Below are 57,671 nucleotides of genomic sequence, written 5' to 3' on the forward strand. Positions count from 1 at the left end.
GGTATATAACCAGATGAAACAAGGTCAAGAAGTTCGCTTACCTGCGAAAAGTACATCTTTTAAAGAGTGGTCTGAACGACTCCAGACATACAGTGATTCGGGTATTTCAAAAGAAGTACAAAATTATTGGAATGAACAAGTAGAAAAAGAAACGATGAAAATTCCAATGGACTATCCAATACAAGAAACAACAGAAGAATCGATTGATCAAGTGACGAGGACTTTAGGAATAGAAGAAACACAAACATTGTTACACGAAGTTCTAGTCACTCATAAGACAAGGATTGATGAGGTACTATTAACGGCATTAGGACAAGCTATCGTCGATTGTACAAATCAGCAAACCGTTTCTATTCATCTAGAAGGACACGGAAGAGAAGAGATGATTGAAGGTATTGATTCATCAAGGACAGTGGGCTGGTTCACGAGTATTTATCCCGTTCATCTCAATTTTCAAGGAACTCAGACACCTATTGAAGGGTTAAAGGCTGTCAAAGAACAATTACGTCGAATTCCAAATCGCGGAGTTGACTATGGTATTTTACGTTACTTGAATAAAGGATTACTTCCGTTTTATCAGCAAAAGCCTTCAATAAGCTTTAACTATTTGGGCCAATTTGATCAGGTGTTTTCAAGGGACTCTTTGTTTATGCAAGAGACAGGATTTACATTTTTAGATCATGCTCCAGATTCCAAACCGTCTCATCTAATTGATGTTATCGGAATGGTGAAAGATGAAAAGTTACATTTTATTTGGATGTATAGTAGGGAACAGTTTTCTAAATTAAAAATTCAAGTGATAGCAGATGGTATGTTAAGGCATCTCCGTCAACTTATAAATAAACCAACAACAGAGTCTGCTTTTACGGTATCAGATTTTGCTGATGCAGAGGATCTTACGGAAGAAAGCTTAAGCAAAGTATTACTTAAATTAACAAAAAAGAGGGTGTAAAAATGGGAGACGTTATTGATATATATGGTTTATCACCTTTGCAAAAAGGAATACTGTTTCATACTTTATACGATCAAGATGATGAACATTCTTTTTCCTATATTGTACAAGTAGGTTTCTTGCTCGGGGGGCAATTGGATGTTGATATTTTTGAAAAGGCTTGGGAATATGTTATTAATCGACATGAGGTTTTACGTTCAGTATTTGTGTGGGAGGAAGTAGAAAAGCCATTACAAGCGGTTTACCAACGTCTTCCTTTTACTATTCATCAAGAGGATTGGAGCACCCATCCACATGAGGAAAGGGCGAAGAAATTACAACAGTTTTTGAATGTAGATCGTAGAAAAGGATTTTTATTGGATGAAGCACCATTGATGAGAGTCACTGCGATTAAAGAAGCAAAAGAGGAAACGAGAATTATCTGGACACATCATCATATTTTGCTAGACGGATGGAGTGTGTCATTGGTCTTTAGTGAAGTGATGGAAGTTTATCTCAAGATGATAAAGGGAGAATTGTTGAATCTTCCTAAATCTCTTCCTTATAAAAAATATATTCAATGGATAAATAAACAAGATCAAAGTCAAGCAGAGGAATTTTGGAAAGAAGAATTAAAAGGGTTCTATGCACCCACTCCATTAGCAATGGAAAGAAAGGATCAAGGACAAGAGAAGGGTTATGGAGAGTTTGCTTATCAAGTATCTGAGGAACTTACTGAGAGTTTACAAAAGTGGGTACGAAATAGTCGATTAACGTTGAATACGTTAGTACAAGGTGCATGGGCTTATTTGCTGAGTAGGTATAGCGGTGACAGTGACGTCGTATTTGGCGTAACTAGCGCTGGACGTCCTACTGATTTAATAGGAGCAGAGAATATGGTGGGGCTATTTATTAACACATTACCTACCAGAATTCGATTAACGGATAATGCATCAGTAGTAGATTGGCTTCGTAAAATACAAATGAAAGAAATGGAACGAAGACAGTATGAGTATAATTCGTTGATAGATATTCAAGGCTGGAGTGAGGTTCCGCGAAATTGCTCCTTATTTCATACCTTGTATGTGTTTGAAAATTATCCAATTCAAGGTGAGAGAAATGATGATTTAAGATTACTAGATGTTACAAGCACGGAACAAACAAATTATCCTTTAACACTCATTGTAATGCCCGGTAAGAAAATTACTTTAAAGTTGATGTATGATCGAAGCTATTTTAATGAAGAAGCAATAAATCGGATTCAGAATCACTTATTGCAAATATTAATTCAGATGACGAAGAGCCTAGATTCAAAACTATTTGAAATTACTCATTTAACAGAAGAAGAACAAATACAGTTACTAGAGGAATGGAATCATACTCAAGTTAATTATTCGGCTGAAGGCATGATTCATACGATGTTTGAGGAGCAAGTAAAAAAAACACCGGAAGCAATCGCGGCTAGTTACGAAAATGAACAAATTACCTATAAAGAGTTGGAGAAGCGTGCAAATCAGTTAGCTCATTATTTACAAAAGCATGGTGTAGGCCCAGAGTCTCTAGTTGGGGTATATATGGAACGTTCATTACAAATGATGATAGCGTTATTAGGTATTCTAAAATCAGGAGCAGCGTATGTTCCACTTGACCCTACTTATCCAGAGAGTCGACTTCGATATATATTAGAGGATGCTGGAATCGAAGTACTAGTGACGGAAGAGAATTCTAAAAATTTGTTTGTATCTGAAAATATAGAAACGATTTGTATGAATAAAGATTACACTGCAATTGAAAAAGAAGAAACAACCCCATGTATAAGTGGTGTAACAGGAGAAAATTTAGCGTATGTTATGTATACTTCAGGATCTACAGGGAATCCAAAGGGAGTAATGATTGAGCATCATTCAGTAATTAATTATCTAGAATGGATGCAACATAAATATCCGCTTTCTGAAAAAGATGTGGTCTTGCAGAAAACGCCATTCTCATTTGATGTCTCTGTTTGGGAATTATTTTGGGGCATTCACGTTGGTGCAAGTGTATCTTTCCTACCTCCAGGTGGAGAAAAAGATCCTTCTATTATAGCTGAAGTGATTAAACAACATCAGGTTACTATAGTTCAATTTGTACCTTCGATGTTATCTGTTTTCTTAGATTACTTCAATCATATTGAATTGAACATGAATTGTTCGTCCGTACGCCATGTATTTTCTGGTGGAGAAGAACTAAGTTCAGGGTTAGTTAGACGTTTTCAACAGAAATGGGATTATAGTGGACAAGTGAAATTAACCAACTTTTATGGGCCAACTGAAGCCACTATTTATGTGAATGCATTTGATATTCAGCCTAATCAAGAATTTGTTTCTATTGGGAAGCCAATACAGAACACGCAATTATATGTATTAGACCAAAATCAACGCTTGCAATCAATAGGAACTGAAGGTGAGTTATATATTGGTGGTGTTGGTTTAGCGCGTGGATACTTAAATCGTCAGAATCTTACTGCTGAAAAATTCATTTCGCACCCATTTCAATTGGGGGAACGACTATATCGAACAGGAGATTCAGTAAGATATCTAAATGATGGAAATATAGAATTTATAGGTAGAATGGATCATCAAGTCAAAATGCGTGGTTTTAGGATTGAACTAGGAGAAATTGAAGCAACTTTAGAAAAATGTTCGTTTATTAAAGAGGCTGTCGTATTAGTTAGAGAAGATCGTCCAGGTGATCAACGATTGGTTGCATATGTAATAAGCGATGGAAATACCGAAGAGTGGAGAGAGTATTTACAAAACCAATTACCGAATCATATGATTCCAGCGCACTTTATAGAGTTAGAACATTTTCCGCTTACTCCGAATGGGAAAATTGACCGAAAGGCCTTGCCAGCACCTGATGAGCAAGCTATTGAAGATTTAAATGTGCTACCTCGGACGCCATCGGAAGAGCTTATTGCCTCGGTTTGGAGTCAAGTGTTAGGAACAGAAAATATTGGCATTCAGGATTCCTTCTTTGAACGTGGTGGGCACTCACTACTTGCTACTCAAATCGTCTCTCGATTGCAAGAACTGTTCCAAATTAAAATTCCATTACGTGAACTTTTCAAGCACGATACAGTGGAAGCATTGGCGAAACGAGTGGATCAGTTACGAAAGGAAGATAAAAAACGAAAGGTTGCTCCTCTTGTACCTATGAAACGAGAAGAAGTTATCCCACTTTCCTATGCGCAGAAACGTCTATGGTTTATTGATCAATTAATGCCAAATAGTGCTATGTACAATATTCATGCAGCGTGTCGCTTAACAGGTAAATGGTCAATTGAAGCATTGGAGGTCGGATGGAATCAATTGTTGGAGCGTCATGAATCATTAAGGACGACAATTCTAGAACAAGAGGGTGAACCTTTTCAACAGGTTCAATCTCATGTGTTCAGGCATATTCCTCAAACGAATCTAACAGATCTTTCTTTGGAAGATAGGGAAAGAGAAATGAAACGCCTTATTCAAAACGAGGCGGAGGAACCATTTCATTTTGGACAAGGTCCTCTGATTCGAACACGAATATTGAAAGTGGACAGGGAAGAATGGGTTCTCATTTGTACGATGCATCATATTATTTCAGATGGATGGTCAATGGGAATCTTACTTGAAGAATGGATGGCTTTTTATGAAGGAGCACTAACCGGAAAACCAGTGGAATTGAAGGAGTTATCTATCCAATATGCAGATTTTGTCATGTGGCAGAAGGAATGGCAAAAAGAGGAGAGTTTGAATCAGCATCTTCAATATTGGAAGGAAGAATTATCTGGGGAACTACCGGTTTTACAATTACCGATGGATCGTCCTCGACCTGCAGTTCAAACCCATCGTGGTGCAAGTCAGTCCTTAATAGTGGCGAATTCCTTACAGGAAAAGCTCAAAGATTTAAGTTTGCAAGAAGGATGCACTTTATTTATGACATTGATGGCAGCGTATCAAAGCTTCCTTTCTCGTTATACAGGACAGGACGACATTATAGTTGGAAGCCCAATCGCTAATCGAAATGTGAAAGAGATTGAGGGATTAATAGGATTCTTTGCAAATACGTTAGTTTATCGAGCTGATTTCAGTGGAAATCCGACGTTCCAAGAACTATTGTCGCAGGTAAGAAAAAAAGCGCTAAAAGCATTCGAGTATCAGGACATCCCATTTGAGAAAGTGGTAGAATCCGTAAAACCTGAACGGAATACAAGTCATTCACCAATATTCCAAACTATGTTTACTTTACAGAATACGAAACAAGAATTTCTTCAGCTATCTGAAAGACAAATGGAACTCATGAAAAGCCATGCTTCTGTTGCCAAATTTGATTTGAGTTTATTTGCTTCTGAGACGGAAGAAGGATTATCACTAACCTTTGAATATAATACTGATTTGTTTAATGATACAACCATTGAACGTATGGCAAGTCATTTTAAACATTGGTTAAATCAAATTGTCTCTCATCCAAAATGTATACTATCAGAACTGAATATGTTATCGAAAGTAGAATATAAGCAACTACTAGAGGAATGGAATGAATCAGCCGTTATAGATATAGAAGATAGTACGATTCATACAATGTTTGAAGAACAAGTGGAAAAAACACCAGAAGCAATTGCAGTAGTGTGCGAAGATGAAGAACTAACATATCGAGAGTTGGACGAACGCTCAAATCAGTTGGCACATTATTTGCAAAAAAATGGTGTAACATGCGAATCATTAGTTGGGATTTGCGTTACACGTTCATCCGAGATGATTGTCGGTCTCTTAGGAATTATGAAGGCGGGAGGAGCATATGTCCCAATTGATCCAGCGTATCCGGAAAGTCGACTGCAGTACATTTTAGAAGATGCTCAAATAAAGGTACTGGTGACACAGGAAAAGTTACAACAAAAAATGGTTATACCTCCATTCGTCAACGTCATTTGTATTGATCGTAATCGAGCAGAAATAGAACAAGAAGTTACTACGGTATGCACGAGTGAAGTGACGGGCGATAACTTAGCCTATATTATCTATACTTCAGGTTCCACTGGAAATCCAAAGGGAGTAATGATTGAGCACAGGAATACAGTAACAATGATTCATTGGGCGCATCACACGTATTCTCGAAAGGAATTAGCGGGAGTATTAGCTTCAACTTCACTATCTTTTGATTTATCCGTTTTTGAAGTATTTGTTCCCTTAACGATGGGTGGTAAGGTGATTGTCGCTGAAAATGCTCTACATCTAGACAAGTTGTCTACCAAAGGTGTGACTTTGGTTAATACTGTGCCATCGGCAGCAAAGGAACTGGTTCGAGCAAAAACAATTCCTTCTTCAGTAAAGGTAATAAATTTGGCTGGAGAACCGTTACCATATCCGCTTGTTCAAGATTTATACGAGAGAAGTACGATTGAGAAGGTGTTCAACTTATATGGACCGTCTGAAGATACTACGTATTCCACGTATATGGAATTAGAAAAGGGTGTCATGCATAGGGTACCACCAATCGGTAAACCAATCTTCAATACAGAAGTATATGTATTGAGTGCTGAACGAAAAATGGTTCCAATTGGTGTAGTTGGTGAGCTATACATTGGTGGATCAGGGTTAGCGCGTGGATATTTAAAACGCCCTGACTTAACGGAAAATCGATTTATACCGCATCCGTTTAAAGAAGACGAGCGAGTATACCGGACTGGAGATCTAGTAAGGTATTTGCCGGATGGAAATTTGGAGTATGTTGGACGAATCGATCATCAAGTAAAAATTCGTGGGTTCCGGATTGAACTAGGAGAAATTGAAGCGACATTACAAAGGCATACATTAGTTAACGAAGCTATTGTGATGGTGCGGGAAGATTATCCTGGCGATCCACGTTTGATCGCCTATGTTGTAGGAGGCGGGGATGCTCAAAAGTGGCGTGATTATCTCAAGGATCAACTACCAAATTATATGATCCCAGCCTATTTTGTTGGATTAAATGCATTTCCACTCACTCCTAATGGGAAAATTGATAGGAAGGCCTTACCAGCACCAGAGAGACAGGAGATAGCAAGTGGTTATATTGCTCCTCGTACGTCCACGGAAAAAACAATCGTTTCGATATGGCATGAAGTTTTAGGTATGGAAAACATCGGAATTCAAGATTCGTTTTTTGAAATTGGTGGCCATTCACTACTCGCTACGCAAGCTGTTTCCAATCTTAAAGAGGCTTTTGGAATCGAGATACCATTGCATGATTTATTTATGTTTCATACGGTGCAGCAATTGGCAGAACAGATTGATCAATTGCTCGATAACAAAAATCAAGAAATGCAGAATGATAGTAAGGAGAATGTAAGTCTTCAAGACTATGTTCAAAAAGAAGCAGAAGTGAGTAATGATGAAGAATTACTGGAACTACTTAAGCAATTAGAGGAGCTATCAGAGGAAGAAGCACAAGGGATATTCGAGAGTAATTTGATTGAGGAAGGGGTAAAAAAATGAGAAGTGATTTACTTGCAAAGCTGAGTTCACTTTCTCCTGAGAAGAGAGCATGGCTTCAGAAGCAAATGCAAAAAAAGGAGAATAAAGAAGCACTCCCGTTGTCTTATGCGCAACAACGTTTGTGGTTTATGGACAGATTTAACCCAAACAGTTCTTTATATAATATTCCAACAGTATGGCATCTAAAAGGAAATTGGATACCTGAAGCATTAGAGAAGGGATTCAATCGACTCATTGAACGTCATGAATCATTACGAACTGTTTTTAAAGAAGTAGGAGAACAGCCTGTGCAACAAATTCTCGAATTTCTTCCTAGAGCATTACCTGTAAGGGATTACTCTCAACTTCCTCTAGAAGTAAAAGAAAAAGAGGTAGATAGTTTAATTGCGAGAGAAGCGCAAGAACCATTTGATTTAATGAATGGTCCTTTAATTCGTAAGCAGCTTGTTCAATTAGAGAAGGATGAATGGTTATTACTGTGTACGATGCATCATATTATTTCTGATGCTTGGTCCATTGGTATATTCATGAATGAATTACTTGCTTTCTATGAAGAAGAAACGGGCGGAAATCCTGCTAAATTAAGTTCACTATCCATTCAATATGCAGACTTTGCGAAGTGGCAAAAGGAGTGGTTGCAAGGTGATGTGCTAAATCGTCAGCTTACGTATTGGCAGGAAGAATTGTCTGGTGAACTTCCTATCTTACAACTGCCAGTGGATCGACCTCGACCGGTTAAGCAGACTTACTCTGGGGCTACGCATCATGTGATTTTTCCTTATAAATTGCTTAGTCAATTGAAGGATATAAGCCGACAAGAAGGATCTACTTTATTTATGACTTTAATGGCCGCATACCAGAGCTTTCTTGCTCGTTATACAGGACAAAAAGATATTCTAGTTGGTAGCCCGATTGCAAATCGGAACCATAAGGGAGTAGAAGGATTAATTGGTTTCTTTGTTAATACGTTGGTTTATCGATCAGATTTGAGTGGCACCCCTACCTTTCGGGAGATTTTGAACCAAACAAAGAAAAAGGCGTTAAAAGCTTACGAATATCAAGATATACCATTTGAAAAAGTGGTAGAAGCTGTGCAACCTGAACGAAGCATGAGTCATTCCCCTATATTTCAGACCATGTTTACGCTACAGAATATAAAACAAGAACGACTAGATTTGCCTGATAGAAGTATTGAAATGGTAGAAAGTAATATGTCTATTGCTAAATTTGATTTGAGCTTAACTGCCTATGAAGTGGAAGAAGGTCTATTCGTCTCATTTGAATACAACACGGATTTATTTGATAGTAGTACCATTGCACGTATGGCAGGACATTTTGAGAACTGGCTAAATGAAATCACGTATCATCCAGATGAATCATATACAAAGCTGTCAATGTTATCAGATACTGAGCAAAAACAACTCCTAGAAGAATGGAATGATACGGACGTAGTTTATGGTCATGATTGTATGATTCATGAGCTATTTGAGCAACAAGTTGCACGGACACCTGATGCAGTGGCGGTAGTTTATGAGGGTGGAAAGCTAACGTATCAAGAACTAAATGAAAAATCGAATCAATTGGCACATTTTCTACAAAAACGAGGTATCGGACCTGAATCATTGGTTGGTATATGTATTGAACGTTCTCCTGATATGATTATCGGTCTCTTTGGGATTTTGAAGGCAGGTGGGGCTTATGTCCCACTGGACCCAAGTTATCCCGAAAACCGCCTGAGATACATTTTGGAGAATTCACAAATTCAAGTGCTGTTAACAAAAGAGGCACTACAGGACTGGTTACCTAAAGATATTCAAGCAATTTGTTTAGATCGGGATCAAGTAATGATTTCTAAAGAGAGTAATTTAGCTCCGGTGAGTGGAGTAACAGCAAATAACTTAGCCTATATTATATACACTTCGGGTTCGACAGGAAATCCAAAGGGGGTAATGATTGAACATCATTCTGTTATAAATCGCCTACAGTGGATGCAGAAAAAATACCCATTGTCTGAGGAGGATACAATCCTACAAAAGACACCGTTTTCGTTTGATGTTTCTGTCTGGGAATTATTTTGGTGGTCATTTGTAGGAGCACGTGTTTGTTTACTTCCACCAGGAGGAGAGAAAGATCCTGCGGTGATTGAGGAGTATATTGAACGATACCGTGTGTCCACCATGCATTTTGTTCCGTCGATGTTATCTACTTTCTTAGATTATATGGAATTATATAATTCGAAAAGGGATGTATCGTCTTTAATTCAAGTTTTTACTAGTGGAGAAGCGTTAAACACTGAACAGGTTCGCCGGTTTAAGGGGATCTTTTACAATGCTCAGCAAACAAAGTTAATTAACTTGTATGGTCCTACTGAAGCAACTGTGGATGTGACTTATTACGATTGTGATTTAGAAAAAGAACCAATGCTTATTCCGATTGGTCGTCCGATTGATAATACAGAGTTGTATGTGTTAGATCAATATCAACAAGTGGTCCCAATTGGTGTGGCAGGGGAACTTTACCTTGGAGGAGTAGGATTAGCACGTGGCTACTTCAATCGACCGGATTTAACTACTGAACGTTTTATTCCGCATCCCTTTAAGGACGGGGAACGATTATATCGAACGGGTGACTTGGTTAGATATATAAATGATCGTAACTTAGAATATATTGGAAGAATAGATAACCAAGTTAAAATTAGAGGATTCCGAATTGAATTGGGAGAAATAGAAGCAGCTTTACATGATCACTCATCTGTAAAAGAGGCAGTCGTGTTGGTGAAGGAAGATCGACCAGGAGATAAGCAGTTAGTAGCTTATGTAGTGGGTGAAGGGGATACTGGGGAGTGGCGTGAATATCTCAAGAAGCAATTACCACATTATATGGTTCCGGCATACTTTTTCCAAATTGAAGGTATGCCACTTACTCCAAATGGTAAAGTGAATCGGAAAGCATTATTGGAATTAGAAGAACAGTTCATAAGTGAAGATATTACTTCATCACGAACACCAGTGGAGGAGCTCATCGTTTCCGTTTGGAGCCAAGTGTTAGGAATAAAAAATATTAGTGTTCAGGATTCCTTTTTTGAAATCGGTGGTCATTCACTACTAGCTACTCAAGTAGTGTCACGTTTACAGGGAATTTTTCAAATCGAATTACCAGTACGTGAACTATTTGAATATACAACGGTGGAGTCACTGGCAAAGCGATTAGAACAGTTACGTAAAGGAGATAAAAAACGAGAGATTCCGCCACTAATACCAATGAAACGAGGAGAAGCTATTCCACTATCTTATGCCCAACAACGTTTATGGTTTATTGATCAATTTACACCTAATAGTGCCCTTTACAATATGCCAATGGTATGCCGTCTTACAGGGAATTGGCTACTTGAAGCATTGGAAACGGGATGGAATCAACTAATAGAACGTCATGAATCACTGCGGACGGTCTTTCAAGAAGTGAATGGTCAACCCGTACAGCAAATTGAACCGTATGCTTTTCAATCAATTCCGAAAACGGATTTAACTATGCTTTCTTCTGAAGATCAAGAAGAAGAAGTTAAACGTTTAATTCAACAAGAAACAGAAGTGCCATTTGATTTAACAGAGGGTCCATTAATCAGGACAAGTATTTTGCACGTGGGAGAGGAAGAATGGATACTCCTTTGTACTCTACATCATATCGTTTCAGATGGATGGTCAATGGGAATCCTACTTGAAGAATGGATGGCATTTTATGAGAAAGCAACGGATGGAAAGGTAGCGGAACTTGAACCATTACCGGTTCAATATTCCGACTTTGCTCAGTGGCAAAAAGGATGGCTAAAGGAGGAGGTGCTTGATCAACAACTCCAATACTGGAGGGAAGAATTGTCTGGGGAGCTTCCTGTACTCCAACTTCCTGTGGATCGCCCGCGTCCCGCAATACAAACTCATCACGGGTCGACATACACTATGGTTCTGCCAAGCACGCTACATGATAAATTGAATGAACTTAGTCGAAAAGAAGGGGCTACGCTCTTCATGACGCTTTTAGCTGCATATCAAAGTTTTCTATCTCGTTATACGGGACAAGAAGATATTCTGGTCGGAAGCCCAATTGCGAATCGGAACTATAGAGAAATTGAAGGACTAATTGGTTTCTTCGTTAACACACTGGTTTATCGAGCTAATTTGAGTGGTAGACCGACATTTCAAGATGTACTGTATCAGGTTCGTCAAAAGGCATTGAAGGCGTATGAATATCAAGATATTCCATTTGAAAAAATTGTAGAAGTTGTGCAACCGGAGCGAAGTACAAGTCATTCGCCAATCTTCCAGACTATGTTCATCTTGCAAAATATGAAACAAGAGTTACCGGTGTTATCTAGTAGAAGTATTGAAATGATAGAAAGCCATAGTCCAATTGCAAAGTTTGATTTAAGTGTAATGGCAGTTGAGACGGAAGAGGGATTACTTTTTACTTTTGAGTACAATAAGGATTTATTCAATGCTACTACTATTGAACGGATGGCAGGACACTTTGAGAAATGGCTACATGAAGTTTCTCATCGCCCACAAAATCCGTTGCATGACCTGAGCATGCTATCAGAACCCGAACGTACTTTGTTATTAGAAACATGGAATGACACTGTAATGGAAATGTCTCATCAGGGTCTTATTTGCGACAGATTTGAGGAGCAAGTAGCAAGGCGTCCGGATGCGATTGCGGTAGTTGATCAAACAAAACAGTGGACTTATGGTGAACTGGATACACAAGCAAATCAGTTGGCAAATGTTTTACGGCGAAAGGGAGTAGCCCCAGAGTCAGTGGTAGGAGTTTATCTTCCGAGGTCAGCTGAGCTAATGGCAAGTTTACTAGGCATTTTAAAAGCTGGTGGAGCTTATGTTGTTTTAGATCCGTTATATCCAAAATCAAGGTTAGAATACATGATTGAAGATGCAGGAATTCAATTTGTAGTGACGGCGGAAGGACAAGAAGGACATTTCGCACACGTCGAAATGGTGAGGTTAGAAGAACTAACAGTGGAAAGCGTAATCGCACCTACACGTCAAATAAATCCAGAGAACTTAGCCTATATTGTTTATACCTCTGGTTCTACAGGAAAACCGAAGGGTGTCATGGTTGAAAATCGCTCATTAATGAATATGGTTTCTTGGCATCAAGAAGTTTATCATATTTCAGCAGAGGATCGTGCGACTCAGATTGCAGGGGTTGCTTTTGATTCGGCTGTCCAGGAGATTTGGCCGTATCTAACTGCTGGCGCAGCACTCTACTTGTCAACAGAGGAACTGAGAATTAATCCAGAAGCACTAAGGGACTGGCTCATTGATTCACGAATAACAGCTAGTTTTGCACCTACGCCTATTCTGGAAAGACTCTTGAAATTATCTTGGCCAGATAAAATGGATCTTCGTTTTATCATTACTGGTGGGGATCAATTAACGCAGTATCCATCTAGCGATATTCCTTTTGCGGTAATTAATCAGTATGGTCCATCGGAAAATACCGTTGTTACTACAGATTGTTACGTACCTGTAGGGGTGACAACAGGTACGCCATCGATTGGTCGACCGATTGCGAATACAGAAGTTTATGTGTTAGATTCTCATCTTCAGCTAGTACCAATTGGTGTAATTGGAGATCTCTATATTGGAGGGAAGAGTCTTGCACGTGGATATGCTAATCGTCCGGATCTTACAAAGGAAAAATTTATTCCACATCCTTTCAAGTCAGGAGAACGTCTCTATTATACAGGAGACAAAGCAAGTTATCTTTCTGATGGTAATCTCCAGTTCCATGGACGTATAGATGACCAAGTAAAAATTCGTGGTTTCCGGATTGAATTGGGAGAAATAGAAGCTGTTTTGCAGGCACATTCTTCTGTGAAAGAAGCAGTTGTATTGGTACGAGAGGATAATCAAGGTGATAAGAGATTAGTAGCTTATGTAGTTGGTGAAGGAAGTGTCCATGAATGGCGAGAACATCTACAAACACATTTACCAAATTACATGGTTCCAACAAACTTTATTGAGATGGAATTTTTACCACTTACACCGAATGGAAAGCTTGATTTGAAGGCATTGCCTATACTTAGTGAACAATCCGCTGAAAATACTGTATACCCAAGAACTCCGCTGGAAGAACTTATTGCTTCAGTGTGGAGTCAAGTGCTAGGAATAAGAGACATTGATGTTCAGGATTCATTCTTTGAGCTCGGTGGTCACTCTCTACTTGCTACACAAGTGGTCTCACGCTTACAGGAAGTCTTTCAAATCAAATTGCCAGTACGTGAACTGTTCGAATATTCAACGGTCGAAGCATTATCGAAACGAATAGATCAGTTACGTAAGGGGAGCGAAAAACGAGAAATTCCACCATTGATGCCGATGGAACGAGGGGGAAATATTCCACTGTCTTATGCCCAACAGCGCTTATGGTTTATTGATCAATTTGCACCTAATAGTGCACTTTATAATATGCCAATGGCATGCCGTCTTACAGGGAATTGGTTACCTGAGGCATTGGAGTTGGGATGGAATCAGTTGATAGAGCGTCATGAATCTTTGCGGACTGTATTTTATGAAGAGGATGGCCATCCTATGCAGCAGATTCAACCGTACGTTTTCCGTCCGCTTCTGCAAATGGACTTAACTAAGCTTTCATTAGAGGAGCGAGAAAGAAAGTTGGAGCAATGGATTCAAACTGAAGTCGAATCTCCATTTGATTTAGAAAAAGGGCCATTGTTCCGTGGGAAACTCATAAGAATTTCAGAAGAAGAATGGGTTCTTCTGTGTAATATGCATCATATTATCTCAGATGGATGGTCGATGGAAATCTTGCTTCAAGAATGGATGGCATTTTATGAGAATACGATTGGTGAAAAACAAGCAGAGCTGGAACCACTACCAGTTCAATATGCCGATTTTGCTCAGTGGCAAAGAGAATGGTTGAAAGATGAAGTACTATATCAACAACTTGCGTATTGGAAGGAAGAATTATCCGGTGAGTTACCAGTCTTAATGTTGCCAATGGATCGTCCGCGTCCGCCAGTGCAAACCCACCATGGATTAACTCATAATGTTTTGTTATCGCGCTCATTACTGGATAAATTAAACGAACTAAGTCGTCAAGAAGGGGCCACACTTTTCATGACCTTATTGGCATCGTATCAAAGTTTCCTTGCTCGTTATACGGGACAAACGGATATTATTGTTGGCAGCCCAATTGCAAATCGAAATTATCGAGAAATTGAAGGGCTGATTGGTTTCTTTGTCAATACATTGGTTTATCGCGCTGATTTAAGTAATGCACCGGCATTTCAAGAGTTGTTGTCTCAAGTGCGGATAAAAGCATTGAAGGCGTATGAGTATCAAGATGTTCCGTTTGAGAAAATTGTAGAGGTTATCCAACCTGAACGAAATACAAGCCATTCTCCGATTTTCCAAACCATGTTTACTTTGCAAAATACGGGACAGAAGCTACCAGAACTACATGGAAGAAATATAGAAGTAATGGAAAGTAATGCTCCTATCGCTAAGTTTGATTTAAGTTTAACTGCTGCAGAAGTGGAAGAGGGTTTATTACTTACTTTTGTTTATAGAACTGATTTATTTGACAGCTTAACTATTGAATCCATGGCTGAACATTTTGGGAACTGGTTGAATGTAATCGTGGAGAATCCTGATAAAGCATTAGCTAAGTTGCCTATATTGTCAGGATTACAGCAAAAACAGTTGGAGGAGTGGAATAATGATGCTGTAGCATACCCACAGGAAAGTACAATTCATCAGCTGTTTAAAGAGCAAGTAAATCGTACACCTGATGCGGTAGCAGTGGTAGATGAAAAACAGCAGTTAACGTATCGAGAGCTGAATGAAAAAGCTAATCAATTGGCCCACTATCTTCAGCAATGCGGGATTGGGAATGAATCATTGGTTGGACTTTGCTTTGAGCGTTCAGTTGAGATGATTGTTAGTATTATGGGGATTTGGAAGGCTGGAGCAGCCTATGTTCCATTAGACCCATCATATCCAGAAAGTCGTCTACGATATATTTTGGAGGACACTGGAATTCAAGTATTAGTTACGAACGAGTCATTGGAAGACTGGATACCTAAAGAAATCAAGATAGTTTGTCTAGATAGGGATCAAGCAATGATTTCACAAGAAAGCATTCTTTCACCAAAATGTGAAGTAACAGGAGAAAACTTAGCGTATGTTATCTATACTTCAGGATCAACGGGGAATCCAAAGGGTGTCTTGATACAGCATCATTCTGTACTAAACTTGTCGCATGGTTTACAAAAAGAAGTTTTCGAACATGAGATACCATCTAACATGCATGTCGGTTTAAATGCGTCAATTGCCTTTGATGCATCTATCCAGCAATTACAAATGCTGCTTTATGGTTCAAGTTTGTATATTATTCCGAATGAAGTACGAAGTGATCCGGAGCAGTTTGTAGCTTATATTAGGGAGAACAAGTTAGAAATCTTTGATATAACACCTTCATTGCTTCAATTACTTATAGATGCCGGATTGTTAGAAACGTGTGATGGCGTTCATGTTCCAAGTAAGGTACTGGTTGGTGGTGAAGCAATTATGCCGTCATTATGGGAACAGCTAGTAGAGACTGATAAAATACAGTTTTATAATGTATATGGTCCTACAGAATGTACGGTTGATGCAACATGCTATCATATCAAAAAAGATAGTAAGAGAGTAACAATTGGGCGTCCATTGCCTAACGTCCAAACTTATGTATTAGATAGTAATAGGTTGCCAGTTCCAGTTGGTGTGATGGGGGAACTTTATATCGGAGGAGTAGGTCTAGCAAAGGGGTACTTGAATCGTCCAGAGTTAACATCCGAACGATTTATTTCTCATCCATTCAAAGAAGGCGAGAGGTTATATAGAACAGGCGATCTTGTGAGATATCTTCCTGATGGTAATATAGACTACTTAGGAAGAATGGATAATCAAGTGAAGATTAGAGGATTTCGAATCGAACTTGGGGAGATTGAGTCGACTTTACAAGAGCATGACTTGGTAAAAGAGGTAGTTGTAATAGTTAGGGAAAATCAGTCGGGAGATAAGAGGTTAGTAGCTTATGTAGTGGGCGAAGGTAGTGTAGAAGAATGGCGAGAGTATCTTAAAACAAAACTGCCAATCCATATGATACCTTCCTACTTTGTCGAAATGAAAGAATTACCGCTAACCATAAATGGAAAGGTTGATCGGAAATCGTTACCTATACCAGATTATCAAGGAATACAAGAAGGCTACGCGGCCCCAAGAAATGAACGTGAACATAAGCTTTCTATCATTTGGGAACGTGTGCTAGGTTCAAAACGTATTGGTATTTATGATAACTTTTTTGAAATTGGTGGAGATTCAATTCTTAGCATTCAGATTGTCTCTCGCGCAAAGCAAGCTGGTTTACAGTTGACACCAAAACAACTATTTGAACACCAAACGATTGCTGAGTTGGCGCAAGTAGTCAAAGAAGAACAAGGTGTACAAGCTGAACAAGGAATTATAACTGGAGAGACGATACTTACACCTATTCAGCAAAGGTTTTTTGCACAAAATCATCCTAATCCACATCATTGGAATCAATCCATGTTCTTTAGAACGAAAGAAAAATTGGACATAGGATCACTGGAAAAGGCAGCGCGTAACCTTCTACTTCATCATGATGCCCTGCGTTTAAGATATGAACGTTTACCTAATGGGACTTGGGAACAGTGGAATGAAGGAATTGAAGAACAATTGATGCTGACTGTCATTTCATTAGACGAAGTGCCGGAAGCGGATTGGCATGAAGTTATTCAAAAAGAGATTAATGTTGCACAAGAAAGATTGAATTTACATGATGGTCCTTTAATGAGAATGGTGTATTTTGATGAAGGTGAGGAGACTGGTCGATTATTTTGGACAATTCATCACTTAGCCGTGGATGGTGTTTCTTGGCGAATTTTATTGGAAGATTTGCAAACAGCATATACGCAAGCGGTCCAAGGGCAAAAAATTCAATTACCTATGAAGAGTACATCTTTTAAAGAATGGTCGGAGAAATTACAACATTACGCTCAAACTGGAATATCAAAAGAAGTGCTACATTACTGGGAGCAGCAGGTTGAACAAGACGTAGTTATACTGCCAGTAGATGGTACTATAAGTAATCCAGTAAGCGCAGTAACTGAGGAAATTACTGTGGTGTTAAACGAGAATGAGACCCGTATGTTATTGCAAGAGACTTTAAGCACTCACCGTGTCCAAATCAATGAAGTATTATTAGCAGCATTGGTACAAGCTACAGCAGCATGTACGGGGCAGCCGATATTAAGCGTAGATTTAGAGGGACATGGTCGAGAAGAGATTATTGAAGATGTTGATTTATCGAGAACCGTGGGATGGTTTACAAGTATTTACCCAGTTCATTTAAATATTACTAATGCTAATACGCCAATTGCAGCATTAAAAGCAGTTAAAGAACAAGTTCGCAAAATTCCTAATAAGGGTGTTGATTATGGGGTGTTGCGTTACATGAACACAACAATGTGTGAGCCATTAAGCTCCCAATATACACCGTCTATTAGTTTTAACTATCTTGGACAATTTGACCAAATGTTTTCTAGCGATGCAATGTTTATTCCAGAGAACAAATTTAAGCGTTTAGATCATGCTGCCGGTTCCAAGCGATCGCATGTAATTGATGTAATTGGGGTTGTAACGGATGGAAAACTTCAGTTCACTTGGGTATACAATGTTGGACAATTTGCCAAATCAACGATTCAAAGTATTGCACAGAATATGCTATATCAACTGAGTAGATTGATTCAATCTTCAGATAGAGAATCTGCACTGACCATTTCGGATTTTGCAATGGCTAATCTTAGCCAAGAAGGTTTGACAAATGTACTAAATAAAATGCATCGTGGAAAGAAAAATCAGATTACTGATTTATATCCACTATCACCTTTGCAAGAAGGTATGATCTTCCACACATTGCATGATCAAGGGGATGAACATGTTGCACCGTATATAGTGCAATTGAGTTTTATGATTCAAGGGGAAATGGATATTCCTACTTTTGAGCAGGCTTGGAAATCTGTAATTCAGCGGCATGAAATTTTTCGTACAGCATTTGTATGGGACGAAATTGAAAAACCTGTACAAGTGGTGTATGAAAATATCCCATTTAAAGTGAACAAAGAAGACTGGCGTACAATGACAAGTGAAGAGATAGCGGAAAAAAGAAAAGTCTTTTTGGCATTAGATCGAAAACAAGCCTTCCAATTTGATGAAGCACCATTGATGCGGGTAACAGTCATTCAAGAAGGTGAGGAAGAATATCGGATTGTTTGGACCCATCACCATATTTTACTGGATGGATGGAGTTTACCATTGGTCTTTAATGAATTACTTACAGTCTATCAGAAGAGAATGAATGGAGAAGCTGTGAAGTTACCTAAGTCCTCACCATATAAGAAATATATCCAATGGTTAAGAGAACAAGATAAGGAGCAGGCGGAACAATTCTGGAGAGAGAAGCTAAAAGGTTTTACTGCGCCAACTTTGCTGGGCTTAGAAAGTAAAGAGGAAGAAAAAGGTTACACAGAGAAGGTTACGTATTTATCAGAAGAGCAGACTCAAGCGTTACAAGGATGGGCGAAACGCAATAAACTTACTTTGAGTACAGTAATTCAAGGGGCATGGGCATATCTCATGAGCCGATATAGTGGAGAAAATGACATTGTTTTTGGTGTAACAAGCTCAGGGCGTTCTACGGAGATTATTGATGTTGAAAACATCGTAGGTCCTTTCATTACAACGTCACCGACGCGAATTCAATTGATGGATGATATAAAATTAATAGATTGGTTGCAGAAGATACAAGAGGAAGAGATAGAAAGAAGACAATATGAGTATGCTTCTTTGACAGAGATTCAGGGGTGGAGTGAGGTTCCTAGAGGTACACCGTTGTTCAATTGCTTATATGTGTTTGAAAATTATCCAGTGAAAGAAGAATCTTCAGAAAATCTGGAAATTGGTGAATTGAAAGGGGTAGAACAAACCCACTATCCATTAGGATTGGCTGTAGTTCCAGGAATTCAGTTATCGTTAAAGTTAATGTATGACCGTAGTAAGTTTAATAGAGTAACCATTGAACGAATGCTGGGTCATTTACACAAAGTGTTAATGCAAATGCTCAAAAACATTGATCAAAATCTATCGGAGCTAGTATATATTACGGAGGCTGAACAAAGAAAGCTATTGGAAGAATGGAATAATAATGCTATATCCTATCCACGTGAGAATGTAATTCATCAACTATTCGAAGAGCAAGTAAATCGTACACCTGACGCGGTGGCAGTGGTAGATGAAAAACAGCAACTAACATATCGAGAGCTGAATGAAAGAGCTAATCAATTAGCACATCATTTACAGAAATGTGGAATTGGGACAGAGTCATTAGTTGGCCTTTGCTTTGAGCGTTCAGTTGAGATGGTTGTTGGTCTCATGGGAATTTGGAAGGCTGGAGCAGCCTATGTTCCATTAGATCCATCGAATCCGGAAAGCCGCCTACAATATATTTTAGAAGACACAGGAATTAAAGTGTTAGTTACAAATGAAGTATTACTAGGCTGGATACCTAAAGACATCAAGACAGTTTGCCTAGATAGGGACCAAGCAATGCTTTCTCAAGAAAGCAAACTTTCACCAATATGTGAGGTAACAGGGGAAAACTTAGCGTATGTTATCTATACTTCTGGTTCGACAGGGAATCCAAAGGGGGCTTTAGTACAGCACCATTCTGTAATAAACCTATCCTATGGTTTACAAAAAGAAGTTTTCTCACATGAAATACCTAATAATATGCGCGTCGGTTTGAATGCGTCAATTGCCTTTGATGTATCTATTCAGCAATTACAAATGTTGCTTTATGGTTCAAGTTTATATATTATCCCAAGTGAAGTTCGCACTAATCCGGAACAATTTGTGTCCTATATTAGGGAGAATAAATTGGAAATGTTTGATATGACACCTTCATTACTTCAATTACTTATAGATGGAGGATTGCTAGAAATAAGTGCTGATGTTCATGTACCGAGTAAGATATTAGTCGGTGGTGAAGCAATTATGCCGTCATTATGGGAACAGCTAGTAGAGACAGAAAAAATTGATTTTTATAATGTATACGGTCCTACAGAATGTACGGTTGATGCAACATGCTATCATATCAAAAAAGATAGTAAGAGAGTAACAATTGGCCGTCCGTTGCCGAACGTTCAAACTTATGTATTAGATAAAAATTTGTTACCTGTTCCAGTTGGTGTAACAGGTGAGCTATATATTGGGGGTGCAGGTATAGCGAGAGGATACTTGAATCGCCCAGAATTAACAGCAGAGCGATTCATCCGTCATCCATTTAATGAAGAAGAACGTTTATATCGTACGGGAGATTTGGTTCGTTATTTACCTGATGGTAATTTAGATTACTTGAGAAGAATTGATAATCAAGTGAAAATTAGGGGCTTTCGTATTGAACTTGAAGAGATTGAAGCGAGTATAGAGAGGCATCCATTGGTAAAAGAAGCAGTAGTTTTGGTAACAGAGGATAAATTAGGAGAGCAGAGATTGGTTGCTTATGTAGTTGGAGATGGTAGTATGCATGAGTGGCGTGAGTATCTCAAGACACAAGTACCAAATTATATGGTTCCCGCTCACTTTATTAAGGTAGACGAGATTCCTCTTACAACAAATGGCAAAGTTGATCGAAAGGCATTGAACAATTTAACTATTCATAGAGAAAATAACTTCTCTACACCAATCATTCCAAGGGATGAAATTGAATATCAGTTGATTAAAATCTGGCAGGATGTGTTACAGATAGAAGATGTCTATGTAAATGATGATTTCTTTAATAGAGGAGGACACTCTCTCCTTGTAATTAAATTAGTTTCAAAAATTAGGGAGAAGTTTGGAAAAGAGATTAAGGTGTCTACATTGATTAAGAATCCAACAGTGGAAGGAATCGCATGCCTTATTCGTGATAAGCATGATATGACGAAATCAGTAGCAGCGCTAGTTTCACTACAAGAATCAGAGAAAAGACCTTTCTTCTGCGTTCATCCGTTTATGGGGAATGTATTCTGTTACATTCAACTAGCAAGATTGCTTAAGAGCCATTGTTCATTTTATGGTTTACAGAATCCTCTTATAGAAAAGAAAGAAATTGACGAGTTAACTTTGCCGGAAGTAATTCAACTTTACATCGAAGAAATAAAACGTGTTCAGCCAGAAGGTCCATATCGTCTTGGAGGATGGTCTTTAGGCGGTGCGATTGCTTATGAAATCGCAACTGTACTAAGGAGTCAAGGTGAGGAAGTTGAGTTGTTGGTACTAATGGATACAAAAGTACCTTCAGAGCAGGATCATAAAACAAGGGAGGATATGCTCTCATATATATATGAGCATTTCATTCCTAGAGATTTTACTGAGCAGGAAGAAGGCCTCTTCCATAAACAAGATATGCTTGTAGAGCGATTAATTATGGAAGGAGTACTCCCGCCTGATGCAGATCTTATCAATTTGAAGCAAGTTATCAATGCTCATAGGAAATGCCTGAATATAATGGCAGAGCATGATTTAATACCATACTCTGGAGAAGTTCTCTACTTTAGTGCTGAGGAAGGAAAAGAGTTGTTTACAGATTGGGGACCTTTATTAAAAGGAAGAGTAAATAAGTATTCTGTCCCTGGATCACATGAGGAAATAGTAGACTTCCCCGCAGTTGAAAAGATAGCTAAGTACCTATTAAATGAATTTGAAGGGATAAAAGAAACATCCCTTTCATTAACTGAAAAGTAGAGAGTGCAAAAGATGCAACGCAATGAACGAAAAGGGGAGACCAATACCTGCATGCATATCAAGTGTAGGGAATAATGAATATATTAAGAGCATTACTTTTTAAGGGGATAATGTAAAAAGTAATTGGTAGAGACATAGAAATCTTTGTAATAGAAGCGAATGCCTGATGATATTACTGAGGAAAGGTGCATATTTTCATTGATATGTAAATATGCACCTTTCCTATTGTATATGCAATTTAGTAATGTGAATTTGAATTTATGTAACGTTCATATATGAAGTAATTCTTTAAAAAAGGACGTGATTTATCATACAAATTCAAGCTGTGAAAATACCAAAGAATATTGAAAGTCATTTGTTTAAGCAACTTAGTAACTTAGTTTCAAATGAGAAGAAAGAACGAATGAAGCGTTTATTAAATTCATGCGACATTAATAGGACCCTGATAGGAGATTTACTAATCCGATCTCTAATCTGCCAAAAGTATAAAATTAATAATGAAGAAATTAGATTTATATATAATGAGTATGGAAAACCTTTTGTTGAAAACTTTTCTGACTTTCATTTTAATCTGTCACATTCAGGAGAATGGGTGGTTTGTACTACTGCTAATTTTAATGTGGGTATTGATATAGAAAAGATTTCAGAGATAGAGGCTCTTAAATTAGCAAATGAATTTTTTTCAGAGGAAGAATTTTATGATATATCTAATATAAATTCTGATGAACAAATTAATTATTTTTATGATTTATGGACATTAAAAGAAAGTTATATAAAAACGATTGGAAAAGGGCTTTATATCCCGTTAAATTCATTCTCTATAAAAAAAGAGTCACCAACTTTAATTTCATATAAGTATATACCTCAAAACTTTTACTTTAGACAATATAACATTGAGCCAAATTATAAGGTATCTGCTTGTGCAACAAGGGATGAATTTCCGCAAGAGATAATAATTAAAGACATTTATGCAATTTTCCAAACTATATACAAATTTGAAAGTAAGGAGAAAATCAATGCAGAAGACTAAACTTTTTTGCTTTCCACATGCTGGGGGATCCGCGTTTAGTTACGCAAAATGGAAAAATTACTTTAATCCATATATTGAGGTAGTCCCGATAGAGTTAGCTGGTAGAGGATATAGAATTGAAGAAAGTTTGTACGGAAGTATGGAAGAAGCGGTAAATGATGTCTATAATAATATCGTTATGCAGATAGATGATTCGCCATATATTTTATTTGGGCATAGTATGGGAAGTTTGATTGCCTATGAAGTAGCTAGAAAAATACAAGATTCTAAAAGCGTATTGCCTAAATTTCTTGTCTTATCCGGTAGAAATCATCCAAATAGTAAAATAAAAAACATCCGACATAATCTTTCTAACGAACAATTTAAAAGAGAAGTTATTGCAATGGGAGGTACACCATCTGGGGTACTGCAATCAGAAGAATTAATGGAGATTTTTCTCCCTATTCTAAGAGCAGATTTTAAAATCGTTGAGACGTATATTCATGACAAAAATACACAACCATGTGATATTGATTTTCTTATATTTAATGGGGAAAATGATGAATTTACTACATATGATCAAGTAATAAAATGGGAACGATACACAAGTAAAACGTGTACTTTTCATTCTTTTGAAGGTAATCATTTCTTTCTAAATGAAAATATTGAAGAAATAGCAAATAGTATTATAGGAAAGTTTAATTCTAAAAGATTATCAACTAGTTTTTAGAGATTTTCTTTGATCATCAGACAGTCGTTGGATAACTGGTGAGTTAATTGATGCAATTTGTGGATCTTGCTTATAATGCTAATTGTAAGTATTATGTACTTTAAAATCAAAACTTTCCCAATTTAATGTTGAGAAAGTTTTGGTTTTTATTATTCTAGTAGTAATCACTTTTTAAAGTTATAGAAATTTAAAAATAAAGTATTGTATACATGTAAGTATGATTAAAAATAAAAAGTTGTAAATGCTAAATTTAATTAAATACGCCTTACTCTCTTTAACATTGGCCTGAATGAATAGTTTATAGGAGATTACACTGGCTAAAGATGCGATAATTGTTCCAAGCCCTCCAATATTTACTCCTAGTAATAAAGCTTTCCAATCAGAAGTAAAGTTTGATAGAAGAATTGAAGTAGGAAAATTGCTAATTAATTGACTCAAAAATATGGAACTAAAGAAGACTGAAGTATCTCCTCTTAAATTAGCGCGAGCAAATGTCCCCAGTGCATCGGAATGGGAAATGTTTCCGATAAAAATAAAAAAACAGACAAAGGTTATTAGAAGAAAGTAATCAATCTTAAATAGTAAGTTTCTATCTAACGTAAATGCTGCTATCAGTGTGACTATTAGTGCAATGTAATAATTAATAACACCAAAAATAGATGCAATGATAGTGATAAGTATCAAAATCCAGACGGTAGCTTTTTTTTCGATTTTTCACGGTAATAACAGGTAGTTCTATTTTCAAATCTGTTTTTTGAAGTTTTTGAGTAAATATAAATAACAAACTAATTCCAAGTACAGCTAAAAGCAGAATTGAACCTAAAAAGGGGATGAGCTTAATTCCATAGTAAGAATATAGGTATAAATTTTGTGGGTTTCCCATAGGCATCAAGCTACTACCGATGTTTGCCGCAATTGTCTGCAGGATGATTGTATCCATCATGTTCATTTGTGTTTTTTTACTAATGACAAGTGTTATTGGTACAAAAGTGAGGAGAGCAACATCATTTGTTACAAACATGGAGCAAATAAAGCATAACAAAATTAGAATAATAGATATTGACCTGCTGTTATTGCATTTATTTAAAATCGCAACGGCAAGTTTGTCTAATATCTTTAGCTGTTCCAAGGCTTTAATGGCCACCATTAGATTAAATAAGCTAATTAACACTTCAAAGTTAATATATTCGAACCTTGGCGAATGTATTAAGCAGCTTACAATTGCTAATATTAGTGAAATGGTAAGTACTAAATCCTTTTTTAAAAATTCGAATTTCATAAGGAGTCTTTTTTTATTTTGAACGAATACTATTTCTTTCACAATACACCACCTGTAATCTATGTTAGTAAATATACGTTTTTTGGGATAACTCAATATTGCTAGAAAAGAGGATGACATAAGGTTCTAAATAAGAGTTTTGTAATGTTTCATCCCTTCAACAAAATCCTTTTTTCTTAGTGTCTTTAATGTTATAAATATGTGCAATATAGACGAATCCAGCTAGGGGGATTAATTGAGAAAACAAATGTTTTTTGTATGATACCATAAATAAATTAAATGTTTTATTTTTCAATATTCTTATAATATTCTATTGATTCTTGATTTCAAATACTTTATAAGAAGTTCTAAAAGAGAAAAAGTATGCATGTTTTTATGAAGAAAATAGAGGCTTGCCAAAGGATAGGTAGAACAAAATCTGCGACGTTTGGGTACTGTATAAAATTCAAAAAATCTCACTGTTTTTTTAGATGAAAAATCTTAAAATAATTTTGTTTTTATAAAAATCTGTACTTTTTCGTAACATTCTGTACTTTTAATTATAAATTAAAGACAAGCTTCTCTTATTTAAAGATTGAAAGCGCTTTATAGATTTTTCGTGAAATTTTTACCTAGCCTATTTTTGAGATTAGTAGTGGGAAAGGAGATATTTCCATGTTCTTGAGACAATTAACAAAAAACCACTTAATCACTATTGATTATTATGATTTAAATCACCGGTAAACGAAACAAACATAATAGTACAACAATGTTAGTGGATAAAAATATTAGTTTGCAGAAAGGGGTAGAGCATCCGTTTGTATAAGCGTTAAGTACTTCAAAATTTCAGTTTTACGGTTACATGTTGTGATGTTTGCTTAAACAGGCCAATCCGATTAATATAGAAAATTTTTATCCTTGTTGTATTTGAATATGAAAGAGGTATTTGTACCAGGAAATATAGGTGATTTTATATAGATTATGATATACAAATTTTGGCATGGAGTGATGATATGGAAAGGCTTTTTGTAGACTTAGTCGGATCAACAAATGATTTTTTATGGTCTAAATTATTAATTATTATGCTTGTTATTTGCGGAATTTATTTTACATTTAAATTGAATTTTGTACAGTTTCGAATGTTAAAAGAGATGGTTCGTGTATTAATGGAGGGAAAAAGTGGTTCTAAAGATCAAATCTCTCCTTTTCAAGCGTTTTGTATTGGTATGGCAGCCCGCGTTGGAACAGGGAATATCACAGGAATTGCGATTGCAATTGCATTAGGTGGTCCTGGAGCTGTATTTTGGATGTGGATTATTTCTATTATTAGCTCGGCATCCAGTTTTGTCGAAAGCACATTAGCACAGATATATAAAGTAAAAGATAAAACTGGTTTCCGTGGTGGTCCATCCTATTATATGGAAAAAGGGTTGAATAAACGTTGGATGGGAGTATTATTCTCTATTTTAATCACAATTACTTTTGGTCTTGTATTCAATTCAGTACAATCAAATACAGTTACAATTGCTTTTCAAAACTCATTTGGTACAGATCGTCTAACAGTTGGGATAATCATGGCCATTGCTTTCGCTGCGATTATTTTTGGTGGTGTACAACGTATTGCAAAGATGGCTGAATACAAGGTGGTATTTTTAGCGGTATTATACATTGGAGTTGCATTATTTGTTGTAGTTACCAACATATCAAAAATGCCGGAAGTTCTTTCTCTTATTGTTCAAAATGCATTTGGTTTTAAACAAATAGCAGGCGGTTCAATTGGTGCAGCACTTATGAATGGAGTTAAACGCGGTTTATTCTCAAATGAAGCTGGTATGGGAAGTGCACCAAACGTTGCCGCAACAGCAACAACAAGTCATCCGGTGAAACAAGGACTGATTCAAGCATTTGGTGTATTAACGGATACACTGATCATTTGTACTAGCACTGCCTTTATTATTTTGCTGTCTGATGCATATAAACAACCGGGGTTAAATGGTATTGCACTTACACAAGCAGCATTAAGTGAACACATCGGTTCTTGGGCATCGGGTTGTCTTGCTATCTTTGTTTTTTTATTTGGATTTGGTGCGTTAATTGGCAACTATTATTATGGTGAAACAAACATTCGCTTCTTACATACAAGTAAAGTGTGGTTAATGATATACAGAATAAGTGTGTTGGCTATGATTGTATTTGGTTCTGTTGCAAAGATTCAAATTGTATGGGATTTAGCGGACTTATTTATGGGCTTTATGGTTATTATTAATTTAATTGCTATTACCTTACTTTCAAAAGTAGCATTTGCGGCGTTACAAGATTATATAAACCAGAAAAAAGCTGGTAAAGATCCTATTTTTTATAAAGAAAACATTAAAGGGCTTGAAAATATTGAATGTTGGGATAGTTATGAGAAAACTTCAAAAAAGAAAAGTGTGTAATAAGAAGGATATTCAGACTGCAATATGTCTGAATATTTTTCTTGGTTCTAGTGCAAATAGTATTGATTATAGTAAAGAAAAAATCATTCTATATAAAGTTAATAGTACGGGGGAATATGATTAAATGATAAAGGAATCTAGCGTTCAAGTTGAGGGGCAAGAAAAAGTTTGCTTAGATCAATGGGTAGCTCATTATCGAGCGTATGCAGCTAAGGGACGAAGCGCCAGTTATATTCCCGCTCTGGGGGAAATAAATGTATCGCAGTTAGGTATTTGTATAGTAAAGCCAGATGGAACAATGATAAAATCAGGAGATTGGGAGATACCTTTCACATTACAAAGTATATCAAAAGTAATCGGTTTTATAGCCGCTTGTTTAAGTCGTGGTATTTCTTATGTATTAGAACGAGTTGACGTAGAGCCAACTGGAGATGCCTTTAATTCAATTATTCGTTTAGAGATACATAAACCAGGAAAACCTTTTAATCCTATGATCAATGCTGGAGCGATTACGATAGCTTCACTTTTGCCAGGGACATCGGTGCAAGAAAAATTAGAATCTCTATACGTATTAATTGAAAAAATGATAGAGAAGCGTCCCGCTATTAATGAAATAGTATTTCAATCAGAATGGGAAACCGCTCATCGTAATAGAGCATTAGCATACTATTTAAAGGAGAATGGTTTTCTAGAATCAGATGTGGAGGAGACACTAGAGGTTTACTTAAAACAATGTTCGATTGAAATAAATACTGAAGATATTGCCTTAATAGGGCTTATACTAGCACATGATGGATATCATCCTATTCGCAAAGAACAAGTGCTCCCTAAAGAAGTAGCTAGGTTAACAAAAGCTTTAATGCTTACTTGTGGAATGTACAACGCTTCTGGAAAATTTGCTGCTTTCATTGGATTACCAGCTAAGAGTGGGGTATCCGGCGGAATTATGACACTTGTTCCCTCAAAATCTAGGAAGGATTTATCGTTCCAAGATGGATGTGGTATTGGTATTTACGGACCGGCCATTGATGAATATGGGAATAGTTTACCAGGAATTATGTTGTTAGAACATATTGCAAAAGAATGGGATTTAAGTATATTTTAAAAAGGAGCACAGATATTTTGGTGTAAGAACGATTCCAAAAGTGTTCAGACCTTATATTGTGTCTGAACATTTTTGAGTTATAAAGTATCTTTCTAAAGTAGAAGGGTGTAATGAATACTCACAATCTATAATACTTTCGTTTATATCTTATTTATCAGTTTTTGAAAAAAATAGAGTAAGTATTGTATTAATGCAAATAGGTTTGTATACTGACTGTTAGGCGAAGGTGAGAAGTGATTATTTTGAATCTTAGTAATTTAGTAAAAAAAGACATCTATATTCTCGTTTTAATGATACTTACAGTACCCTTAGTAGGTGAAATAAAGTCATTTCCTTTAAATGAAACATTTAGAATGAGCTTTGGTGCACCAACATTTTTCTTTTTTTTGTTATTGTTTCGAAGAATTCCAGCATTTTTACCGGGTTTTTTAACAGCGATAGTCGTTGTAGTATTTCGTATCTCAATGGATGTCATTATAAAGGGAAATATGGATTGGCTAGCCGCTTTTCATACTCACTATCCTAGTTTTTTCTTTTATTTTACTTATTCGTATCTCTTTCATTTAGCAAAAATTAAACGTTTTTATCATCAACCACTAATGATTGGTTTTATTGGTTGCATGATTGAAATACTGTCAGACTGTGTGGAATTAATGATTCAATATTTCGTATTAAAAACATCAATCACATCCGAGGCAATAAATGAGATCATTGTTATCGCATGTTCCCATAGTTTTATAGTTCTAAGCTTTTTCAATATGATGAAATTGTATGAAGCGCAATCAAGGGAGAGACACATAAAGAAACAAAATGAACACATGCTCATGCTCATCTCTAATTTATATGAAGATGCTGTTCATTTAAAAAAAACATTACAAGATGCTGAGAATATAACAAAAAAATCCTATGATTTATATAAAACCTTAGACTCTTTTGAGCACAAACAGATGGATTTTCAGTTTGGGGATTTAAGGCAACAGGCATTACAAATTGCTGGTGAGGTCCATGACGTTAAAAAGGATAACCAACGTATTTTTGCGGGGCTTTCAAAACTAATTTCTGATGAAAGTTTTACAGATTATATGTCTGTACATGAACTAGTAAATATCATTATACGGGCAAATACGAAATATGCACGGTTGCTAGAGAAAGACATCCAATTTGTGTATAAAATTGATGGTGTGCATCCTCATTATCATATTTACACAATCTTATCTATTATAAATAATATCGTTACAAACGCTGTAGAAGCTATCCAAGGTATGGGAACCATCACAATTGACATTAATAAAGACCACCATTTTGTTGAATTTCAAATAGGCGATAATGGTCCTGGTATTTCTTCAAAATATAAAGATTCAATTTTTGAGCCTGGGTTTACTTCTAAATATGATGATTTAGGCAATCCATCGACAGGTATCGGATTATCGTATGTTAAAGAAATGGTCGAACAACTTGAAGGTGATGTTACGCTTGAGGACAGAACCGAAGGAAAAGGATCAATTTTTATAATTAGATTAGGGATTGATCATATAATTTCGAAAGGGTGATTCTATGTATTTTTATATAGTAGATGATGAAAAAGCGGTTCGCTCAATGTTGGCTCAAATTATCGAGGATGAAGATCTTGGGGAGGTTATAGGTGAAGCTGAGGATGGTTTATCTTTAGAGCAACAAATGCTAATCCTTAAAAATATAGACATTTTATTTATCGATTTGTTAATGCCGATTCAAGATGGAATAAAAACAATCCGTCAAATAAACCCTTCGTTTAAAGGGAAAATCATCATGGTCTCTCAAGTAGAATCAAAAGAATTAATTGCTGAAGCTTATTCGCTTGGTGTTGAATACTATATTATTAAGCCAATTAACCGGATTGAAGTATTAACAGTTGTTCGGAAAGTCATTGAACGAATTCGTTTGGAAAAATCAATAAAAAACATTCAAGAATCGCTTAATATGGTACTAAAATTGGATAGTAATTCAAGTGTGCAAGAAAAATACCGTAATGAAAAACATTTAAATACTTTTAATCATTTTCAAAATTCCATTCATTTTCTTTTGTCTGAATTAGGAATAGCCAGTGAAAGTGGAAGTAAAGATTTAATGGATATGCTAGATTATTTATATAAATATGAACAAGATAACACGTTGGAACAAGGCTTTCCCTCACTAAAAGAGATTTTTATGAATTTGGCTCAAAAAAAACTTGGGGATTCAGCTGAAGATGCCGAATTAAAAAGGTTCATAGAAGCTTCCAAACAACGGATTCGGAGAGCAATTTATCAATCATTAAACCATTTAGCATCCCTTGGACTTACTGATTTTTTAAACCCGAAGTTCGAAAATTATGCTTCTAGATTTTTTGATTTTACTACCGTAAGGAGAAAGATGACAGAATTGAATAATGAACCAACATTACCTGCTCGTATTGATACGAAAAAATTTATTCAAGTTCTTTATTTTGAAGCAAAACGAATACACTTGGAGTTAAGATGATAAACTCTTGCTAAGTATTATTTTCAATTGATAGATTGATAATAGTTTTTCTTTTTATTCTCCTTTATTTCATATTAGTTTTAAAATCAGAAAATTCCGTATCGATTTGGTAGAAGTGTATGAACTTAGAACAAAAGAATATGTATTTTTTATTTTTTTAAACATTAATATTCATTAAAAAAACGAGTATTTTCACAATAAAATATAAATACATAGTAAGTTGAATTTAAAAAAAGATGCTATCTTCTAGCATCTTTTTTTCTTTAAGAGGAAATATCATTGATCCTTATATTATTTGAAATTCAAATGCGGGCATATAAATAACGGAAAAGGAGATAATATTTAACAAATTATAATTGGAAATGGTATTTTAGGTCAGAAATGTTTTTATACTAATTAGGTTATTGGTACTAAACAAGCATAATGTCTCGCTTTTCTGCTCTTTAATCTTATCGTTATTTTTTATTAAGTACATATCGTTTTTTAGAAATCTCAATCCTAGCAGAGTATATAAATTGGGTGATAAAAATGTGGAACATAATTACTTCTTATCTTCCAGATTGGAAAGTCTTTGTACAAGCTTTTATCTTGTTTTTAATTCCGTATACTATCTCAAGAGTTTTTCATTGGGTTCGTATGTCAGAGAAAGAGTGGGAAGAATGAGTTGGTGGAAGTCAAGAGACAAACAAGTGAAAAAAAATAATATTCAAAGTAAAACGAAACAAGAGCATAAACCTTCTCAAAATGCAATCGTTCATTTCACAAATGATTTTGCCTCTAACTTAGAACTTATAAAGCAACAAATCGGACATAATTCTGATGTTCGCTTTCGGAAGTTTAATATTGGACGCACAGATATTCAGGCTGGGATCGTTTTTGTTGATGGCCTATCAGATAAAGAGATAATTGACAAACATATTATGAAATTACTAATGGATGATTTTTCTGATGAATATAAAAATGAATCTTCTTATGTGGAGGGGACTGTTTCAAAAGAATATATTAAAAATAAAGTTCTTACAATTAGTGAAGTAGCAGAAGTCCATTACATAAAAGATTTAATACCCAAAGTATTGATAGGTTCAACAGCTCTTTTAATTGATGGTTTAGCAGATGTGTTTATTCTTGGTACAACAAAAGCAAATAAACGAAACATTGAAGAACCAGTATCGGAGGCATTAGTCAGAGGGCCACGGGTCGGTTTTACTGAAGTATTAAGTGATAATACCTCACTTTTGCGACGACATTGTGCGGATGAGAGTTTATCATTAGTAAAGCTACCAGTAGGAGAACGTGCAAAGAAAGAGTTAGTTGTCGCATTTATTAGAGATCTTGCTAGTACAGAATTGGTGGATGAAGTAAAAAACAGAATTCAGAAAATTGACATAGACAGTGTACTCGAATCTGGTTATATAGAGCAACTCATTGAAGATAATTATCTAAGTCCTTTTCCACAGATTCAAAATACAGAACGACCTGATCGTGTTATTAGTGCTTTAATGGAAGGTCGAGTAGCTATTTTGTTAGATGGAACACCATTTGTTTTAATTGCTCCAGTTACATTTAGTATGCTGCTGCAATCACCAGAAGATTATTATGAAAGGTGGCTTCCTGGTACGCTTCTCCGCTTATTACGCTTCATGACAGCTTTTGTTTCATTATTTGCTCCAGCACTGTATATTTCTTTTATTTCATTTCATCCAGGATTAATTCCCACTAAGCTCGCTATTTCTATTATCGGATCGCGAGAAGGAGTTCCTTTTCCCGCTTTAATAGAAGCGTTAATTATGGAAGTAGCTATCGAAGTTTTGCGAGAAGCAGGTTTACGTCTGCCTAAACCAATTGGACCTGCAATGGGAATTGTGGGCGGTTTAATAATTGGTCAGGCTGCCGTAGAAGCAGGAATTGTTAGTCCAATAATGGTTATCGTTGTTGCGGTAACAGCTATTTCTTCTTTTACTATTCCACAATATAGTGTAGGAATTACGTTACGCATTCTTCGTTTTGTAGCTATGTTTTGTGCTGCGATATTTGGTTTGTATGGAGTTATTCTCTTCTTTCTTTTACTTTGCAGTCATTTAGTGAAACTGAAAAGTTTTGGCGTTCCTTATACCAGTCCTGCTGTTCCATATCGATTCAGTGACTGGAAAGATTTTATGGTTCGCATGCCATTAAAAATAATGAGACGTCGACCAAAAATAATGCATACCAAAAAAAATATCCGCAAAAGGTAGCTGATGACGAAAGGAAGTGGCCTTCAGTGATTACTAAACTTAAAGACCGAATAACAACTTCACAGGCAGTTGTTATTATTGTAAATTACATACTTGGGACAGGAATTCTCACTCTGCCTAGAGCATCTGTGGAAAAAGTGAAAACACCAGATGTATGGATAAGTGTGATATTAGGTGGAATACTGGCAATGGTTTCAGGAGTAATTATGGTCAAATTAAGTCAGCAGTTTCCAGAAAAAACATTTTACCAATACAGTCAAGATATTGTAGGGAAATGGATAGGCAGGTTGCTTAGTTTTCTTATTATAGGGTATTTTCTTACAACTTCAGCATTTCAAATTCGTTCAATGGCAGAAGTAATAAGCTTTTTTTTGCTCGAAGGAACCCCCACATGGGCTATTGTTATGCCTTTTATGTGGATAGGTCTCTATTTGATTATGAGTGGTATTAATTCAATTGCACGGATGTTTGAAATAATATTTCCTATTACTGTTTTTATTTTTTTAATCATTTCCTTTATGAGCATCGGAATATTCGAGATAGATAATCTCCGTCCCGTATTAGGTTTGGGAATTAAACCAGTATTAGATGGGATAAAAACAACGTCTCTCGCATATACAGGTCCTGAAATTATGTTAATTCTTTTGGTATTTATGGAACAACGAAATAAAGCAGTAAAAGCTATTTTAGTTGGAATTTCTATTCCGTTAATCTTTTATGTAATAACTGTTGTAATGGTCATTGGTGCATTATCAATTGATGGGGTTGTAACAAGAACATGGCCGACAATTGACCTTATGCGCAGTTTTGAAATTTCTGGATTGATATTTGAACGTTTTGAATCTTTACTGCTTGTAATATGGATTATGCAAATATTTGCTACCTATACGATTAGTTATTATGCAGCTGCATTAGGATTAGCGCAACTCTTTAAAAAGAGTATTCATCCGTTTATTTTTGCTTTGATTCCAATCATTTACATCATTGCTATGACTTCGAAAAATATAAATGACTTGCTTAAATTGGGGGATATGCTCGGTAATGCTGCTTTATTTTTATTTGGTTTACTGCCACTGCTTCTTCTTATTATTACGCGATTAAAAGGAGGAGTAGTGTGAAAAATAAATTTAATTATATGCGGTTCTATTTTGCTTTGTTATGGACGCTTTTGCTTCTATTTTTAACAGGATGTTGGAGCAGTAAAGAAGTAGAAGAGTTGAGTTTAACTGCAGGTATAGCACTAGATAAAGGGAAGGATTCAACAATTGAGAAAGAGGATGAGGAAGGAGGTTATCCTAAAAGAAATCTTATAACAGCTACTTATCAAATTGTTAGTTCGCAAGCACAAAGTAAAGGAAATGGACAACAAAAACGTTATATTAATGTTTCTGAGACAGGTGATTCCATTCATCAAATTGTTCGTGAGTTTTCATTGAAAAGAGAGAGCACAATGTTCAGCCCACATTTAAAAAACATTGTTATTAGTGATAGTCTTGTACGTACATACAGTTTAGAACAATTACTTGAACAGTATCTCCGTGACAATGAAGTTCGGCTTAGCTGTATGCTCTTAATTAGCAAGGGGCTAGCGAAGGAGGTACTGGAATCAAACAAAAAAGGAGAAATTCCAGCATTTCGTTTGTCTGGAATTGCAGATAATAGAAATAGAACAACAAGGATTTTACCTCCTGTATCGCTCGCTAAATTGGAAGGAAAGATGCGGTCAGGGTCCAGTTTTCTTTTGCAAAATGTAATCTCGATAAAAGGGGAAACAAAATTTGCAGGAGCTGCTGTAATTAAAGGGAAGACAAAAAAGTTGATGGGCTTTTTAAATGAACAGGAATTGGAAGGAGTAGTATGGATAAACGGAAAAAGGAATGGTGGTGTGGTAAAAACTTTTGATAAAGAATCAAAGAAACTCATTATATACGAAATAAAGTCAATAAAAAGCAAAATCATACCACATGTTAACGGAAATAATATTTCCTTTGATGTAAACATTGAATCAGTAGGGCGTTTGTCTGAAAATTGGATGCAATCAGGAAAAGATTTTGAAAATGAATTTTTAAAAAAGGAAGAAAAAGCTATTGAAAAAGAAGTAAAGCACTTAGTACATCATGTTACAAAAAAAATACAAAAAGAATATCAAGTCGATATTGCGGGTTTTGGCAACCAATTAAGAATTAAACACCCGAGAACATGGGAGAAAGTCAAAAAAGATTGGGATCAAACATTTAGTAAAGTACCGATTAAATATCATATAAATGTAACTATACAAGATTATGGAGCGTCAAGTTTAAAACGATGAGATACCTTAATTGAAATTATATTTGAATCAAAACAAAAAGTTATAAAAGTTTTAATTTGAAAATTTTTGTAACTTTTTGTTTTTTTATGTCCTTCTTATTATAGATTAAAGAAATGATTTTATCCCGCTATTTGCCGGGCAGTAAGACTCACACCTCAAAATTCAGCGAAAGCAAAGAAGTTATTAGAGGTATATGTAAGCTCTATATAGGAAGGAGAATTTTGAAATTCTATTGATAAACCAAGTAATTGTAATAGCCCTTATTTAGAATAATAATTTCAAAATCAATAAAATTTAGAGTAGAAGGAGCAAGAGCAAATTATTATGAATAAACAAATAGGTTTTATCGGATGTGGAAACATGGGTATTGCTATGATAGGTAGGATGATTAAAAAAAATATAGTTTCTCCAGATCAAATAATTTGTTCAGATTTAAATGTCATTAATTTAAAAAATGCTAGTAATGAATATGGCATAACTATAACTACTAACAACAATGAAGTCGCTAACAGCGCTGACATTTTAATTTTATCAATCAAACCAGATTTATACTCATCGGTAATTAACCAAATAAAAGATCAAATAAAAAATGATGTAATCGTTGTAACTATTGCTGCAGGAAAAAGTATTAAGAGCACTGAGAATGAATTTGGTAGAAAGTTGAAAGTTGTTAGAGTAATGCCTAATACACCGGCACTTGTTGGAGAAGGAATGTCTGCGTTATGTTTTAATGAAATGGTTACAGAAAAAGATATAAAAGAGGTACTGAACATATTTAATATTTTCGGCCAGACGGAGGTCATAAATGAAAAACTAATGGATGTTGTTACATCTATTAGTGGTTCTTCTCCAGCATATGTGTATATGTTTATAGAAGCCATGGCAGATGCTGCTGTACTTGGCGGTATGCCGAGAAAACAAGCTTATAAATTTGCGGCTCAGGCTGTATTAGGTTCTGCAAAAATGGTATTGGAAACAGGAATACATCCAGGTGAATTGAAGGATATGGTTTGTTATCCAGGTGGAACGACGATAGAAGCTGTAGTAACGCTAGAAGAAAAAGGTTTAAGAACAGCTATCATTTCAGCTATGAAACGTTGTACGCAAAAATCTATGGAAATGTCTAGTTTAACTAGTAAGTGAGAAGCGAATTTATATAATATTTCAAATCTATTTAATGTAAAAGAAATATTATGAGGCTAGTTAATAACTAAGTAAATTTATATACAACACTAACGAGAAGAACAAACCTTATTTTAAAGGGGATACAGAAAATATGAGTAATTTACTAAAAAAGAAATCCGTTACACAATTGTTAGAGCATAATCAAAGCAAGACTTTAACGAAAACATTAGGAGCATTTGATTTAATTATGTTAGGGGTAGGCTCGATAGTTGGAACAGGTGTTCTTGTGTTAACTGGATTAGTAGCAGCAAGAAATGCTGGTCCAGCAGTTGTTTTTTCATTTATACTTGCGGCAATTATATGTGGATTTATAGCATTATGTTACGCGGAAATTGCTTCTACACTCCCGGCGTCTGGTAGTGTATATACGTACTCATATGCAACAATTGGTGAGTTTGTTGCTCATCTAGTAGGTTGGTCATTGCTGTTAATATATATCGTGGCAACAGCGGCTGTCGCTGCTGGATGGACAGGCTATTTCCACAATTTAATAAAGGGATTTGGATTAGAGATACCTAAAGCTCTAGTAACGATTCCTTCGCATGGTGGTATTGTGAATCTACCAGCGGTAATCATTACATTGATATTAGCATGGATGTTATCCCGTGGTACGAGGGAAAGTAAACGAATCAATAATACAATGGTATCGATTAAAATTGGAATGATTTTGTTGTTTATTACGGTTGGTATATTCTATGTAAAACCAATGAACTGGATACCAATTGCACCATACGGTTTAAGTGGAGTCTTTACGGGTGGAGCAGCTATTTTATTCGCTTTTACGGGTTTTGATATATTAGCAACTTCAGCAGAAGAAGTAAAAGACCCGAAACGTAATCTTCCGATCGGTATTATTGCATCATTAATCATATGTACAATTATTTATGTTATGGTATGCCTTGTTATGACAGGAATGGTTTCCTATAAAGAATTAAATGTCCCTGAGGCAATGGCTTATGTAATGGAAGTTGTAGGACAAGGAAAAGTCGCTGGTGCAATTGCTGCAGGTGCTGTAATTGGCCTTATGGCTGTTATTTTTTCCAATATGTATGCGGCAACACGAGTATTCTTTGCAATGAGTCGTGATGGATTGTTACCGAAATCATTTGCGAAAGTTAATAAGAAAACTGGAGCACCCACTTTTATAACTGGATTGGCAGGAATTGGGAGCTCTATAATAGCTGGGTTTATTGATTTGAAAGAATTAGTTAATTTAGTTAATATCGGTAGTTTGGTGACGTTTGCGTTAGTTTGTCTATCAGTTATTATCCTTCGTAAATCACACCCAAATTTAAAACGTGGATTTATGGTACCTTTTGTACCTGTATTACCATGCGTTGCAATTGTATGCTGTGTGTTTTTAATGCTAAATTTACCGTTAAGGACATGGGTGTACTTTAGTATTTGGATTACTATTGGGGTAGTAATATATTTCCTTTATTCGATAAAACACAGTAATTTAAATGAGGAAACGATCTCGAAATTACATGATAAAATTGCGAGATAATAACGATCGAAAATTTTATTAATAATCATATTGATAGTTGAGTAACATAGAAACAGTTTTTTGACATTTAGCAAGAGATAAAATAAGAGATGCTAGGGCAGCTAAGTACTTTTTTAGAAACCTTGCTTGTTTTTTACGATTTAAAACTGCTAAGGAGAGAGAAGTATGAGTGAATTGCATTTTATGAGTATAGAAGAATTGGATAATAAATTGAAAAAATCTGATAGTGGTATTTATTTCATTAAAGATTATAATGACAATATTATTTATGTAGGCAAGGCTTTTAGTATAAAAAGTAGAGTATTAGCTCATTTTAATAGTTATTCCAATATTGAGGAATATGTACATTTATTTAATAAAGTAGCGTATCTCATTGAAGATAGTTTGTTAAAACGCTCATTGTTACAAGTTACTTATATGATTAAATATAAACCAGTATTAAACAAAGAAGTACAAAAAGAATTCCCAGAGTTGTATACTCAATACATTAAGCAGACAAATAAAAAATCTATGTTGTTAGAAATTGATGAAGCTAAAGAAAAAGGGGATGAGTTAAAGAATAAATTAGTAAAATTAGTGGGTGGAAAAACTATGTTTTATGACATAATTTCTCTGTTAAACAATGGATATAACTATCATGTCCTCGCAAAAGTATTGAGCATAGAACTTCAAACTTTAATTATAATAAAAGAACACCGAAATAAATTCCCGATACCACATAATTATAAGAGGACAATAAAACATCAAGATATAATGTATGCTTTATCTGGAAAAAAGAATTTAAGTACGTCAAGGTTAAGCACTTAACTTTAAAGTAGTAAATTCGTTGCTTTTGTAGCTTTTATTGTTATATTGAAATGTAATGTACATTTGTGTTTCAAATTTAATTGGTGGAATAAGGGGAGGGAAAGGGTTCCTATAAAAATACTGGAATAAATTAGGTTACTCATGCGTAAATAGCATAATTAGGCACATGTTATTTATAAATATTCAAAGATACGAAAGTAATACAAATGAAATTCTTATTTCTGCTACTACAAGTACTATTGAGCAAATGAAGTATGAAATTGCTTTTGAACTAAGAGTCACACTGGGACCTGATACATCACATCATCTGCAAATGGTTCGAATCGGTGGAGAGATTACAAAACGCTTAGTTTGAATGGCTGAAAAACAGTTAACAGGTCAATACAGATTACACTAAGAAAATAATCCGTATATATACGGATTATTTTTCCTTTAATTTACAAAAAAATAAATTTCGAAATTGAAAAAATCTCTCAGATTCCTTTGTAATAATCTTTTTTAGTTGTGTTAATGACATAGGTATCGAAAGGTGATAAATTCGATACGAACGATGTATAACCCCTTAAAAGGATTTTGATGTTATTTGTAATTTTAATTCCATAATACTTAAGCCGATATAATAAAATGTTTTATGTCTAAATCGATATAAAGGAATAGTTTTTAAGTGATATTTCTTTTTTATAGAATAAGCAAAACCTGATATTGTAGTAATTATTGATTTGAGGTCAATTTACTGTGCACCTTGGTTATTGAAGTTTTTTGTTGATTAACAACTATTGTATTTGGAAATTATTAATAAGTTTATCTCGCTATTTGCCGGGCAGTAAGACCCTCACCTCAAAATTCAGCGGAAGCAAAGAAGTTAGGTGGGGGATCAACTGTCCGTAAAAGCCCGATTGGTGAGGGCTAATAATCAGTGGGGATGAACAAAACCCCCACTGATTAAAGTTTCACTTTATGTGATGCGGTAATAAAACTATCTAGTTTGCTATTCTTAGTATTTGTAAAGTCTATATATTTTTTCCTCTTTTGTGGAAAGTAAAACTATTGTTACGACCAGTAATATAGTGTCATTTTTTTGAATATTCCATTCGTTTTTTGTTTTTATTTTTAGTTGATGAAAAGACCTTTCTCTCAATTAAATATTTAATTGAGTACTTGAATTTCCTCCATCTTGTACTTTTCAAAGCATAGTGCTTCAAAAATAGCTGTATCGCTTTCATCTGTTTCCAATTTCACAAATTCTTTATTATCTTTTTCTAAAATTTGGAGCAAAATAGTTTTTCAGTTTCACATTTAAATTAGCAGTATTTATTTTTTGAATTCAATTTGTATAAATGATTGAATTGGAACTTTGACTGTTGTTTCTTGCGGTGGTACAGTATCTCCTGTTACTTTCGCTTTATTTTAAATCTTTTTCCAGCTTGGTCCTCGCATTGACTACCACTGTATTTTGTAGTACTTCACTGTTTTCTCAAGTTCAATAATTATATCTTGTAGAATTAAGAAAAGAACTTAGCTTATTTCGTTTACTTATCTACTCTGATATTTAGATGCTAACTACAATTAAATAATATATGATTTTTATAAAAAAGATATAGTAATATTTTGTTGTGAATTGTACTAATTTGATATTTTATAGTATTATTTGTCGTGAATTATATATAACAGAATATATTTTATGGATCTATAAAGGAGAATGTAATGAATACTTCTATCGATATACAACACTTATGTGATCTTGCACATAAAGCATTTAATGCCCCTGTACATATTTTATCTGCAGACAGAAAAATTTTATATCATTCTACATCTGATAATGTTTGTAGTCCTTTTTATTCTTCAAAAGAAGAACATCTTACTGATATTTATCAAGAAAACGATCCCTTTAACTTGCCACTTTTCCGAAGTAACAACTATCTTGAAAATTTTGTTCTAATTCATATAGAAAATCATGATGATATTAAAGGGACTATTATAATCGGTCCTACTATACATCCAAAAGATTCAGATGATATGATCATAAAATTTCAGAAAGAATTTAAATCAAATGATAACATTCAAGAAAGACTTGCCTATTATCAGTGTTTATCTGAGATTAAAAAAACTACATTAATTGATATGGGAATTTTATTACATTACATGATTTTCAATGAAAAGTTAGATGTAGATATTGTCTTGGAAAAAAATAAAGTACTAGAAGAAGTTCCTAATAAAATTGTGAAACCGGATTTATATATTTTAAAACGCCGACAAAACAAACCTAAAACGCACAATATGGCATTAGTAAATGATTTCTTTTCGACTATTAAAGAAGGAAATAAAAAAAAGTTAATACAGTATATGTATGCGGTTTCACAAGAAGATGTTGAACTTATGCTAATAGAGGATCCGCTCAGGAATCAAAAAAACCTTGGAATTATTGCGATTACCTTAGCCACTCGATATGCAATAGAAGGAAACCTGCCACCAGATATTGCTTTTGCTCATAGTATTTTATATATACAAACCCTGGAACAATTAGATAATGTAGAATCTGTAAAGCGATTGTCAGGGGATGCTTTACGTACCTTTGCAGATCGTGTGAAAGAATACAATGCAAAAAAGTATTCTTACGCGGTTACTACATGTATAAAACATATTAATAAAAATGTTTACGATGGAATATCTCTGAATGAACTTGCTAATCATTTAGAAATTACGCCTACTTATCTGTCTAAACTATTTAAAAAAGAAATGGGAATTACTTTAAGCGAATATATTCAAAGGGAACGAGTGGAAGAAGCAAAGAAATTATTAACACTCACTACTTATTCGTTATCAGATATCTGTGCTTGGCTTAACTTTAATGACCAAAGTTATTTTATAAGAGTTTTCAAAAAAATCACTAGTATGACTCCTAGGCAGTACCGTGAAAAATATACAGTAATATAAGCTTGTTATCTACTGTCTCCAATGTAAAGACTTAAACATGGGTGTAAGTATCCCAAAAGATGAAAATACTGAACTTATTACGCTAGAAAGAGTTTGTGATTTGTCTAGAAAAAGAACTTGTATTCAAATAGACGTATGAGATTAACCTGATATTATCTTGTTAGCGGAACAGTTTCAATTTTTATAACAATCATGTGCTGAATTTATAGGTATAGTTTTATTTTAGATAAACACTAGTCTGACGTCAGCTCAAACAAATAGCTCTTGAAGATTTAATAAACACATATGTGAGCAAAAGCTCAATGGAAATCTTTGTACCATATTGTTAATTTGAAAAAATACACTAACCGTTATTTTGCTAAAGGAAATAAAAATACAGAAGGCTGCAAAGTGTTCCAAGGAAGTTTTGCAGCTTTTTTGTGATTTAAAACCTATGTTTATAACGATGATAAGTTTATAGACTAATATCTTCATATTAGATATTTATTAATGTTTATATTAGGATATCTCGTGAAAAAATCAATAATATAACATATATTACTAAATATATCTACATTTTATGCAATTATACATAACTAAATAAAGGCAAAAAAGTATAAAAAAACCTATTATATTATTCTATAAGTATTTTTTTAAAAATAAAATTTCTTGGTTGAGCTAAAATAGTTATTTTTAACCGTATACACATTAATTTGTAATCATTACAATCACAGAAATGAAATTTACAAATAACTATATTTATATAATTTTTTTCGGTTCATATTTTTATTTAGCAGTAAATTATCGAGCATAATCGACAAAATTTTTCTATTTACGCATTAAAAATTTAATGTTTTAATGAACAACATAACTGGTATGACCAGACAGAAAGGAGAAGGTTACGCTAATAGGAATTATAGTGAAGTTATAAGTAACATTATGTTGGGAATATTTTTCTGAATAGTCTTTTTGTTTATGAGAGGTCAAGAATCAAATTGGTAATAAACGTGTTCTAAGTTTCTGCATAACAAAAGTGAAGTTATTCCGCAATAAAAGTATAAGCAATGTACAGTATAATTTCACCTTTTGTTGTCTAGTAAGGAGTTTGCTGACAAAACTAAGAGGGATATTATCAAATTGAAATTAAACAATGTTATGACAAGATTAACTGTAAGCATTGGTTTATTGATCCTCACGATTCTGTAAGTTAAACCGCAACTTTAGGAAAGAATTAATAATTTACTACTCATAGGGTGCCTGATTCAAATATAGTTAATAAATTTTTGTTATTTATATTTAAAAAAATAGAGTATCGAAATGAGAGATAAATAAAATCCTTACATCCTATTAGAAGTAAAAAACAACGATATTAACGTATCTGAAAGATTTCTCCTTCTTCTCCAGTTTACAAAGAGAGCGGTCGTACAAGTTATATGAATTAAGTTATAAAAACAATGGTAAAGGAGTGTACGGAATGAAAACTAAAATAATGACAGGATTTTTAATAACATCCATTGTAACTGGAGCAACTATTCCTATCAATACTCTCGCAACACCAATCGTTCAAGCAGAAACTCAACAAGAAAACATGGATATTTCTTCATCATTACGAAAATTAGGTGCGCAATCTAAATTAATCCAAACGTATATTGATCAATCTTTAATGAGTCCTAATGTACAGCTAGAGGAAGTCCCAGCTTTAAATACCAATCAATTCCTAATCAAACAAGATATGAAGGAATGGTCATCGGAACTCTATCCACAGTTAATTCTATTAAATTCAAAAAGTAAAGGATTTGTAACAAAATTTAATAGTTATTACCCGACATTAAAATCGTTTGTAGACAATAAAGAAGATAGAGAAGGGTTTTCGGATAGACTTGAAGTACTTCAAGAAATGGCTATGACGAATCAAGAAAATGCGCAACGACAAATCAATGAATTAACAGATCTTAAATTACAGCTTGATAAAAAATTAAAAGATTTTGATACTAATGTGGCAACTGCGCAAGGCATACTAAGTACAGATGGAACAGGAAAAATAGATCAGTTAAAAAATGAAATATTAAATACCAAAAAAGCAATTCAAAATGATTTACAGCAAATTGCATTAATACCAGGGGCTTTAAATGAACAGGGATTTGCTATATTCAAAGAAGTTTATAGTCTTTCAAAAGAAATTATTGAACCAGCTGCTCAAGCAGGGGTGGCAGCGTATAACAAAGGAAAAGAAATTAACAACTCTATTCTAGAAGCGGAGAAAAAAGCGGCGCAAGAAGCGACAGAACAAGGTAAAACTGCTCTAGAGATTGAATCAGCAAAAAAAGCAGCTCGTGAAGCAATTGAGAAAAGCAAACAAGGTGAAATAGCAGCCGCAGCCGCAGCAAAAACACAAGAGTATGACCTGATGAAGGTCATTGATACCGAAAAGATTAAGAAAACATTTGGCGTTTTTGCTGAAGTAAATAAATTAACAGCAGAACAGCGAGCATATTTAGATGATTTAGAGAAACAAAATCAAAAAATATATGATTTAACAACGAAACTATCAATAGCTGATTTACAAAAATCAATGCTTCTTCTTACACAAAATGATTTGCATACGTTTGCAAATCAAGTAGATGTAGAACTGGATCTACTAAAGCGCTATAAAGAAGACTTAAATCTAATAAAAAATAGCATTACAAAATTATCTACTAATGTTGATGCAACTAACGAGCAGTCTCAAAAAGATACATTAAGACAATTAAAAAATGTAATAAGTTACCTTGAAGAACAAGTATATAAATTTTAATATTGCGTTTTTGGGGAATTCATAAAGATTATAAGCATTTAGCGAAAGAAGGAGAATAGTCATGAAAAAATTTCCATTCAAAGTACTAACTTTAGCTACATTAGCAACTGTTATAACTGCTACTACCGGTAACACTATTCATGCATTTGCACAAGAAACGACCGCTCAAGAACAAAAAGTAGGCAATTATGCATTAGGACCCGAAGGACTGAAGAAAGCATTGGCTGAAACAGGGTCTCATATTCTAGTAATGGATTTATATGCAAAAACAATGATTAAGCAACCAAATGTAAATTTATCTAATATCGACTTAGGATCAGAGGGGGGAGAGTTGCTCAAAAATATTCACCTTAATCAAGAGCTGTCACGAATCAATGCGAATTACTGGTTAGATACAGCGAAGCCACAGATTCAAAAAACTGCTCGTAATATTGTAAATTACGATGAACAATTTCAAAATTATTACGACACATTAGTAGAAACTGTACAAAAGAAAGATAAGGCAGGTCTAAAAGAGGGTATAAATGATTTAATTACTACAATCAATACAAATTCAAAAGAAGTTACAGATGTGATTAAGATGCTACAAGACTTCAAAGGAAAACTATATCAAAATTCTACAGATTTTAAAAATAATGTTGGTGGTCCAGATGGGAAAGGTGGATTAACTGCAATATTAGCAGGTCAACAGGCAACGATTCCACAACTTCAAGCTGAAATTGAGCAACTTCGTTCTACTCAGAAAAAACATTTTGATGATGTATTAGCATGGTCAATTGGTGGTGGATTGGGAGCAGCTATTTTAGTTATTGCAGCTATTGGAGGAGCGGTAGTTATTGTTGTAACTGGCGGTACAGCAACACCGGCTGTTGTTGGTGGACTCTCGGCTCTTGGTGCAGCTGGTATCGGTCTAGGAACTGCGGCTGGTGTCACAGCATCTAAGCATATGGACTCCTATAATGAAATTTCTAACAAAATCGGAGAATTAAGTATGAAAGCAGATCGTGCTAATCAAGCAGTTCTTTCACTTACTAACGCGAAAGAAACATTGGCATATTTATATCAGACTGTAGATCAAGCGATATTGTCTCTAACAAATATTCAAAAGCAATGGAATACAATGGGCGCAAATTATACAGATTTACTGGATAATATCGATTCTATGCAAGACCACAAATTCTCTTTAATACCAGATGATTTAAAAGCCGCTAAAGAAAGTTGGAATGATATTCATAAAGATGCAGAATTCATTTCAAAAGATATTGCTTTTAAACAGGAGTAGAACTGAAATTTAAAACCTAAATTGGAGGAAAATGAAATGATAAAAAAAATCCCTTACAAATTACTCGCTGTATCGACGCTATTAACTATTACAACTGCTAATGTAGTTTCACCAGTAACAACTTTTGCAAGTGAAATTGAACAAACGAACAATGGAGATACGGCTCTTTCTGCAAATGAAGCGAGAATGAAAGAGACCTTGCAAAAGGCTGGATTATTTGCAAAATCTATGAATGCCTATTCTTATATGTTAATTAAGAATCCTGATGTGAATTTTGAGGGAATTACCATTAATGGATATGTAGATTTACCTGGTAGAATCGTACAAGATCAAAAGAATGCAAGGGCACATGCCGTTACTTGGGATACGAAAGTAAAAAAACAGCTTTTAGATACATTGAATGGTATTGTTGAATATGATACAACATTTGATAATTATTATGAAACAATGATAGAGGCGATTAATACAGGGGATGGAGAAACTTTAAAAGAAGGGATTACAGATTTACGAGGTGAAATTCAACAAAATCAAAAGTATGCACAACAACTAATAGAAGAATTAACTAAATTAAGAGACTCTATTGGACACGATGTTAGAGCATTTGGAAGTAATAAAGAGCTCTTGCAGTCAATTTTAAAAAATCAAGGTGCAGATGTTGATGCCGATCAAAAGCGTCTAGAAGAAGTATTAGGATCAGTAAACTATTATAAACAATTAGAATCTGATGGGTTTAATGTAATGAAGGGCGCTATTTTGGGTCTACCAATAATTGGCGGTATTATAGTGGGAGTAGCAAGGGATAATTTAGGTAAGTTAGAGCCTTTATTAGCAGAATTACGTCAGACCGTGGATTATAAAGTAACTTTAAATCGTGTGGTTGGAGTTGCTTACAGTAATATTAATGAAATGCACAAGGCCCTTGATGATGCTATTAACGCTCTTACTTATATGTCCACGCAGTGGCATGATTTAGATTCTCAATATTCGGGCGTTCTAGGGCATATTGAGAATGCAGCTCAAAAAGCCGATCAAAATAAATTTAAATTCTTAAAACCTAATTTAAATGCAGCGAAAGACAGTTGGAAAACATTACGAACAGATGCTGTTACATTAAAAGAAGGAATAAAGGAATTAAAAGTGGAAACTGTTACTCCACAAAAATAGGGAAATATTAATTCTGTTGTAAAGTGAACTAAAACATAGAAAGTCTATGATTACACTGTTAAACAGAAAAGTAATAATTAATAAATCCTTATATAACAGAAAGGCGGAGTCTCATTAAAGACTTCGCCTTTCAATTATATATAAGTATGATTCGAATAAAAAATAACCTTGTAGTTTAATTGCTTTTTTTAAATTTGCAACAGAATCGGTTAATTTGAAGTAGATTATATACATTTTCTTTAATACTTAATGATTTGAAGGCTGCTAAAGAAAGTTCAAACGATATTGATAAAAGATGTAGAAATCATTTTGAAAGACATCGCTTTTTAATAAGATTAGAACTTGAAACCATGCCTTATATAGGAGGAATACGAAATGATGAAAAAAATCCCTAATAAACTACTCGCTATATCAGCGTTTTTAACTATAACAACTACTTATGCAGTCATACCACTAGAAACTTTTGCAATTGAAATTGAACAAACGAACAATGAAAATATATCTCTTTCAGCAAATGAAGAACAGATGAAAAAAGCTTTGCAAGATGCTGGTTTATTTGCAAAAGCTATGAATGAATATTCTTATTTGCTAATTAATAATCCAGATGTGAGTTTTGAAGGAATAACTATTAATGGAAATACAGATTTACCTAGTAAAATTGTACAAGATCAAAAGAATGCAAGAGCACATGCTGTTACATGGAATACACAAGTAAAAAAACAGCTTTTTGATACATTGACAGGCATTATAGAATACGATACAAAATTTGAAAATTATTATGAAACATTAGTAGAGGCGATCAATACTGGAAATGGAGATACTTTAAAAAAAGGGATCACAGATTTACAGGGAGGAATTCAACAAAATCAAAAGTCTGCAAAAGCATTAAAAGAAGAATTAATTCAATTAAAAAATGCTATTGGAGAAGATGTTAGAACATTTGGAAGTCATAAAGAGACATTGCAATCGATTTTAAAAAACCAAGGTGCTGATGTGGAGGCTGACCAAAAGCGTCTAGAGGACCTTTTAGGACAAGTAAAATATCAGAAAGACATAGAATCTAAGGGCTTAGACATGGTGAAAATCCCCTTTATTCCAACCTTGATTGCTGGTGGCATAATGATAGGTGATGCAAGAGGTAAGTTAGGTTGGCTAGAACCTGAATTAGCAAAATTACGTCAGACTGTAGATTATAAAATAACATTGAATCGTGTAGTTGGAGTTGCATTTCATAATATTAGTGATATGCATAGTATGCTTGATAGTGCTATCACTGCTCTTACTTATATGTCTACGCAATGGGAGGATTTAGATTCTCAATATTCGGGTGTACTGGGACATATTGATAAAGCTGATCAAAAAGCTGATCAAAATAAATATAAATTCTTAACCCCCAGCTTGAATGCAGCGAAAAACAGTTGGAAAACATTAAAAACAGATGTTGTCACTTTGCAAGAAGGGATAAAAATTGCAGAGAAAAAAGAACAGGATTTTTTGAATCAGCTTCGTCCATCAAACGTTTTCTACTTTTATAAAAAAATTCATAACGCATACACTTTTGAAATAAAGACTGGAACAAATGCGCCAAATGCGTCTTATAAAGTTATGAATTTAACTAAAAACACTGTTCATAATATGTGGAGTGGAGGGGCTAATACTAACATGTGGGCTGATTGGCTTTCATTCAATCCAAATGATGAATTTGCGGTAGTAGCAGTAGTGGATGGTAAAGAATATGTTGTGTATAAAGACAAAGTACAAAATATAATGAACTGAATCTGAAAGTAACGAAGTAATTGGAGCTGGAGAATAAACTAGACACCAAGTTAATTGAAAAATCTCCTTATATCCTAGAATATTTTGCTCAAGAAAAAGAATTTGTTCAGCGAAAAAGTAAATATTGAACCAAGTAGTTAGTTGTATTATGTGTATGGTTTTACCGAAAGGTTTCAAGTACATTACTCATACAATTATGTAGTTATCCTGAAGCATCTACAGGTGTTCTTATCGACCTTGAAGAACTACTTAGCTTCCTAAGTGGAGTGACTTTATGCAAAATTAAGTGAACGTTTTTGTACATAGATTAGTTGACATTTATATAGATTTTTTTCATTTTCAAAGATAGTTTTGTTTTTTATGTTATTTTTCAAAAATTACTGTTGAAGTTTCTATATTCATGACTCAGCATATAATCATTGTTTTATGAAATGACATACCACGTCCCTTAGAGTTTCATACGTATTACGATAACTTAAAGAAAAAAGATAATAGTAGTCAACGGTTACTATTATCTTTTTTGAACTATTTTTCATTAAAATATCTCATCTGCTGTGCTCCTTATTTACTTTTCCAGATTTTATCCTAGTTTAAAATTTATGCATTTGAACTGTTTATACAATTTGTAGGATTTTTAGCTTTTTTGTCGAATACACTTAATGCAAGGAGGGACATTACATGATTATTAAAGATTATTTCATCAACCTTTCTATTTTTTCTTTATTAGTTAGCGCAGCAATATTTATTCAAGTGTTTACAATTAATTCTAGTCGATATTTCGAAAAGCTCTATGGAGGGATTATTGCAGTTACGTTAATGTTCTTTTCTTTTCCATACATGGGATTTTCCTACGATCTTCGAGTTGTTCCTCTTATTCTATCTTTTATTTACTTTGGTCGTATTGCTGGTTGGATTACGTTAATTAGCATAATTGTAATGCGCATCTTTTACACTGGAGGGTATTGGGAACCTCCTGTGATTGCTTATTTAGGTATGGGGATTCTATTTTCTACTTTTAAAACTTATTTTAAAAAACTACATCCTTTTAAAAGTGCATCGTTATATTTTTCTGTTTTTATTGGAATAAAGTGGTTAGTTGGCGTATTATTTAATACTACATTACTTTACACAGGAGGCCTATTATATATAGCGTTAGGACTTTTAATTGGGCTATTTCTTATGGAAGCCTACCAGAGATTGTATTATTTAACACAGGACTTATCTAAAATGAATCGAGAATTAAAAAAATCGAAGCAAGAACTTGCAGATACCGTACATGAGCTTCAAGGAGGAATTTTTAAATTTAAAAAAGTGGGTAAGCACTTTATACACACTTTATGTGATGGACAGTTTTATTATCAAAACGGGTTTTATTCTGAACAGGTGGTAGGAAAAAGCTTACGTACTATTGATGCTTCTATTGTTCCTCCACATTTAGTTCCACAATTGATGAAGTACTATCTTCAGGCATGGGAAGGAAAAGAAATTATATTTGAATTACCTTGGCCAAATGATAAAACTATTATTCTTATTGCGCTTAGGCCGATTAAACGAAATGGACAAGTTATTGAAGTTGTTGGTTCTACAGTTGATATAACCGAAAGGAAAAAGGTAGAATCAGAATTAAGCGCTACCAAAGAATTATTGGAATCATTTATAAAGCACAATCTAGATGCTATTACCATTTCTGATCGAGAAGGGCATATTTTACAAGCGAATAAAGCTTATGAAAAGATATTTGGGTGGTCATCACAAGAAATCATAGGTAAGAGATTACCTTGTGTACCAGATTTTTTAATGGAAGAATCGCTTAGAAATATTCAGAAAATTCTAACAGGAGAATCTGTGGTTACTAGATTAGAAACTGTTAGACAAAGGAGTGATGGGAGTCTTCTTGATGTTAGTCTGACTGTCTCTCCTATACTAGATGTAAGAGGAAATGTGATAGCTTTATCAGCAATATGTAGAGACATCTCTGAAAGAAAACAAGCAGAAAGAGAACGACATCGATTACACCAGCAATTAAGAGATAGTGAAATGAAGTACCGTGCACTAATCGAACAAGCAACTGATGCGGTATATGTAGTAGAGCTGAATGAAGAGAATGCTCCAAGTCGATTTATTGAGGTAAACCCTGTTGGGTGTAGAAGGTTTGGATATAGTAGAGAAGAGTTGCTCTCATTATCATTTTCAAATATAGTACCACAAGATTCTCAAATGATCGTAAGGTTATTAGAAAAAATTAAAAAAGGACAAACTTCCTTCACTTTGCAAGATGAATATGTTTTTCCAACAGGAAAAGTAATAACAACTGAGTTTAGTGTTCGTGTTTTTAACTTAAATGGTAAAAAAGTTTTCCTAAGTATTTCTCGTGATATCACTGAACGGCTAAAAACAGAAGAATTATTACGAAAATCTGAAAAACTTGCTGTTGTAGGACAATTAGCGACTGTAATGGCTCATGAGATTAATAATCCATTAACTGCAATGAAAGGGTTCATGCAATTACTAAAATCAACGGAAAGTGAGAATAATCAGGGTTATATTAATATAGTATCATCAGAGATTGAGCGTATAGAGAGCATTACAACTGAATTTATGGCGGTAGCCAAACCACAGGTGGTAAAAATGCAACCTAATAACATTAGTGTGCTAATGGATCAAGTTTTAATGCTACTACAACCTCAAGCAATGATGCATAATATAAAATTTAGAATCGATCTTAACCCTGGTATTCCATTGATTTCATGTGAAGGAAATCAATTAAAGCAAGTATTTGTTAATATATTAAAAAATGCAATTGAATCTATGCCGATGGGAGGAGAAATTCTCATTCAATTAAATATACTTGATAATAATCAAGTAAGTATTCGTTTTATCGATCAAGGGTGTGGGATTCCAAAAGAACGTATACCATACCTCGGAGAACCTTTTTATAGTATTAAAGAAGAGGGGATTGGCTTAGGGTTAATGATCTGTTATAAAATCATTGAAACACATCAGGGAAAGGTATTTATTGAGAGTGAAGTGAATAAGGGGACTATAGTTGAAGTCACGCTCCCTATTTGTACACTTCAAAATTAATATATTCTTTTTACTGAAATTTTTTAAGAAACCATACAAAATGTAATGCTAATGTTACTTAATGAAATAATAAAGAGAAGAATACTGGTAAATGTACCCTATAGAATAGACACTTGAAAAAACCTGTTATAAAAACATCCTTTCTTTAGAAGCAAAAGAAAGGATGTTTTTAATATTGTAATTTTTCTTGGAGACATTTCAAATTTTTACTCATAATACATTTTTTAACTAATTTTGGTTAAGTTAGTTAAAAAGGAATTATTTTTAATGAGCATATTGACATATAAATATCCCTCATTTTTAAAATAGAAATTTCTAAAAACTATATATAGGTTCTTTTTGAAAGGAAGGGTATTATCAATTGAAACCACATGAAAAAGTACCTGTTCACTCTATAAAATCTTTGCAGGAATTAATGCAATTACTAAAAAAATCTAAAGATTTTATAACGTTGGAAATTGCTTCTAATAATTCCTCTATAGTCATTTCATATTTTAGAACATTAATCGATGTAAATATATTTCATGAAGAGGTTTTGACTTATATAAAAGAGAAGAGCTTCGATTCGTTACAAGATATTCACTCTGTCTTACCTTTTGAGAATTCAAAAATAACAAATCAAATGGAAGATATTCAGGATAGTATTTTAAATGGCTATATACTTATTCAGTTCGATACAGATAAATTAAATTGTTTGTTAGTAAATGTGTCAAAGAAAGAAAAAAGGGATATTACAAAAGCTGAAATTGAATATAATATTGTGGGTCCGCAAATCGCATTTGTCGAAGATTTAGATGTAAATTTAAATTTAGTACGTAGAAAGCTTCCAACACCTTATTTACAAATGAAAGAATTGAAAGTAGGATCTCTCTCTAACACAACTGTTGCGATTGTATTTATTGAGGGAATTGTAAATGATCAAAATCTACAAGAAATTATAAAAAGGGTAAGTCAAATAAAAACAGACCATGTTTTGGATAGTACTTATTTGATGCAGTTAATTGCAGACAACCCGAATTCTATATTCCCTCAATTTTTGAATACAGAACGTCCGGACCGTGTGGCAGCTGTATTAGCAGAAGGGAAAATTGCACTTTTTGTAGATGGCTCGCCTTATGCCATCACTCTTCCAACAACATTAATTGATTTTTTTTCTACGACAGAAGATTACACCATGCCTTGGATTATAGCCTCTTTTTTTCGTCTATTAAGGCTTTTTGCTTTTATATTTTCTGTCTTAACGACGCCATTATATGTCTCGATCTTAACATATCATTACGAGCTTATCCCAAAAGAACTTCTTGAAACGTTAATCATATCGAGAAGTAAAGTACCTTTTCCTCCATTAATTGAAGCACTTTTTTTAGAAATAACAATTGAATTACTGAGAGAAGCGGGGGCACGTTTACCAACTAAAGTGGGTTTAACTGTCGGTATAGTAGGTGGTATTGTGATTGGACAAGCATCGGTAGAAGCAAGTCTTACAAGTAACGTACTTATTATCATTGTTGCACTTTCAGCTCTTAGTTCATTTACAGCACCAATATATCGTATTGGTAATACAATTCGAGTAATTCGTTTTCCTTTTATAATATCTGCACACCTATTGGGCTTATTAGGAATTGTTTTAACAAGCTCTTTGCTTTTAGCACGTTTATTACGTACAGAATCATTAAGACGTCCTTATTTGTTTCCTTTTTATCCTACACGCCCTACAGATTGGAAAGACAGTATTATACGTATGCCGATCTCAGCGATGTTTCGACGTCCTATTTTTTCAAGGTCTAAACAGCGTTTTCGCTTTAATCCAGAAGAGGTAGAGAAAAATAAAATACTATCAAGAAATGATTTTGATGATTGAATTTAACAGGGAGGAGCATTATGAAACAGATCCCAATTGAGTATCAAGTCTCTCCATATATGGTATTTTTTTTAATTATTACTATACAGATGGGAGTTGGTATGCTTGGTTTTGAAAGGATTAGTGCAAAATTAGTTGGAAATGATGCGTGGATTAGCACGCTACTTTTTGGAATATCTGTTAATCTTATGATTTGGATCATATATCAGATTTTAAATCAGGGCAATGGAGACATCATTGCAATCAATCAAAACGTACTTGGAAAATGGATTGGTGGATTGCTCAACTTCATTTTTTTATCCTATATTGTATTGTTAGGTGCAACAACACTACATACTTATATCGAAGTAGTACATGTTTGGATGTTTCCTTCAATTTCATCTTGGGTTATAGCGGGGGCGTTTTTGGGTCTATGTTATTACATTGTGACTGGAGGATTTCGTGTAGTTGCCGGAATCGGCTTCTTTGGAATCGTTATCCCAAGCATTCTAATCTTCACATTTTTTTATCCTTTGCAGTATGCAGATTTCCAGAATTTATTTCCAATTGCACAGCATTCATTCCTAGAAATTATGAAAGGAATGAAAGGAAATATGTTTAGTTTTTTTGGATTTGAAATGTTATTGTTGTACTATCCATTTATTAAAAAGGCAAGAACGTCTCAAAAATATGCGCACTATGCAAATTTAGTAACGACTATTGTCTACACATACCTTATGATTTTAACTCTTGCGTTTTTTAGTGAAAAGCAACTTGCGAACGCGATATGGGCATATTTAAGCATGATTAAAATTATACAATTTCCCTTTATAGAGCGGTTTGAATACATTATTGTTTCTGTTTGGGCTTTTTTTATATTACCGAATGTTTCCTTTACATTATGGGGAGTAAGTCGTGGTATAAAAGAGGCACTGGGAATAAAGCAAAAATATGTTTTGCCAGTTATCATCCTATTCATCTTTATTTTGTCATTTTTCTTGAATAACCGTAATAAAATTAACTTATTAAATACTTGGACAGGTCAAATTGGCTTTGTATATATATATGTATACCTACCTGTACTATGGCTAATTCAAACGGCCAAAATAAAGTTAAGGAGATAAATATGAAGCGCTGGATACTTTTCCTTATATTGGGTGTCTTCTTGATAGGTTGTGCTAAAACAAAAATTGTGGATGACATTGATTTAGTTCAAGTTGCGGCATATGATACTGAAGCAGAAGGTAAGCTAAAAGGAACCTTTGCGATTTCAGCTTATAAAGGAGGCGGGGAAGGTGAAACAAAAATCTATTCAGCATCAGGCCAGACTGGTAGAGAAGTTCTTGCAAGAGCATCCGAAAAATCTTCTGGACCTCTAGAGTTGGGTCAATTGCGTGTTATTATATTTAATGAAAAAATAATTGAAAAGGGAATGCAGGAAATTTTAGAGACTTTGAACCGAAATCCTAGTGTAGGAAATGCAATTTATTTAGCAATTACAAATGTAAAAGGGGAATCACTATTAAAGGGGAACTATTCTAAAGAAAAAGAAATTGCTTCTTATCTATCCTCTTTACTGGAGCAAAATATGAACAATGGAACGCAACCAAAAACAAACTTTTTTATGTTTTTAAATCAACTTGATGATGATGCGAGAGATTCCTATTTACCGATGATATCTAAAAAAGGGAATGTGTTGGAGTTAAATGGAATAGCACTTTTTAAAAGATGTAAAATGGTTGATAAAGTGAACCCTAAAGATTTATTTGTATTTAAATTGTTGACAGATAATTTTAAACAAGGTACATACCAATTCAAACTACCTGGTTCTTCAAACACTTATGCCACGATAGAGAATATAAAAGCTAGAACAAAATATAAGATGGAGGGGAATAGTAAGCATCCATTCGTAAATGCTCATATTCAAGTTAAAGCTGAAATTCAAGAATTTACAAAAACAAAAAATCTAGATAATCCTAAAGAAATAAAAAAAATAGAAAAAATTATGGAAAAAGAAATAGAAAAAAAAGCAACTACATTGATAAAGAGATTTATTAAAAAAGACACAGATCCTATAGGACTTAGAAAGCTTGGTAGAACTCACGTAAGAAAATGGAACAGTCAAGAATGGGAAGAATCCTATAAACATTTACGTTTTCGTGTAACAGCTGATGTAAAAGTAACCCAATCTGGTGTTACAGAATAAATAAATCAAATAAGATATGGAAAATTTCAATAAAAAAATATAGTCTCGCAGGAGATTAGGGAGAAGAGAAACTATTAACAAAGCATTTCATAAACATTAAGATGCTTTGTTAATAGTTTTTATACTTTTATAGCCATATCACTAATATGGGGTATAGAATTCCAGAAGGCTGGCGGATATGTGGTGAAAATGTGTATGCTTGTCATAGTATTCACTATATAGCACTGACGTCCTATTTTTATGTCTTTTCAATATGGAATGAGAAAAATGAATGTTTATCGTGGGATGCAACAGTTGCATGGTGTAAAAAGTTAGGCCTTGCACACGTTCCATTGTTATATCGGGGCCCTTATAATGAAAAGGTAATTTATTCCATTTTAACTTGGTGAACGGTAGAGAAAATACAATGAATTGTAAATGAAATCTGTACGGGAATCTAGTACCGTATAGTACAGTGCATATGAAAAACTCTTCAATGCTATCTCTCAAAAAATAATAATTCTCGGCTTTATAAACTGTATTTTCAAAAACATTGCGAGCTTGTAAGAAAAATGAAAGGTAATTCAATATGAGATAAACAACTTTACTACTACAATGAAAAACAGAATCATTCTTAAAAATCATGAGATACAATATCAAGTTATTTGCGTGTTTAATTCATTTTACTAAATATTCCAGTTTCAATAAGGAAAGTCGAATCAGACTATTAACGAATGGTATATTATTCGTATTTTGGAAAAGTCAAAATGAAGACAAGTATCTTCTATCAAATCTCATTCTTGGTGTATACATTTGAAGGGAATTTCTCATATGAAATTAGTAAAAGTAAAAGATCTTAGTTAGGAGAAGGATGATAATGTTAACAAATTCTATGGGAAGGTGAAGAAAGAAGGTAGCGTAGGCCTAATCATTAGGGGGCAGACGTCTCTCTTTTTTTATGTCGCAAATAGCATTAATTCGTTAATTAATTTATATGAGATTATCTTAAATAAGTTAGTTAAGAAAGAAAAATAAAAGTGAGTAAAAAGATAAAAATACACAGGTACGTAAAAAATAAGGAAGTTGTATTTGCAAGTGTTTTAGTTGGGTGTGATATCAATTGTATTGGTAAAGGTGAATATTACGTTTAAATTGCCATGGATGGAAAAGGAGGAGTTTCAAAATCTATGGATGGTAAAGTGACGCGAAAGGAGTATGAATATACATTATCGGGTTTTGATAAGGAAGG

26 protein-coding genes and 3 pseudogenes (2 of these 29 cut by a window edge) are annotated in these 57,671 nt (G+C 34.3%); 27 read left to right on the forward strand and 2 right to left on the reverse strand.

The genetic code is table 11. The features are described from left to right. The 5 genes from OXT04_RS21335 to OXT04_RS21355 all read left to right on the forward strand — a co-directional run. A protein-coding gene (locus OXT04_RS21335) for a non-ribosomal peptide synthetase (RefSeq protein ID WP_097924871.1) crosses the window boundary here: on the forward strand, positions 1-952 show its 3' end. The gene continues 3,605 nt to the left of window position 1, outside the view; the window shows 952 of its 4,557 coding nt (coding positions 3,606-4,557); its start codon lies off the left edge, out of view; the stop codon is at positions 950-952. 2 nt (positions 953-954) lie between these two features. Then, a complete protein-coding gene (locus OXT04_RS21340; RefSeq protein ID WP_267417406.1) occupies positions 955-7,425 on the forward strand; it encodes a non-ribosomal peptide synthetase in 6,471 nt (2,156 codons plus the stop codon). After that, complete coding sequence (locus OXT04_RS21345) at positions 7,422-22,304, forward strand: non-ribosomal peptide synthetase (RefSeq protein WP_098256447.1); 14,883 nt, start codon at positions 7,422-7,424, stop codon at positions 22,302-22,304. Before OXT04_RS21340 ends, OXT04_RS21345 begins: the two co-directional genes overlap by 4 nt. A 325-nt stretch (positions 22,305-22,629) precedes the next feature. After that, positions 22,630-23,334 carry a 4'-phosphopantetheinyl transferase family protein gene (locus OXT04_RS21350; RefSeq protein WP_090976612.1) on the forward strand — a complete coding sequence of 235 codons (705 nt, stop codon included), beginning with the start codon at positions 22,630-22,632 and terminating at the stop codon, positions 23,332-23,334. Next, positions 23,321-24,043, forward strand: a complete 723-nt coding sequence (locus OXT04_RS21355; protein WP_001172951.1) for a thioesterase II family protein — start codon at positions 23,321-23,323, stop codon at positions 24,041-24,043. Before OXT04_RS21350 ends, OXT04_RS21355 begins: the two co-directional genes overlap by 14 nt. Before the next feature lie 177 nt (positions 24,044-24,220). On the opposite strand, the pseudogene OXT04_RS21360 reads toward OXT04_RS21355, so the two are convergent. Continuing rightward, positions 24,221-25,364: pseudogene (locus tag OXT04_RS21360) on the reverse strand (anion transporter). 950 nt (positions 25,365-26,314) lie between these two features. Here OXT04_RS21360 and OXT04_RS21365 point away from each other — a divergent pair. The 11 genes from OXT04_RS21365 to OXT04_RS21415 all read left to right on the forward strand — a co-directional run bounded on the left by OXT04_RS21365 (position 26,315) and on the right by OXT04_RS21415 (position 39,739). Further along, complete coding sequence (locus OXT04_RS21365; RefSeq protein ID WP_000440276.1) at positions 26,315-27,739, forward strand: alanine/glycine:cation symporter family protein; 1,425 nt, start codon at positions 26,315-26,317, stop codon at positions 27,737-27,739. Between the two features lie 124 nt (positions 27,740-27,863). Continuing rightward, the gene (gene glsA, locus OXT04_RS21370; RefSeq protein ID WP_000588988.1) at positions 27,864-28,844 is read left to right on the forward strand and encodes a glutaminase GlsA; all 981 of its coding nucleotides are present in this window, start codon (positions 27,864-27,866) and stop codon (positions 28,842-28,844) included. A 233-nt stretch (positions 28,845-29,077) separates the two neighbouring features. After that, positions 29,078-30,394, forward strand: coding sequence for a sensor histidine kinase (locus OXT04_RS21375; protein ID WP_000584793.1), 1,317 nt, complete (start codon positions 29,078-29,080; stop codon positions 30,392-30,394). Between the two features lie 4 nt (positions 30,395-30,398). Then, complete coding sequence (locus OXT04_RS21380) at positions 30,399-31,343, forward strand: response regulator (protein WP_267417414.1); 945 nt, start codon at positions 30,399-30,401, stop codon at positions 31,341-31,343. Between the two features lie 659 nt (positions 31,344-32,002). Beyond that, positions 32,003-33,577 (forward strand): spore germination protein, encoded by a 1,575-nt coding sequence (locus tag OXT04_RS21385; RefSeq protein WP_000119223.1) that lies wholly within the window; start codon positions 32,003-32,005, stop codon positions 33,575-33,577. 26 nt (positions 33,578-33,603) lie between these two features. Beyond that, complete coding sequence (locus OXT04_RS21390; RefSeq protein WP_000628928.1) at positions 33,604-34,695, forward strand: spore germination protein; 1,092 nt, start codon at positions 33,604-33,606, stop codon at positions 34,693-34,695. Beyond that, positions 34,692-35,885, forward strand: a complete 1,194-nt coding sequence (locus OXT04_RS21395) for a Ger(x)C family spore germination protein (protein ID WP_000790793.1) — start codon at positions 34,692-34,694, stop codon at positions 35,883-35,885. Before OXT04_RS21390 ends, OXT04_RS21395 begins: the two co-directional genes overlap by 4 nt. 324 nt (positions 35,886-36,209) lie before the next feature. After that, positions 36,210-37,028, forward strand: coding sequence for a pyrroline-5-carboxylate reductase (proC, locus tag OXT04_RS21400; RefSeq protein ID WP_267417420.1), 819 nt, complete (start codon positions 36,210-36,212; stop codon positions 37,026-37,028). A gap of 133 nt (positions 37,029-37,161) precedes the next feature. After that, positions 37,162-38,577 (forward strand): amino acid permease, encoded by a 1,416-nt coding sequence (locus OXT04_RS21405; RefSeq protein WP_000067460.1) that lies wholly within the window; start codon positions 37,162-37,164, stop codon positions 38,575-38,577. A gap of 165 nt (positions 38,578-38,742) precedes the next feature. Then, positions 38,743-39,384, forward strand: coding sequence for a nucleotide excision repair endonuclease (locus OXT04_RS21410; RefSeq protein ID WP_065228847.1), 642 nt, complete (start codon positions 38,743-38,745; stop codon positions 39,382-39,384). Positions 39,385-39,550: 166 nt separating this feature from the next. Then, positions 39,551-39,739: an alpha/beta-type small acid-soluble spore protein gene (locus tag OXT04_RS21415; RefSeq protein ID WP_000897404.1), complete on the forward strand. Its 189-nt coding sequence runs from the start codon at positions 39,551-39,553 to the stop codon at positions 39,737-39,739. 791 nt (positions 39,740-40,530) lie between these two features. Here OXT04_RS21415 and OXT04_RS21420 read toward each other — a convergent pair. Beyond that, on the reverse strand, positions 40,531-40,659 hold the full coding sequence (locus OXT04_RS21420) for a peptidase (protein WP_080126379.1): 129 nt from the start codon (positions 40,657-40,659) through the stop codon (positions 40,531-40,533). Between the two features lie 429 nt (positions 40,660-41,088). Here OXT04_RS21420 and OXT04_RS21425 point away from each other — a divergent pair, with 429 nt between their 5' ends. From OXT04_RS21425 to OXT04_RS21480, 11 genes and pseudogenes are all read left to right on the forward strand, one after another. Beyond that, positions 41,089-42,318 carry a helix-turn-helix domain-containing protein gene (locus tag OXT04_RS21425; RefSeq protein ID WP_001097913.1) on the forward strand — a complete coding sequence of 410 codons (1,230 nt, stop codon included), beginning with the start codon at positions 41,089-41,091 and terminating at the stop codon, positions 42,316-42,318. 1,453 nt (positions 42,319-43,771) lie between these two features. Then, the gene (hblC, locus tag OXT04_RS21430) at positions 43,772-45,091 is read left to right on the forward strand and encodes a hemolytic enterotoxin HBL lytic component L2 (protein WP_267417431.1); all 1,320 of its coding nucleotides are present in this window, start codon (positions 43,772-43,774) and stop codon (positions 45,089-45,091) included. Between the two features lie 61 nt (positions 45,092-45,152). After that, on the forward strand, positions 45,153-46,373 hold the full coding sequence (gene hblD / locus OXT04_RS21435) for a hemolytic enterotoxin HBL lytic component L1 (protein ID WP_000714435.1): 1,221 nt from the start codon (positions 45,153-45,155) through the stop codon (positions 46,371-46,373). A gap of 36 nt (positions 46,374-46,409) precedes the next feature. Further along, positions 46,410-47,537 (forward strand): hemolysin BL binding component B, encoded by a 1,128-nt coding sequence (gene hblA, locus OXT04_RS21440; protein ID WP_000591969.1) that lies wholly within the window; start codon positions 46,410-46,412, stop codon positions 47,535-47,537. Positions 47,538-47,912: 375 nt separating this feature from the next. Next, positions 47,913-49,313, forward strand: a complete 1,401-nt coding sequence (gene hblB, locus OXT04_RS21445; protein WP_267417436.1) for a hemolysin BL regulatory component HblB — start codon at positions 47,913-47,915, stop codon at positions 49,311-49,313. A 678-nt stretch (positions 49,314-49,991) separates the two neighbouring features. Then, positions 49,992-52,397 carry a PAS domain S-box protein gene (locus OXT04_RS21455; protein WP_097913882.1) on the forward strand — a complete coding sequence of 802 codons (2,406 nt, stop codon included), beginning with the start codon at positions 49,992-49,994 and terminating at the stop codon, positions 52,395-52,397. A gap of 361 nt (positions 52,398-52,758) precedes the next feature. After that, on the forward strand, positions 52,759-54,258 hold the full coding sequence (locus OXT04_RS21460) for a spore germination protein (protein ID WP_000802303.1): 1,500 nt from the start codon (positions 52,759-52,761) through the stop codon (positions 54,256-54,258). Positions 54,259-54,278: 20 nt separating this feature from the next. Further along, positions 54,279-55,361, forward strand: coding sequence for a GerAB/ArcD/ProY family transporter (locus OXT04_RS21465; protein WP_000809705.1), 1,083 nt, complete (start codon positions 54,279-54,281; stop codon positions 55,359-55,361). A gap of 2 nt (positions 55,362-55,363) precedes the next feature. Further along, on the forward strand, positions 55,364-56,443 hold the full coding sequence (locus OXT04_RS21470) for a Ger(x)C family spore germination protein (RefSeq protein WP_098675310.1): 1,080 nt from the start codon (positions 55,364-55,366) through the stop codon (positions 56,441-56,443). Between the two features lie 143 nt (positions 56,444-56,586). Beyond that, positions 56,587-56,817, forward strand: a pseudogene (locus OXT04_RS21475) (RNA ligase family protein); the annotation flags it as partial. Between the two features lie 762 nt (positions 56,818-57,579). Beyond that, positions 57,580-57,671, forward strand: a pseudogene (locus OXT04_RS21480) (YxeA family protein); it runs 156 nt beyond the window's last position.

The sequence above is a fragment of the Bacillus sp. GC_Bacil_1 genome (assembly GCF_026540675.1).
In the GTDB taxonomy this organism is placed as follows: domain Bacteria; phylum Bacillota; class Bacilli; order Bacillales; family Bacillaceae_G; genus Bacillus_A; species Bacillus_A cereus.

Bases quoted from the DNA above. Each gene is read 5' to 3' on its own strand.
- OXT04_RS21340 (WP_267417406.1), top strand. From the start codon at position 955: ATGGGAGACGTTATTGATATATATGGTTTATCACCTTTGCAAAAAGGA.
- OXT04_RS21345 (WP_098256447.1), top strand. From the start codon at position 7,422: ATGAGAAGTGATTTACTTGCAAAGCTGAGTTCACTTTCTCCTGAGAAG.
- OXT04_RS21355 (WP_001172951.1), top strand. From the start codon at position 23,321: ATGCAGAAGACTAAACTTTTTTGCTTTCCACATGCTGGGGGATCCGCG.
- OXT04_RS21365 (WP_000440276.1), top strand. From the start codon at position 26,315: ATGGAAAGGCTTTTTGTAGACTTAGTCGGATCAACAAATGATTTTTTA.
- glsA (WP_000588988.1), top strand. From the start codon at position 27,864: ATGATAAAGGAATCTAGCGTTCAAGTTGAGGGGCAAGAAAAAGTTTGC.
- OXT04_RS21380 (WP_267417414.1), top strand. From the start codon at position 30,399: ATGTATTTTTATATAGTAGATGATGAAAAAGCGGTTCGCTCAATGTTG.
- OXT04_RS21385 (WP_000119223.1), top strand. From the start codon at position 32,003: ATGAGTTGGTGGAAGTCAAGAGACAAACAAGTGAAAAAAAATAATATT.
- proC (WP_267417420.1), top strand. From the start codon at position 36,210: ATGAATAAACAAATAGGTTTTATCGGATGTGGAAACATGGGTATTGCT.
- OXT04_RS21405 (WP_000067460.1), top strand. From the start codon at position 37,162: ATGAGTAATTTACTAAAAAAGAAATCCGTTACACAATTGTTAGAGCAT.
- OXT04_RS21410 (WP_065228847.1), top strand. From the start codon at position 38,743: ATGAGTGAATTGCATTTTATGAGTATAGAAGAATTGGATAATAAATTG.
- OXT04_RS21415 (WP_000897404.1), top strand. From the start codon at position 39,551: ATGTTATTTATAAATATTCAAAGATACGAAAGTAATACAAATGAAATT.
- OXT04_RS21425 (WP_001097913.1), top strand. From the start codon at position 41,089: ATGAATACTTCTATCGATATACAACACTTATGTGATCTTGCACATAAA.
- hblC (WP_267417431.1), top strand. From the start codon at position 43,772: ATGAAAACTAAAATAATGACAGGATTTTTAATAACATCCATTGTAACT.
- hblD (WP_000714435.1), top strand. From the start codon at position 45,153: ATGAAAAAATTTCCATTCAAAGTACTAACTTTAGCTACATTAGCAACT.
- hblA (WP_000591969.1), top strand. From the start codon at position 46,410: ATGATAAAAAAAATCCCTTACAAATTACTCGCTGTATCGACGCTATTA.
- hblB (WP_267417436.1), top strand. From the start codon at position 47,913: ATGATGAAAAAAATCCCTAATAAACTACTCGCTATATCAGCGTTTTTA.
- OXT04_RS21455 (WP_097913882.1), top strand. From the start codon at position 49,992: ATGATTATTAAAGATTATTTCATCAACCTTTCTATTTTTTCTTTATTA.
- OXT04_RS21465 (WP_000809705.1), top strand. From the start codon at position 54,279: ATGAAACAGATCCCAATTGAGTATCAAGTCTCTCCATATATGGTATTT.
- OXT04_RS21470 (WP_098675310.1), top strand. From the start codon at position 55,364: ATGAAGCGCTGGATACTTTTCCTTATATTGGGTGTCTTCTTGATAGGT.